Below are 57,671 nucleotides of genomic sequence, written 5' to 3' on the forward strand. Positions count from 1 at the left end.
GCTTGATCTTCTGTTGCGCGCCGGTTCCGAATCGGTGTAGCCAGGCGTACTGACCCCACAAGGCGTCCAGTGACGGCACGCCGAGGCGTTGAGCTAGGGGAGCCGCGCCGACGAACCGGGACTCGGCCCAGTCACGCACCTCCGTGACCGGGACGCTGTCACGGTCGTCGGCGAGCAGCCGCTCCAGCTCGATGTGCAGGTCCGACTCAAACCGCCCGGGCAGGTCCGCGACGTCAACCGTTTCACCGCCCACATAGCTCGTCGTCTCCGGGAACAGTTCGACGTCACGGGCGTCGGCGCCTCGCGGGCCGAGCGTGAGGACGAATCTGACCACCTGCCCGCGCTTCGGCGATCGGCCGGGCTCTCGGTTGACGATCCGGTCGAAGTCGAAGTTCATCCGCAGGTCGTCGACCGCCTGGATGATGCCGGTGCGGTTCTGCTCGCTGACGTACAGGATGCGACCGATCTGTTCGCCTTCAGCCCGAGCGAGGGCGGACATCCGGCCGTCGGTGGTGCGGCCCGCAGCGAGCAGGTAGACGATGGGGTCGTCGTCATTGGTAAGGGAGAATCGGTCTGCGTCCCGGATGATCGAGGCGATGTCGACGTCCGCCATCTGAAACGCCGCACGCACACGCTCCACCAGGAAGGACAGTTGCGTGTCGCCGACCGAGGAACGGGCCTCCAGTAGAGCAGTCGCGAATGAAACTATCCGGTCTCGGTGCAGTTCGTCGGCGCGCTCGGTCTGCCGTTGCTGAGGTACGGCACGGTTCTGCCGGGGGAGCAGCGGGACATGTTCCCGGTGCCGATCGGCTTCGCGCGCATGCAGCGCGTCGGGGAGATGACCCGGCTCTACCGCCCAAGCCCGCAGGCCCTCCGGGCTGAAACCGAGGAAGAAGTTGACCTCGTCGTTCTCGTTGCTGTCTTTCTGGAAGCCCCCGATGATGGGCACGAAGAACGCCGTGACCTTCTCGGCCAGCTCGATCCGGCCAGCCTGCGGGCCGTCGATGTAGTCGATGATCCCATTCACGCGCTGCAGCGGCTCGGTGTTGCTCCAGAAGTTGGCGGGCCGATTCCAACCGCCGAGATCGGTGTCGGCCACCAGCGGGCACCATGCCGGCGAGGTGGCCAGCCAGAGAAACGCCTGGCGGGTCCGGCCGATCATATTCTTGTAAGCTTGCTGCTGCGGCACGATGAACCGGTCTCGGTCGTCCATCCGGCCGTCGAACCAGAGGTAGAACTGCAGGCAGTACTGATAGTAGTGGGACCGCCAGGACGGGAACCGGTCGGACCAGCCCTTCAGCTTGCCCAGTACCTCGTCGATGTCGAACCCGGGCAGCAGCTTGTACGCCTCGAACCACAGCCGGTAGTCCTCCTCCTTCCGGCTGCTCAGCGACAGATTGTGGTTGGCCAGTTGGACGATGCGCCGCAGCTCGTCCTCATCCAGTTCGCGCCAGCTGCGCTTGCCCCGCACGTAGTAGGCCTGGGCGAGCGCGCGGCGCAAGGCCGGGCTGCTGCGGGTACCCGCGACGGCGACCTCCCACAGCTCGACGACAGAGTCGAGGTCGTCGTAGAGCCGGCGGATGTCGGTCTGGCAGCGGGTCATGTAGATATCCGGCTGTTCCAGCGTGCCGTACAACTGGGCTGCGGCGTCGAGCAGCTCGTTGGCCACGGTGAGGTTCTCGGTGATCCACTCGCTGGCGTCGTTGTCCAGCTCGGCGACCGACTGCACTCCCTGCGCGCGCTTGAGGACCTCCGCCACGTCGACGATCGCCTGAACGTGGGTGATGTAGCCGTAGATGCCGTCGGGGCTCAACTCCCGGGCCGTGGTGAAGCATTCCACGGTACGCGCGAACCACTCGTCGGTGGCGATCATCACCGCGGACAATCCGTACCGCCGGGCGCGGCGCATCTCCTGGCGCATCCGGCTGCGCCGGACCAGGCCCAGCGTGTGGTGGTGCAGTGCATCGCCGGGGACCAGTTCGACGGCCCGGCTCACATACTCCTCGGCTTTGTCCAACTCGCGGTCAATGACGTACATCTGGTGCCGGCCGAGGTGATTCCAGAAATGTGGTTCGTCAGGCACGTGCTCGACGAGGCTGCGCAGCACCTGGTGACCGAAGTCCTGGTTGATCGCGTCCAGGCGTTCGATCAGCGGAGCAAACTTGCCGCGATCCTCCACATCCTCCGAGGTGCTGCCCTGCCGGTCGACGAACATCTGGCGCAGCAGGACGCGTACCGGCTCGGACGCCGGATCGGTGTTCTCGGCCAACGCGATGATGAAGTCGATCGCCAGGTCCTTGAGCTGCTGCTCCCAGTTCTGGTCGTTGACCAACTCGACGAGTACCTGCTCGGCAAGCAGCTGATGCAGTAGCCGCAGCCGGTCGGCGCGTACTGTGACGAGCCGGGCCGCTTCGACCCCGAGCAGGTCGGCCGTGGTCAGCTCGGCGGTCGGGACCGACACCCGCATCAGCTTCTGCACCAGCTCCACCTGCAGACCCGAGTTGGAGAAGATCGTCGTCAACGCGAGGAACTGCAGCACTGTTCGTGCTCTACCGCGAACCTGCCGCAGATGCGTGCGCACGTACCCTTCGAGCTTGTTGAACTCCCGCTCGTAGGTGATCAGGCCGTAGAAGAACGGGGTGCGGTAGACCGCGTAGCCGGGGGTGCGTAGCAGACCCAGTTCGGACAGCCTGCGCGGGTCGTCGGTGAGTTCAGAGTACCGGCGGCGAAACCACTCTCCCTCCTCGTCATCCAGCGGCTCCGACACGCTCAGGGTGCTCCGATCGGCCGTCGGCCCGACCGTGCGCCGCACGTACAGGATGGTCACCCGGGCGTTGCGGCTGTTGAGCTCGCGGTAGAGCTGCTCGCGGTAGGGCTCGGACAGGTCGCCACCGTCCGCTACCAGTAGGACCGGGCGCTGAGTGAGCACGAAGAGGCCCTGGAGTCGATCGGCGATCAGACTGACGCGTGCCCCATCGATGGGGATGCCGATCCGCAGTACGGCCACCGGATGTTCCAGGTGCAGATCCCACGCGGCACGCAACGCGGTCGTCGTGCCGCCGGAACCCGGTTGATGCTCCAGCAGCACCGTCCGGGTGCGATGGCTCTCCAAGCTCTTGCGGACGGCCGCGAGCAGTGCCTCGTTGACCGTACGCGGAACGTCGGCCCCGGCGTCCAGATCGGCCCAGGTGATCAGGCCTCCGCGCCAGAACGCCTCGTCCCCGCTGCGGGTCTCGCTTTGTTCGATCTCGCCGTGCAGCACCGTCATGTGCTCTTGCAGGACCTGCATGGTCTCGGTGGACACGTCGACGAGCCGGCCGTCCACCGTGGGCAAGCTGTGGTTGCGTTGCAGCGGTGTCGTGCCCGCGGTCACGGCCAGCCGGGCCAGGAAGTCCGGGACGGGCAGCGGGACGTTGGTGATCGGTACCATCGAGTGCAGCTCGGCCGTCCCGACGTGCACGAACGTGGCCGAGCCCCTGGTGACCTCGTCAATCGCGTCGATCACGCGCAGCAGCCGATCCCGGCTGGAGTTCGCGACGTCCTGTGTGCCCCCCTCAAGTAACAGAACCGTGATGGGTACCTCTCCGGTCGCGGCGCGGAACGAGGCCATGAGCTGCCGGATGATGTCCAGTCGCTGGTGCACCCAGCTGCGGAACTCCAGCGGTCGTTCCCGGCGTGAGGTTGAACCGGCCGCGAGCATCCAGGCCGTACTGCGGTCGTAGGCGGCTTGCGGCCGGTCGGTGGTGAGGGTGTGCACCGATCGTTGCGCGCGTACCAGCGGGGAGGCCGTCGCGTAGAGGCCGTCAGCATCCGACGTAGGGTCTAGATCGATGACCACCGACCACGGTAGTTGACCGATCGCCGCCAGCTCCGGGATCCGCGGCAACTGCTCCGCGACCAGCACGTACCGGGCCGCCCGCGGTGAGAACCGGGACACCGCCTGCCAGCCCTGCTCCCACAGTGCGTCGTTCTGCTCGGCCGTCGGGGGCGTCGGGGTCTGGTCCTCCTTGACGGTGAACATCCGCCGATAGCGCAGGGTGTACCAGCCCGCGTAGGCGAGGCAGACGCGGGCCTCGTCGGTGCCGGGAAACCGCCGTGCCCACTGGAGGGCCGCGACCATCCGGGTCAGCATCACCTGCTGACGGAGCTGGTCGGAACGGCCCGGCTGGGTGTTGACCCAGTCGCCTATGCCGGCCCGCCCACTCCGCAGAAGATCGACCAGCCATCGATGCCCGTCCGGAATCACCTGGGTGGTCGGTGCCTCGGCTGCGTCGAGGCAGGACGACAACACGGGCAGCGTGATGTCCGCGTAGAAGTTGATCAGGACACTGAGCTCCAGGTACGCGAGGTCGATGCCCGCCACCGAGATCCGAGCCTGGTCCACGTCGACGATCCAGAAGCTGTCGTCACCGGCGCCCTCGATCTCGGACCGCTCGACCAGCAGGTTACCTACGTGCAGGTCGCCGTGGGCCAGCCCGGCCATCACCGGAAGCCTGTCCTCACCGTGCGGGTCCAGCAGCCGTCGCGGGTTGGCGAAGGCGCGCCCGTGATCGTCGAGCACGTCGTTCGCGCCGAACAGGTCGGCCACCACGGACAAGCTTTGCTCCGCCTTGTCCACACCGACCACGGTGGCGAGCATCTCGTACGGGGTCATCAGGGTGACTGAGCTGGGATCCGACCAGGCCGCCATGACCTCACGGCTGAGGTGGCGCACCACGCGTAGCAGGTTGGTGGACTCCCGTCCCGGCGGAGTGAACCGTGCAAGACTGCCACCGGCCACCTCGTGCAGCGAGGCGACCAGGCCTTCCGGGCCGTCACCCTGCTTGTAGATCTCCAGCAGCCGGGGCAGGTGCCGTTCGGCGAACTGCTCGTCGCGTTGCCGGATCAGCCGGTGTGCCGCCCGCTCGTTCGGCTGCACGAGATTGTCCGCCGCCGGCCCGACGCGCAGCACATAGGAGCCGGGAGCCCGGTCGGCGGTCTCGCCGCTGACGTCGATGCGGACCAGCTCCACACCGGAGCGACCGGGTGCCATCGGGGCAAAAAGAATCTTCGCTGCCGGGAGCCATTCCCGCAGGGCGGCCTCTGCCAGTTCCTGGTGTCGGGGGTCGCGCAGGCGAAGCTCTTCTTTCATGCAAGGCCTCCCACGTACAACGCAGCCGGCTGTGCGCACGGTCACCTTACTGCCACTGCCTGATGATCTGTCGGTAGCGCTGCCCTGCCGAGCTTACCCAGCGGCCCCAGGTCGAGATGTAGCAAAAGCGGCGCGATTTCGTCGCCGGATGGGCGATCCCCAGGGCGGACATTCCGTCGGCCATGATTGCCGCTGTCGGCCGCGGCCGCTCTACCCTGACGGTCAGTTCGGCGGGCGGCAGCGCCGGATTCTCCATCTACCGGCGCCGTGCCAGTCCACCTCTCCTCGCAACCCGAGGATCTCCGCCGGCGAAGCCATGTTGTCCAGCATTACCACGATCATGCAGACGAGCGGACCGTTGACCTGCGCACGCCCTCGATGCCAGCCCGGCGGCGTCAGGTCGTGGAGGCCGGGGCCGTCTCGCGGACCAGCGTGACAGCGCTGCGGTTGGCGGCCGGAATGATCAGCGCCGATGCGACGAGCGCGGCGACGGCGATGCCCAGCCATCCCCAGAAGCCGAAGGCGATGACCAGGCCGGAGAGCGCCGCCGGGCCGATGATGTTCTGCGTGATCACGTGCAGGTCGAACGCCCCCAGGTACTCGCCCTGGGCGTGCTCGGGGGCGAGGCCGAACGCGAGCCCCCAACCGGAGGCGGCCTGCATCACCTCGGCCACGGAGAGGATCAGCACGGCGGCGACGATCGCCACGGACGCCAGGACCACGTTGTCGTCGAGCGCGGTCACCGCCAGGACCGCGCAGCCGCCGGCCAGCCAGTAGCCGGAGCGCCGGGCGAGCCGACCGGCGCCGGGCACGGTGTCCGCGCCCCGGCTGGCCCGTACCTGGAACAGGATGACGAACGCGGTGTTGACGATCAGCAGCAGAGGAATCAGGAAGTGCGGCAGGTCGGTGCGGTTGAGCGCCCAGAGCGGCAGCGTCACCAGGATGATGCTGACGTGCGAGGCGAGGATCGTCGAGACGCCGATCACCGCGAGGAAGCGTGGGTCGCGGACTGCGGCGAAACGCTTGAAGCCCACCGGCGCGGGACGCGGCGGTACGTCGGGCAGGCGGGTGACGAGCAGCGCGGCACCGGCCATCAACGCGGCGGTGGTGAGGGGGATCAGCACGAGCAGCCGTTGGCTGAGGGCGGCGACGGCCGCCACGCCGATGCCGATGCTGAACCCGATGTTGAACACCGACCGCATCATGGCCTTGAGCTTCACCCGCTCCTGGGCGGGCACGAGGTTGCCGATGAGGGCCCCGTTGGTCGGGCCGGTGCCGTACTCGAGGAAGCCGACGGTGACCACCAGCGCGAAGAAGGCGGTCGCGCTGTCGACCAGGCTGTAGAGCCCGAATCCGACCGCCAGCGCGGCGAACAGGATGACGAGCAGGCGGCGGGCGCCCACCCGGTCGGCGATCACACCGAACAGGACCGACGAGAGGAAGGCGGACAGGCCGGCGGCCGACAGGCCCAGGCCCACCTGCCGGGCGTCGAGTCCGACACGCAGCGTGAAGTAGACGACGCTGCCGCTGAGGAAGACTCCCTTGCCGATGGACTCGGCCAGTCGGATCGCGATCAGCTTCCGGCGGAGCGGGTCGGTCGGTACCAGGCCGGCGAGAACGTCCGTCACTCGTGACAAGGGCATGGGTCAATCCTGGCGACGGCGGTGTCCGGCGGACAGGGCGACAGGTGCAGCGGGTACGGGACGACGTCCCGGATCGGCCGGGAAATTCCCCCGTGTGCTCCCGGGTCGGTGGCACGTCGACCGCCAGTGAAAGGTCTGCTGTGGACGGCGCCGCCAGGGCCGAGGCGGAAAATTCGCTCCGGTTTCTGGATGCGTCAAAAGGCTGACCGAGCCCGTTCCCGGGATCACTTCTTGTGTTGTTCTGTTGGCCGTGAGTAGATATTCATCACGACGCGGGGTCGGCGCTACCGCGGCGTTCCCCCGCGCGACTAAGACACCGCGGGCCGTTCGGACGGGGTGAGGTGGATCAATGGTCAGCGTTGGCTCGGGCTCGGAGCTGACTCGGAACATGAGGCGGTATCCGGAGGAAGTCACGGCGGAGACATCACCCGACGCGGTGACGGTGGTCCTGGCCGACGCTCAGCCGGTGGTGCGCAGGGGCCTGCACGCCCTGTTGTCGCCGTCGGCTGAGGTCGCCGTGACAGGCGAGGCGGCGTCCGCGCGGGAGGCGTTGGCGCTGGCCACCGCCACCCGTCCCGACGTGCTCGTTCTCGACGTCGAGCTGCCGGGGTTCCAGGCGGGGGTGACGATCCAGGAGATCAACCGGGTGTCGCCGTCGACAGCGGTGCTGGTCTTCACCGCGGTCGAGGACGAACATGTGATCCTCGCGGCGATGTGGGCGGGCGCCCGGGGCTATGTGCTCAAAAGCTGCCCGGGCGACGGCATCGTCCGGACGATCCGGGGCCTCGCCACGGGTGAGGTCATCCTCGGCCCCCGGGTGGCCGACAAGCTCATCGGGCAACTGAGCCGGGAGCCCCGCAACCAGCAGCTCTTTCCGGAACTGACAGCCCGTGAGCGGGAGGTGCTGGAACTGATTGCCTCGGGTATGCGCAACGTGGCGATCGCCGCGAAGCTGAATCTGTCCCCGAAAACGGTCAGCAATCATATTTCCACCATCTTCAGCAAATTGAACGTCTCCGACCGGTACGAGGCGATCGAGGTCGCCCGCCGGGCGCGGTTGGGACGCCCCGGGCCGCCCGGCCTCCATCGACCGATGGTGCCCGGTGGCAGCGTTCTGCTGGCCGGTCGGCGTGGTGTCGTGGCGCCGGGCACGGCCGCGTACGCCGACGCGCGGCCGGTGCGGGGGTGAGCGGGATGAGCCTGGACCTGGACGCGATCGCCAACCGACTGGAGCCACGGTTCGGCCGGGCCGCGCACCGCTGGGTGGGCACGTTGCGCCAGCGGCTCGACGACCTCGTCGAGCAGTGGGGGTTGACTCTCGGTGACCCCCTCAAGTCCGGCAACTCCTCGGTGGTGTTCCGGTGCGTGGGCCCCCTCGGCGACGGGGTGCTCAAGCTGTCCCCGGACAGCTACGCCGTGCGGGAGGAGGTGGACATGCTGCGCCAGTTCGCGTCCAGCGGGCGGGTGCCGGCGGTGCGGGAGTCGGCCAAGGGCGCGGTCCTGCTCGAAGCTATCCACCCCGGCACCCTCGTGGAGAAGATGCCGCAGCCGCCCTCACCACGGGAGTACGCCACCTTCCTCACCGATCTGCACGGCGCGGGCGACCCGGCTGCCGCTCCCCGTCAGCTGGCGGACTGGATCGACGTGCTGTTCAACTCGGCGACGCGCCGGGGCGCCGACCTGAGCGGGTCCAAGCGACTGCGCGACGACCTGTTCGCGGTGCCCACCGACACCGTGCTGCTGCACGGGGACCTGCACCTCGGCAACGTGCTCAGCGGCGGAGGCAGGGGCCTGGTGGCGATCGACCCGATGGCGTGCGCCGGTGACCCCTGCTTCGACGCCGTGGACTACGTACTGGAGGGTCTGGACCGCGCGGAGATGGTGCGCCGCCGTGACGAGCTGGCGAGCGCCGCCGGCATCGACGTGGGCCGGCTCGACGCCTGGTGCCGGGTGACGGCCCCGATCGGCGCCACGTACGTCAGCAATCCCGTGCACTCCACCGAGCTGGCGGCCTTCGGGCGCGGCGAGTACTGACCGGCCGACCACCGCCCCGGTCCGACGGCGACCCGCGTCGGGCCGGGGCCGCGCCGTGTCCGGGGACCGGCGTCGACGTGTCGCCGACGCGACCGGGAGCTTTTCCTGGTGGGGCAGGAGAACGTGCTCTGCCGCGCGGGACGCGCCGGGCCGCACGATCGGTGCATGGTTCGTACCGGTCGTGCTTCCTTCGCCCAGGAACGCCTCTACTTCCTCGATCAGCTCCAGCCCGGAAACCCGGCGTACGTGGTGGCCTTCGCGGTGCACCTGCGCGGTGCGCTGCGACCCGAGGCGCTGCGCACGGCCCTGACCCGGGTGGTCGCCCGGCACGACGCACTGCGCACCACGTTCGCGGTGGTCGACGGTGTCCTCACCCAGCGGGTGTCGTCGACGGCCGCCGTGGACGTCGACATCACCGCCGACGGATGGGTCGATCGCGCCACCCAGGAGGCCCACCTGCGGACGCTCGTCGCCGAGCAGGCCCGGCAGCCCTTCGACCTCGCCGACGGCCCGGTGGTACGGGCCTTCCTGCGCTCCTGGGGCCCGGACGAGCACGGCCTCGCGGTGCTCGTGCACCACATCGCCTGCGACGGGTGGTCGGTGGGTCTGCTCCTGCGGGACCTGGCCGCCGAGTACAACGCCACTGTCGACGGGTCGGTGGCCGCCTACGACGAGCCGGCCGAGTCCTATCTGGCGTACGCCGGGCGGCAGCACGAGACGTGGCGGCGGGACAGCTCGGGTCTCGACTTCTGGCGTGCCGCGCTGGTCGACGTGCCGCAACTGGCGCTGCCCACCGACTTCCCCCGCCCGAGCGTGCTCGGTACCAGCGGCGCGGTGCTGCGCCGCCCGGTCGAGCCGGAACTGGTGCGGCGGCTGGGGGAGTGGGGGCGGGCGCGGGGCGCGACGCTGTTCGCGGTGACGCTCGCCGCGTACGCCTCGGTGCTGTCCCGGTACGCGCGCCAGGACGAGGTGGTGGTCGGCGTTCCGGTGGCGAACCGGATGGACGACGCCGAGGAGCGCCTGGTCGGCTGTCTGGTCAACACGCTGCCGATCCGGCTCGACGTGTCCGGCCGGCCGAGCTTCACCGAGCTGGTGGACCGGGCCCGGCGGGCCAGCATGGCGGCCTTCGCCAACCAGGACGTGCCGTTCGAGCAGATCGTGCGGGCCACCGTGGGGGAGCGGCAGCTCAGCCACGCGCCGCTGTTCCAGACCTCGCTGACGGTGCAGAACTTCCCGTTCGCGTTCCCCGAGTTCGCCGGGGTACGGCTGACCGAGGTCGACGTCGAGATCGACGTCACCAAGTTCGACCTGGGCCTGACCCTCGACGTCTCCACCGACGTGCCGTTCCTGCGCGCCGAGTACAGCACCGAGCTGTTCACGGCGGAGACCGTCGGCACGCTGCTCACGCACTACCTGACGTTCCTGCGGTCGATCGTCGACGAGGAGCAGCGGGAGCCGTCCATGGTGGACGAGGCCGAGCGGGCGCAGCTCACCGTGGGGGTGAACCCGCCGCTCGCGTCGGCGTCGGTCAGGCACCCGTCGGTGCTGCGCCGCTTCGCCGACCACGTGGCGGCGACCCCGGAGGCGGTGGCCGTACGCCACCGGGACGTCGAGATCACCTACGCCGAGCTGGACCGGTGGGCCGGGCGGATCGCGGCGGGCCTGGCCGACCGCGGTGTCCGCCCCGGCGTCCGGGTGGGACTGCTGCTCGGCCGTTCACCGGCAGTCGTCGCGGCGATCCTGGGCGTGTGGAAGCTGGGTGGCGTCTACGTGCCGCTGGACCCGGACTACCCGCGCCAGCGCCTTGAGCTGATCGCCGCGAACGCCGGGATGGCGGTGCTCGTGGTGGACCCGGAGACCGCCGAGGCGGCCGCAGCGCTGACCCGCGACAGCGGGACCCCTCTGGCCGACGCGCACACCCTCGACGGGGTTCCCGTGCGCGAGGAGACCTTCCCCGGGCCGGACGACCCGGCGTACGTCATCTACACCTCCGGCTCGACGGGCGTACCCAAGGGGGTCCTGGTCGGGCACGGCGGCCTGGACGCGCTGAACAGCCCGACCCCGGCGGGCCTGGACGTCACGGCCGCCGACGTGTGGCTGGCGGCCAGCTCGTTCTCGTTCGACGCGTCGGTGTGGGAGATGTGGGGCGCGCTGACCACCGGCGCCCGGCTGGTCATCGCCGACCGGGTCGACCTGGTGGACCGGGAGCGGCTGGCCCGGCTGGTGCGTCGCGAGGCCGTCACCGTGCTGTTCCAGACCCCGGGCGCGCTCTACCGCCTGCTGCCGCCGTACCTGCGGACGCTCGACGCCGACGAGACCTCCCGCATCCGCTACGTCGTCCTCGGTGGGGAGGCGCTGAGCTGGTCGCGGCTGGCGTCGCTGATCGCGGACGCGCCGGGCCTGCGGACGGTGTTCGTCAACATGTACGGCATCACCGAGGGCACCATCCACGTCACGATCTTCCAGGCGTCGGCCGCCGACGTGCCCCGGGTGCGTGAGGGCGCCATCGGCGTGCCGTTGCCGTCGGGGCGCTGCTACGTCCTGGACGAGGACCTGCGACCGACCGGGCTCAACGTGCCCGGGGAGCTGTACTGCGGCGGCGCGCTCGTCGCGCAGGGCTACCTGGACAACCCGGAGCTGACCGCAGCGCGGTTCCCGCCCGACCCGTACGGCGGCGGGGTCATGTACCGCACCGGCGACGTGGTGAAGTGGGGCCTCGACGGGAGCATGGTGTACCTCGGGCGCAACGACACGCAGGTGCAGGTGCGCGGCTACCGCGTCGAGCTGGCCGAGGTGGAGGGCGCCCTGCTCACCCACCCGGCGGTGCGGTCGTGCGCCGTGGCCGCCGAGGACGACGAGCTCGTCGCGTTCGTGGTCGAGGGGATCGGCCCGGACGCCGAGCACGACCTGCGGGCGCACCTGCGCGAGACACTGCCGGCGTACATGGTGCCGTCGCGGATCCTGAGCGTCGCGAGCATCCCGCTCACCGCGCACGGCAAGGTGGACCTTCCCCGCCTGCTGGCCGACAGCCGCGCGGCACGGACCACCACCGCGCCGTCGCCGACGCCCGCCGGTGTCGTCGGCACCGGGTTGGAGGAACGAATCCGGGCCTGCTGGGTCGAGGTGCTGCGGCGACCCGACGTCGGGCTGCACGACAACTTCTTCGACCTGGGCGGCCACAGCTTCGCGCTGATCGCGCTCCAGCAGCGGATGTCCGAGGAGGGGCTGGACGTCTCGGTGACCGACCTCTTCCGCTGCGGCACGGTCGCCGGCTGCGCGGCGGCGCTGCGACAGGCCGCACCCGTCGTCGCGGACGCCAACGCGGCGCAGCGCCGCCAGGGCCGCGCCCTGCTGGCCGACCGGCGGCGCAGCGTGGGAGCCGGCCGTGGCTGAGCTGGACGACAGCGCCGCGGTGGCGGTGGTCGGCATGGCCATCCGGGTGCCCGGCGCCGACCGCGACCTGGACCGGTTCTGGCGACACGTCCACGACGGCGTCGACGCCGTCAGCGTCTTCACGCCCGAGCAGCTCGTCGGTTGGGGCGTACCCAAGGATCTGGTGGAGCGGCCCGGTTTCGTGCCGGCGCGGGCGGTCCTCGCCGAGGCCGACCGCTTCGACCACCGGCTGTTCAGCTACTCACCGTCGGACAGCGCCCTGATGGACCCGCAGCAGCGGATCCTGCTGGAGTGCGCGTGGGCGGCCCTGGAGCACGCCGGTCACCCGCCGATCGCCGCCGACGGCAACCGGGTCGGCGTGTACGTCGGCACGGGCCTCAACGTCTACCTGCTGGACAACGTGTGGCCCAACGACCGCGCTGTCGAGGCGGCCGGCGGCCTGGGCGTGATCATCGGCAGCGACAAGGACTTCGCCGCCACCCGGATCGCCTACAAGCTGAATCTTCAGGGGCCGGCGCTGACCGTGCAGACCGCCTGCTCGACGTCGCTCGTCGCGGTGCACCAGGCGACGCAGGCGCTGCTCACCTACGACGCCGACGTGGCACTGGCCGGCGCGGCCACCGTCGCCCCGCCGACCCGGCGCGGGCACCTGCACGAGCCCGGGGGCATCTTCTCCGCCGACGGTCGCTGCCGCGCCTTCGACGCCGCCGCCGACGGGACGGTTCCGGGCGACGGAGCGGGCGTGGTGGTGCTCAAGCGCCTCACCGACGCGCTGCGCGACGGCGACACGGTGCACGCGGTGATCCGTGGCTCCGCGGTCAACAACGACGGCGCCCGCAAGGCCGGCTTCACCGCGCCCGGCCCGACCGGTCAGGCCGCCGTCATCGCGGCGGCTCTGCAGGTGGCCGACGTCGACCCGGACACCGTGGGCCTGGTCGAGACGCACGGCACCGGCACCGCGCTCGGCGACCCGATCGAGGTGGCGGCGCTGCGGCAGGTGTTCGACTCCGCCCGGCCCGACCGGACGCCCTGCGCGCTGGGTGCCGTCAAGTCGGTCGTCGGACACCTGGACACCGCCGCCGGGGTGGTCGGCCTGATCAAGACGGTGCTGGCCCTGACCCACCGCACGATTCCCCCGATCGCTCACCTGCGTACGCCCAACCCGGCGATCCGACTGGACGGCTCGGTGTTCGAGCTGCCGACGACCGCCCGACCCTGGGCGCCTGTCGACGGCGTACGCCGGGCCGGGGTGAGCGCCTTCGGCATCGGCGGCACCAACGCCCACGTGGTGCTGGAGGAGGCCCCGCCGGCCCGGCCCCGGCCCCGCCGGCACGTCCCGCAGCTCGTCCTGGTCTCCGCGAAGACCGCCGCGGCGGCGCAGGACAGCCTGGACCGGGTCACCGCGTTCGCGGCGGGAACCGCCCCCGGGGACCTGGCCGACCTCGCGTACACGCTGCGGACCGGCCGCGCCGAGCTGCAGTGGCGGGCCACCGTCCTGACCGGCGTGACCGACGGGGTTCCCCGGGTCGGCACTGTCGACGCGACGGCCCGGGCGCGCGGGGTGGCGCTGCACCTCACCGGGGCCGGTGAGCTGACCGGCAACCGACCCAACTACGACGCCGACCCGGTGTACCGGCGGACCGTCGACGAGGGCGTGGCGCTACTGCGCGGGCACGACCTGGACGATTCGGCCCGGCAACGCACCGACCGGCTGCTGGCCTGCGTCGGCCTGACCCGGTCGCTGCGCAGCCGGGGCGTCACCCCGCGCGCCCTGGCCGGTGACGGCGTCGGCGCGGTGGCCGCCGCCGTCGTGGCCGGGGTGATGTCACTCGCGGACGCGCTGGCGCTGCTGCGCGACACCGACGACCCCGGGGTACGCCTGCACCCCGCCGCTCTGCCCCTGCTCGTCGACGGGCGGCCCGACGACAGCGCCTTCTGGCGGGCCGCGGCCCGCCGCCCCCCGACGTCGACGCCGCCGCCCGCCGTGCCCGACCCGGTGCTCTGGATCGAGGTCGGCACCACCGTCACCCCGCACCTGGACGCCGACCAGCCGCCGCTTCCCGCCAACCGGCACGCCCGCCTGTTGGCGACCGTCGGCGCGCTGTGGCAGCGGGGTCTCACCGACGCCTGGGACCCCGTGCACGACACCGGCCGCCGCCGGCTGCCCGCCCCCACCTACCCCTTCGCGGCCACCCGGCACTACCTGGACGCACCCGGAGCCGACCCGACCACAGAGAGGCGACACTGATGCGCGACGTACACGACCGGACCTGGGTGGCCGAGTTCGAAGAACTGTGGATGGAGGTGCTCGGCGTCGACACCGTCGACGACGACGACGACTTCTTCGACCTCGGCGGCCACTCGCTCAGCGCGCTGCGCCTGAGCACCCTGATCCGCCAGGAACTCAACCTGGCGGTGATGTTCGGCCACGTGCTGGAGAACCCCCGCCTCGCCGACCTGCGCACTGTCGCGAGCGAGGTGCCGCTGGATCGGGCCGGGGCGGAGACCGCGTGATGGTCGCCCCCGACCTCGCCGCCTGGGCGCCGCTCGCCGCACGGGTGCTCGGCGGCACCCCCGATCAGGTACGCGCCATGGCCGCCACCGAGTCGTTCGTCGCCCTGGGCGGCACCTCGCTCCAAGCCATCGCCCTCGTCGCGCTGGGCCAACGCGAGCTGCGGGCGGACGTGGACAGCGCCCGCCTGCTGTCGGCGCTGCCGCTGGCCCAGGCCCTCGCCGGCGCCGTGGACTTCGTCGACACCGCCCCACCCGTCGTCGCGCGGCGGCCCGCCGAGCGGGAGCTGCTGCCGGGACAACGGTCCATGCTGGCCGCGCACCTGCTGGACCAGGACGCGCCGTACCACCTGATGTTCACGGTGGAGGCCGACGGGCCCCTCGACCCGGCCCGGGTCCGGTGGGCGCTGCGCGAGCTGACCACCCGACACGAGGCGCTGCGGACCCGCTTCGTACGCGACCCCCGCCAGGCCCGGATCGTGCTGCCCGCGCCCTACGAGCCGCGCCTGCTGCACCAGACGCTGCCCGACGACGACGCGGTACGCGCCGTGCACGACCTGTACGGCCCGACCGCCGCGCGTGTGCTGCGCCCGTTCGCGCAGCCACCCGTGGTGTTCGTGCTGACCCGAACCGGCCGGCGCGACCTGCTCACCATGCTGGTGCACCACACGGTCAGCGACGGTTGGAGCGTCGGGCTGGTCGCGCGGGAGTTCGCCGAGTTCTACGCCGGGGACGGCCCGACCGAGGCGGCCCCTTCGCCGGACTGGGTCGGCACCCGGCTCGCCGCGCAGGAGTCGTCCGGCGCGCTGCAGGCCGCTCTGACCCGGGTCACCGCGCGGCTGGCCGGGGCGCCGTGGACGGTGACGCTCCCCACCGACCTGCCGCCGGTCGCCGAGGCCGACGGGCGCGGCTCCCGGCTGCGCTTCCACCTGGACGAGGCGGCGGCGGAGGCGACGACCGGGTTGGCCCGGGAGTGCGGGGTGACAGTCACGTCGGTGGCCCTGGCCGCCTGGGCGTTGACGGTGTCCCGCCGCGCCGGTCTGGACGATCTGGTGCTCGGGGTGCCGGCGGCGGGCCGGTTCGAGGCGGGCATGGACCGCCTGGTGGGCCTCTGCACCCGGGTCGTCCCGGTGCGCTGCGCGGCGACCGACGACAGCACCGTCCGGGAGTTCGTCCGGGGGATCGCCGACGCCCTGGCCGCGGCGGTCGCCGACGCCGACGTGCCGTTCGAGACCGTCGTCTCCGCGCTGGGCGCCGGCACCGACCCGGGCCGCAACCCGCTGGCCCAGCTCGGCTTCGCCGCCCACCACGAGCTGGTGCCCGACGAGCTGGTGGTGGGCGACCGTACCTGGCGGGTGCACGAGGGCCACTGCGCCGGCGCGGTGTTCGACGCCCTGCTCTACCTCCAGTCGTGGTCGGATCGTCCCCGGTTCGCGCTGGAGTACGCGACAGCGCTGCTGACCGCCGCGGACGCCGGGGAGCTGGTCGAGTCGTTCCAGGCGGCGGTGCGGGAGCTGGCCGCCGACCCGGACGCGACGGTGCGGGACGTCACCACGCTCTCGGCGGGTCAGCGCGCCCGGTTGCGCGAGCTGGGCGCGGGCGGGACGTGCGACACCGCCGACGACGTGTGGCACCGGTTCGCGGCGTACGCGGAGTCGGCGGGCGAGCGGTGCGCGCTCGTCGACGCGCACACCGGGCTGACGCTCACCTACCGGGACCTGCACGACGCCGCCGTCGAGCAGTCCCGTCTCCTGCACGGCCACGGGGTGCGTGCCGGCGACGCGGTTCTCCTGGAGGTGCCCCGCTCGGCCGCCGAGGCGGTGGCGGTGCTGGGCGTGCTGCGCCTCGGCGCGCACTACGTGGCAGTGGACCAGCACGCCACCGCCGAGTGGCGTACCCATCTCGCGGCGACCGTCGCGGCGCGGGCCCGCCTCGGTGTGGGCGAGCCCTGGCCGGGAGTCGTCGACTGCCCGCTCGTCGATCCGCGGACGCCCGTCGGGCCGGACCCGGTCGAGGCGGCGCCGAGCGACCCGGCGCGCACCGCGTACGTCTCCTTCACGTCCGGTTCGACGGGCGTGCCCAAGGGCGTCGTCGTGCCGCACCGGGCGGTGCTGCGACTGGCCGACGACCCGGGGATGTTCGCCGAGCGGCCGGGTATGCGGATGCTGCGGCTGTCCCCGCTGGCGTTCGACGCGTCCACCCTGGAGCTGCTGGTGCCCCTGGCCACCGGCGACACGGTGGTGGTCTTCCCGCCGGAGGACCCGACGCCACGCGGGCTGGCCGACGTCCTGAGCACCGCCGGGGTCACCCACGCCTGGCTCACCTCGGGCGTGTTCCACCTGGTCGCCGACCACCGTCCGGACGCGTTCGCCGGGTTGCGGCAGCTGTTCACCGGCGGGGGAGTGGTGTCACCGCCGCACGTGCGCCAGGTGTTGCGGGCCTGCCGGGGCCTGCGCCTGACCAACGGGTACGGCCCCACCGAGAACACCACCTTCACCACCACGTACTCCGTAGAGCACGCCGACGCGACGCCCGACCCGCTGCCGATCGGTGCTCCGGTGCACGGCACCGACCTGTCCGTCGTCGACGCGTCGGGTCGTCCCGTCCCACCGGGCGCCGTCGGCGAACTGCTGACCGGCGGCACCGGGCTGTCCGACGGGTACCTGGGTGACCCGACGAGGACGGACGCCTCCTTCGTGCGCCACGACGGGGTACGCCGTTACCGCACCGGGGACCTGGTGCGCTGGGGCGCCGACGGCCACCTGCGCTTCCTGGGCCGCAACGACCGCCAGGTAAAGATCGCCGGACACCGGGTGGAGCCGGTCGACGTCGAGCGCCGGTTGCGGGCGCAGCCGGGCGTCCGCGACGCGGTGGTGTTCCCCACCGGTGATCCGGCGAGCGGGGTACGCCTCTGCGCGGCGCTCAAGCCCGACCCGGACGGCGTCGACGTGGCCGCCGTGCGCCGCGCGGTGGAGTCCGACCTGTCCCCCTACGCCCGGCCGCAGCAGTGGGTGACGGTGACCGAGTTCCCGCTGGACCGCAACGGCAAGGTCGACCTGCGGGCGCTGGGCGAACTGGCCCGACCGGCAGCGCTGCCGGAGACCTCGGCCGCCCCGCCGGAGACCTCGGCCGCGCCGGCCCGGGTTCCCGCCCAGCGCTCGGCGTCGCTGGCCGAGTTCGAGGAGCTGGTGACGGGCGCCTGGGTGGAGGCGCTGGGCACCGACGACTTCGACGTCGACGAGGCGTTCTTCGACGTCGGCGGTGAGTCGCTGCGCCTGGCGATCGTGCGCCGGTTGCTCCAGGAGCGGCTGGCCGGCCGGACCATCCCGCTCACCGACCTCTACCGCTTCCCGACCGTGCAGACGCTGGCCCGGCATCTGCACGCACAGACCGAGAGAGCAGGCGCACCCTCATGAACGACGACATCGCGATCGTCGGCCTGGCCGGTCGGTTCCCCGGCGCCGCCGACGTCTGGGAGTACTGGTCGAACCTGGTCGCCGGGAAGACCACCGTCAGTGCGCTGACCCGGGGCGAACTGCTGGCCGCCGGGGTGCCCGCCGACCGGCTCGACGACCCGGCGTACGTGCCGGCGCGCGGCGTCCTGGCCGACCCGGACCTGTTCGACGCGGCCTTCTTCGGTATCACCCCGAGGGAGGCGGAGACGATGGACCCGCAGCACCGGCTGCTGATGCAGACGGCGTGGGCCGCGCTGGAGTCGGCGGGACTCGCCACCGAGCGGCCGTTCGGTCGCGTCGGCGTCTTCGCCGGGGCCGGGTTCAACTACTACGCGCTGCACCACGTGTTCGCCCAGCCCGACGTCGTCGAGTCGCAGGGGCTGCTGTCGGTCGTGCTCGGCAACGAGAAGGACCACCTGGCCGCGAAGATCGCCTACCGGCTGGACCTGGGCGGGCCCGCCATCACCGTGCAGACCGCCTGCTCGACGTCGCTGGTGGCGGTGCACCTGGCCTGCCAGAGCCTGCGCGGCGGCGACTCGGACGTGGCGCTCGCCGGTGGCGCCTGCGTGGCCGTGCCGCAGCAGGCCGGGTACCTCTACGAGACGAAGGGCATCATGTCGCCGGACGGCACGTGCCGGCCCTTCGACGCCACGGCCGACGGCACCGTGCCCGGCAACGGGGTCGCCCTGGTGGTGCTCAAACGCGCCGAGGACGCCCGCCGGGACGGGGACACCGTGTACGCGGTGATCAAGGGGTCGGCGGTGAACAACGACGGCGGGATGAAGGTCGGCTACACCGCGCCGGGCATCGCCGGGCAGGTCGACGTGCTGACCCGCGCGTACGCCGCCGCCGCCGTTGACCCGGCGACAGTGGGCTACCTGGAGGCGCACGGCACCGCGACCGAAGTCGGCGACGCCATCGAGCTGGCCGCGCTCACCGAGGTGTTCCGTCGCGGCGAGCGACAGTGCTCGATCGGCTCGGTCAAGGCCAACGTCGGGCACCTCGACGCCGCCGCCGGTGTCGCCGGGCTCATCAAGGCCGCGCTGGCCCTGCACTTCCGGCAGATCCCGCCGCTCGCCGGCCTCAAGCAGGCCCGGCCCGAGCTGCTGGACGCATCGTCACCGTTCACAGTGGACACCGTCGCCCGTCGGTGGGAGGCCGCCGACGGCCCGCGCCGGGCGGCGGTCAGCGCCTTCGGGCTGGGTGGCACCAACGCGCACGTGGTGCTGGAGGAGGCCGACGGCCCGATTCCGCCGGAGCCGTCGGCCGCCGACGGCCCCGCCGAGCTGATCGTGCTGTCCGCGCGGACCCCGGATGCGGTCCGCGAGGCCGCCGAACAGGTGCACGAGTACGTGCGGCAGCGCCCCGACCTGTCCGTGCGGGACGTCGCGGTGACGGCGCAGACGTACCGCCGGCACTTCCCGCACCGGTTGGCGGTGGCCGCGCGGGACGTCCCGACGGCGCTGGCCGGGCTGCGCCGGGCGCGGGTGCGCGCGGCGGCCCGCCGACCCCGGGTGGTGTTCCTGTTCCCCGGGCAGGGCGCCGAGTTCCCCGCCATGGCGCGGGGCCTCTACGACCACTACCCTTCCGTGCGGGCCGACCTCGACCACGGGGCGGAGCTGCTGGCCCCGGTCCTCGGGCTGGACCTACGGGACGTCCTCGTCGACGACGACCCGCACGGTGTCGTGCACCGCACCGACGTCACCCAGCCGGCCCTGGCCCTGTACGAGGTGGCGCTCGGCCGGCTGCTGCTGTCCTGGGGCGTCCGCCCGGCGGCGATGATCGGTCACTCGGTCGGCGAGTTCCCGGCCGCCGCGCTCGCCGGTGAGCTGGCCGACGACGACATGCTGCGCCTGGTCGCCACCCGGGGCCGGCTCATGCAGGACGCCCCGGAGGGCCACCTGCTGGTCGTGCTGGCCGGGCCGCGCACCGTCGAGGAACACCTCGCGGGCCTGGACGACCTCGACATCGCCGCCCGCAACGCGCCGGACGTTACCGTCGTGGCCGGACCGCCGGCCCCGCTCGCCGCGTTCCGCGAGCGCCTGGACACGGCCGGGGTGCCCTGTCGGGCGCTGCCCGCGCAGCGTGCCTTCCACACCCGGATGATGGCCGACGCGGCCCGGCTGCTCGGCGTCGAGGCCGACCGGGTGCCCCACCGACCCCGCACCCTCCCGGTCGTCAGCAGCGTCGACGGCACGCTGCTCGGCACCGGCCAGGCGCGTGCCGAGGGCTACTGGGCGACACAGTTGCGCAGCCCGGTGCGCTACCACGACGCCCTGCTGACCGCGCTGGAGCTGCCCGACCCCGTGCTCGTCGAGGTCGGTCCCGGCACCGCGCTGACAGGCATGGCCCGGCAGACGCCGCAGGGACGGGGGGTGCCCGGGTTCGCCGTACAGCCGCGACCGACGCCGCGGGCCGACGCCGCCGACGTCCTCGCCGGGCTTGGCGCACTCTGGACGGCCGGGGTGACGGTGGACTGGGCGGCGGTGCGCGGCGACAGCCAGGCGCGGCGGGTGGCGCTGCCGACGTACCCGTTCGCCCGTACCCGGCACTGGCTGGACGCGACACCGCCACCGGCCCCGGACACCGCCGAACCTGCGCCACCTCCCACGGTTGCCGGGGAGAGCACTGTGGTGGACGAGATCGTGGAGCTGTGGGGCCGGTTGCTCGGCTCGCCCGAGATCGGGCCGGACACCGACTTCTTCACCGTCGGCGGCGAGTCTCTGCTGTTCATCCGCATGGTCAACCAGGTGCAGCGCCGCTTCGCCGTCCGCATCCCGATGGAGAGACTGTCCGCGCGACCCACGCCGCGCGTCCTGGCCGAGCTGGTGACGGCATGACCGACCACACCGACCTGGCACACGCGGCAGCGGTGGCGGCCGTGCTCGCCCACCGCCTCTCCGGCGCGACGTCGGTGACGGTGCGCGGCCCGCACGGCGACCACACGCTGCGCGTGCACCCGGACACCACACTGACCGGGGTACGCGCGCAGACGCCGACACCGTCGCCCGAGCTGTCCCCGGTGGACGTGGTGCTGGTGACGCCCGGCCCACCCGGCGGGGCGGCGGGAATGGTGGGCACGGTGCCGGTCTGTCTCGCCGGCGACCACTGTCATCCCACCCACCTCCAGGAACGACTGGACACCCTGAGCGGATGGCTCACCGCCCACCCCGACCGCCCGGTGCGCGAGGCGGTGCTCGTCGGCCCCCGGGAGCGGGCCACCCTGCTCGGCTTCAACCCCGCGCCGACCCCGGCCCCCCGGACACCCGTGCACGAGGCGATCTGCCGGCAGGCGGAGCGCACCCCGGACGCCGTCGCGCTGCGCGGCGGGGGACGCGACCGCAGCTACCGGGACCTGCTCGACGAGGCAGCCGCGCTCGCCGGGCGACTACGCGCCGAGGGCGTGGGCCCCGGATCGGTCGTCGCCCTGTGCACCGAGCGGAGCCCGGAGATGGTCGTCGCGGTGCTCGGTGTCCTGCTGGCCGGAGCGGCGTACCTGCCGCTGGACCCGTCCCACCCGAAGGCCCGGCTGGACCTGATGCTCACCACCGCCGACGCCGCGCTGGCGCTCGCCGACGAGGAGGGACGGGCCGCGCTCGGCACCGGCGCAGCCCCGGCCGTTCCGGTGCGACCACTGGCCGGCGCCGACCTGCCCGCCTCGCCCGTCGACTGGCGTGGCTACCGCGCGCCGGAGGAGGTGGTGGACGGGCTGTCGTACGTCATCTTCACCTCCGGGTCGACCGGGGCGCCGAAGGGTGTGCAGATGACCCACCTGTCGCTGGCCAACCGGCTGACGTGGATGCAGGACGAGTACCGCATCGGGCCCGGCGACGTGGTGCTGCAGAAGACGCCGTACACCTTCGACGTGTCGGTGTGGGAGCTGCTCTGGGCCTTCCTGGCCGGCGCGACGCTGGTCACGGCCGAGGCCCAGGCGCACCGCGACCCGCAGGAGATGGCCGCCGTCATCGCCCGCGAGGCGGTGACCACGGTGCACTTCGTGCCGTCGATGCTCGCCCTGTTCGTCGAGGAGCCCGGGGTCGCCGCGTGCGCCACCCTGCGCCGGGTGATCTGCAGTGGGGAGGCCCTGCCGCCGAAGCTCGTCAACAAGCTCACCGCCACCCTGCCGACGGTGCGGGTGGACAACCTGTACGGCCCCACCGAGGCCGCCATCGACGTCACCGCCTGGCCGTGCCGCCGACCCGAACCGGACCCCACCGTCCCGATCGGCAGACCGATCACCAACGTCACGGCGTACGTCCTGGACGACGAGGGGGCACTCGCCCCGCTGGGCGTACCCGGGGAACTGGTGGTCGGCGGCGACTGCCTGGCCCGGGGGTACGCGGGACGGCCCGACCTGACCGCCGAGCGGTTCGGCACCGTGCACGTCGCCGGGCATCCCCAGCGGGTGTACCGCACCGGCGACCTGGCCTGGTGGTCACCGCAGGGTCACCTGAACTACGGCGGGCGCATCGACACGCAGGTGAAGATCCGTGGGCAGCGGGTGGAACTCGGCGAGATCGAGTCGGTGCTCAACAGCCACCCGCTCGTCGCGAACAGCGTGGTGCTGCTCCGCGACGACCTGGGTGCGGCACCGACCCTGGTGGCGTACGTGGTGACCGAACGGCACGCCGACGCGGGCGACGTGAGCGAGGCGGCGCTGCGGGCGTTCCTGGCCGAGCAGCTTCCCGACCACATGGTGCCGCTGCGCCACGTGCTGCTGCCCGAGTTACCCGCCACCGCCAACGGCAAGGTCGACCGCAGGGCCCTGCCCGCCCCGCCGGCCCGGGTCCGCCGGCCGGCACGGGTCGGGTCACCCTCGGCGTAGGGCCTCGGGAGCGGGGGAATCCGCAACGACGGGTGACGCCGCAGCCCTGGTCGGCGATCGTCGGCCTGTTTGCCGGCTCGAAGATGGGATCCGCTCAGACCACCATCACCGGGGTGGCAGTGGTACGGCCGGGCGTACCGCCGCGAAGCTGGCGTGTTCGTACCGGGTGGCGGAGAGCAGCAGCAACCATTCGTCGCAGCCCTGCCAGGGGTAGAGGTCGGCGGCTCCGCCGCGCACAGTGCGGGGCCCGTCGCCGGTCCGTGGTCGTGCGTCTGCCGGCGCACCGTTGAACCCGGGGATCCACATGTCGGCGCAGAGCTCGTTCGCCGACCCCATCGCCGCCAGCCCGAACGCGTTCTCGCCGGCGGCCGTGCGCGTCTCGTCGTCGAAATCGTCGAGCAGTTGGTCCTCGTCGGGCTTTTCGTCCCCGCGGAACGTCAGCGTGGTGGTGCCGGCTCGCGCTGCGTACTCCCACTGCGCCTCGCTGGGCAGCTGGAACGGCAACAGCTTGAGCAGGTCGTCCAGGTCGCCTTCGAGCCGGGCCGTGCCGCGGAGCTGCGCGCCGGGAGCTACCAATACCCCGATGACGGCTGTGCGAGCTACGGCAACGGGCGGTGCGTCGTCTGACCGTACGGCGGCTGTCGGGGGGTGTTGGCAGCAGGTGCCGGTGGGAACAGTCGACGCAGCGTCGGGCTGATGGCGGTGGCCAGTGTGCCGTCGTCGCCGGAATGCATGATCAGGTTGATCGTCCCTGTCGCCACGTGTCCGGTGTGGGTTTGGGCAGCCGCGACCGCGACGTCGGGCAGGCTGAGGTCGGCGAGTAGCTGGCGTACCAGGACGCCTTCACCCCACAGGGCCTCGGCGGGGATGGGGAGACGGCCCAGCCAGGACAGCAGGGTCGCCGCCCTGGCGGTGGGTGAGGGCATGGCGGCGGTGAGCCTTCGACGGATGTCGTCGACGTGCGCATCGGACAGCTCGCCACACTGCTGGCCGGTGGCAGCGACCAACACAGGATGCAGCACGTCCGGAACCCCGCGCTCGTCCAGATAACGCTTGCCTTTCTTACCGGCGGGCCGGAACTGCGGACGACCCTCGTGCAGGTTCAGCAGGTCAGCCAACGGTGCCAGGAAGGTGGTCAACTGATTCGGCACTCCGTGTCCGGCCAGAAACAAGTGCAGCGCCGCGGGATCCGCCACGACGAGGTCGTTACGGAAGCGCGACCGCTCCCAGCTGACCGAGCCGTGGCCATGAAGACCTGCGCCGGCGAGCACGTCGCCTGTCGCATCGCGGAGCACGATCGTCGGCCCACCGTGGCAACGGCAGATGTCACCGGTGAAGCGACCTTTCGTGGTCAACTCGCGCGCCGCCTCGACAGACACAGCGCCTGGCAGCTCGGCCAGAACTGCACGTCCGCCAAGGGGACCGGCATCCTCACCGCCCTCGACGATCTGCACAGTGCGTGTTTGAGACCAGACATGGTCAAGCCACTCAATCATCGCTACCTCCTATGCGGACCCGCCGGTGGGGGGCAGTCCGTCCGATCGCCGCCAGGGTGTGTACCGCCACGTGGCTTGGGGACCAGGAGGTTCGGCTGGGCGAGGGATGGGCGTTACGAGCCAACAGTCCGGCGTTGTGTCGCCGGGCCAGGTCGACGTACGCGGCGGGTAGTTTGCGCCCGAGTTGCGCTTCCACCTCCCGTGGAACCTCGTCGGTGAGCGGGCTTTCCTGCGGGCCGGAGGTGTCGAAAATGATCGTGGGATCGAGCACGCGCTGACGGTAGTCGCTCAACGTCAGTTCCAGAACCAACCCGAGCTTCGCTGTCGGAACGTCGTTCTTCGTGGCGCGCCCGACTGTCTGCCCCGGTTGGCTGGCCTCCGCTGAGGGCTGCGTCCACCCATCGCCAGCCTGGTCGGTGTGCTCGGCCCGACCCGCCGAGGCGAGAACCGGCCTGGAACCATCAGAGCCGTGACGACCATCCGCCTGGTGCGGCAGACGAATCGCATCTCGCCCTGGCCGAGTGATGAGACGTCCCTCAGCAGGCCGTGTTGCGTTTCGGCAGGTGTCCGTGCACCAGGTAGGCGGTGGCGATGCCAGTCAGGCAGGCGTTGGCCTGGCCGCTGAGCAGAGGCACGTGTGTCTGCTTGTCGACGGTGACCAGCCGTGAGCCGGTGATGGACCGGGCCGTCGCGGTCGAGTTGGCCAGCGGCACCGAGGCGTCGCGCAGTGCGGCGAGGACGAGCGCCGCCGGTGCCCGGTTGCTGGCGAGCGGCGGGGTGTTGTCCTGGCTGACCGGCCAGAAGGCGCAGGGGTTGAGGTTGGCGATCGACGGGCCGAAGACGGGGTAGCGGCTGCCGAGGCGCGCCAGGTCGTCGCGGTAGGTCGCCAGGTCGCGCGGCCACACGTTGTCGCCGCAGCGGAAGGCCATGTTGACCGCGGTGTGGTTGTCCGCCGGCACGCCCGGCGTCCCGGGCAGGGGCGTCGGTCGCGGGTCGAGGGGGATCGGTGGCGGGGTGCGGGCGACGATGGCGGCCAGGTTGGTCGCGACCACCGGCCACAGATGTTCGAAGTACGTCGCGATGACCGTCAGGGAGCCCAACTCGCCGGTGGTCCAGGCGTGATCCCCGGCCACGATCGGCTCAATCGCCGCCTCGGCGAAAGCCCTGCTCAGGGTTTCCGCGACGTCGGCCGGCGTGGCACCGAGCCCGAACGCCGCGCTGTTGTCGGCAACGTACCCGGTGAAGGCGGCGTAGTTCTGCTCGAAGGCCGGAAGTCGCTTCAGCTCGTAGGGGCGCCAGGCGAGGTCGTAGTTGACCGGGCTGTCCAGCACGAACCGGTCCACCCGGTGCGGGAAGAGCGTGCCGTACGCGACGCCGAGCATCGCCGCGTACGAGCCCCCGAGGAAGGAAAGCTTCCGCTCGCCCAGGCGTGCCCGGATGACGTCCATGTCGCGGGCGGCCTGTGCGGTCGTGGCGAACGGAAGCGCCCAACCTGTGTGCCGGGCGCAGGCGCGGGCGTATTCGCGGGCCTCGGCGGCGGTGTCCTCCAGGGACTGATAGGTCGCGGTGCGCACCCAGTAGCCGCCCGGCTCCTCCTCCGGCTGGCCACAGGTGATCGGAGTGCTGCGTTCGACGAAGCGCATGTCGAACCCGACGATGTCGTACCGGTCGCGGACCGCCGGATCGACGATGGTGGCGAGATTCAGCGGCTCCGGGACACCGGCACCACCCGGCCCGCCGCCCGTGGTGAACAGCACCCCGCGGCGAAGCGCCGGGTCGGTCGCGGGGAGCCGGGAGATCATGATGTCGATCGTTGGGCCGGACGGCCGTGCGTGGTCGAGCGGCACCTGGACGGTGGCGCAGCTCAGACGGGTGTCGTCAACACCCGGGCAGGCCCGCCACGCGAGGGTCGCCCCGCTGGCCGCCGAGGCTGGGGCGACGGCTATGGCGAGGCAAGCGACAACGAAAGCGGCCATCGCGCGCATCTACGCCCCCCGGTATCGACTCATGTTCATCTATGCCGCATACGCTAGGACGCATTTCCCCACACCGCAACGTGGCTCTTCGGCACCGACGACACCATCGAAGCCGTGGTGATGATGGATCGAAACTGTCGGTCGTCACTCTTATGATCACGACCATGTCGGCTGCCTTCACCGCGTTGTGGACCCAGGACGTCTGCCGGGAGCTCCGCAGGCGCTGCACCGGCCTCCGGCCGCCGGTGGCATTCAGCGGGGTGCATCAGTCTCTGCCCAGTTGGGCCGGCGTGGGTGTCGGCGACGACGTCTTTGCGCTGCACGTCCACCGATGCGTGGTCTACGTGGTGAGCCGTCTCCGTGTCGTCGACAAACAGCGGCGCGCCTGTTGCGGCGCTGCGCCGGCAACGTGGCGCGACCCGGCCTATCCCGGTCACGACGACTGGGCGATGCTCGGCGCCGACGGATGCGGGGCAGATCCGGTGCATGTCGAGGCAACGCCGATCCGCTTCGACGTCGCCGTCCCCGGCGACCTGCTCAGCACGCTGACGTGGCGCAACCGACGCGGAGAACAGCGCACCTTGAAGTACGTCGTCGACGGTCGTCTCGAACGCTCCGTCAGCCTCCAGGGCGTCTATCGTCTGACCGACGAATCCGCTGCTCGACTGGGCAGCCTGCTCGACAGTTCGCCGGCCCTCGACCGAACGGTGTAGACCCTCCACATTGCCTCAGCGGCGACCGCCGTCCTTGACCGTCGGCGCGCCTGACGGCGGCAGATGCGTGCTGCGTTCGGGCTGGAGCGTGTCAGTGATGAGGCGGAGTTGTTCCCGGGACAGCTCTCCTCCGTAGCGGCGGTAGGTGTGTGATCCACGGCCGACGAGGACGTCGTCGACGTTCACCCATGGGCACGGCGTCCAGTACCTGCCGCTGTCGAGGAGTTCTTCGCTGACCTGGCGTACGTCGGACCGGGCGCCCAGAGCGGTCACGGCTTTCGCGACCAGGTCCACGGCCTCGCGTGGGCGGCTGCTGTCGGCGCAGGCCGGTACGAGGAGGAGCAGTCGTTGGGCGGGGGTGTGGTCCTGATCCGGGTGGTGCGCTGCGGCGACGACTTCCGGCCACGCGAACGCCGGCCCTCGGAAGTGTCCGTCCATGGCGGCGAGAGGGATCGACGCGTCACCGGTGCCAGGATCGAGCACGTAGTCGACGCCGCCGTCGTCGTCGGCGTTGCGCATGATGACGTGCAGGCGGCAGTGCCCGGGAAGTGGCAGGGAGAACACTGGCCAACTGTGCGGGTCGAGGAAGGTGTCGACGATCTGCTCCAGGTCGGCTGGGTCGACGCCGAAGGCGTCTGTCACCGACGTGGATCCCCCGACGGTGCAGAGGAAAGCGGGCCAGAACAGGTCCTGGGACATGATGTCGGACCCGTCGACCAGCGGCGACCGTAGGAATGGCGGTTCGTACCCGTCCAGGTATCCGGGGATGATCACGCGTCATCATCGCAGTTTCACAAGGCGCCTGACAGGCGCCGCCGCTTGCGCAACGGTACGCGAGGGTGGGATCGTCGCGGCCATGATCGAAAGAATCGAGTCTTCCGTCCGCCGGTGAGCGTGATGACCGAGTCTGAACCGCTCGGACCACGGATCGCTCTGTTCGAGCACGCTCTGCGTCTCCATCGACAACACCCCGACGGGGCTCTGCCTCGCGACGGTGAGCCGTATCCGGACGACGAGCATTACCGGTCGCGGCCGTCGACCCGGCGTGTGCGGGATCGACGACTCTACGGCGCTGATGTCGCTGTCATCCTCGACACCCACTTCAGGCGGCCGGACGCCCCGGCGAGTGACCTTGTCGACGCGTTCCGCGATGTCTACGTCCCGATCCATCGCAACGACCACATCGTTGCCGCAGCACTGCGCGCGGACCGGCAGCGCGTGCGGCAGACCGGCCGGTGGTTGGTGCGGCACAGCAACGACCGTAGTGCCGCCACGGTCGGGCTCGCGCTGCTGGCCACCGATGGGGCCGAGGACGACATCCCGCTGATCCAAACCATCGGCCTGCTGTCAGACCAGTGTGGGCCGTTAGCCGCAGACGCGCTGCAACGCCGCCGTGGAGGTGCGGAAGCACTGCAGTGGCTCGCCGAACGTGTCACCGGTGGGGGCCGGGTCTACGTCGTCGAGGCGCTGTGCCGACAGGGCGCCGCCAGTTCCCGGCCGTGGCTGCTGCGCCACGCCTGCGATGGCGACTACCTCAACGGCTACTTCGCCGGCGAGGTGGCGACCGCAGCGCATCTGCACGAAGCGATCACCAGCCCTGATGCCGACGACGACCTGATCGATCACACCGGTCGGCTCCTGAGGACCATGGCGGACTGCGCAGGCATGGGCATGACCCTCGCGCACTACCCGCCCGCACCTGTCGTCCTGGCCGCGCATGCGGCTCACCTCGCCCGGCAGCCGCCGACAGCGAACCGGTACGTCGATGCCGCGATGATCGCCCACTGTCTGACGGCGGGGCCCGCAGACCGATACGGCTGCACGGCCGCGCAGCGGGACCGCGTAGTGCAGCGGTACCTCGCGGTGCTCGACCAGCCGGACTGGCGCAACGCGGTCCGCGCAGGCCTCGACCCGACCAGCAACTTCTACGCCTGGTTCGCCGAGCACATAGCAGCGCGGCTGCGGCTCGGCGCGTTCTCCGACCTGGCCGGAAGTGACGAGCGGTGAATCGCTGCCACGTCGCAGCCGCTCATGCCGCCGAGAAGTCGCTGTTGGGCGCGGACCTGGGGTCTGAACACTTTCCCGCCCGATCGGCAATGTCAGGGTGAAGCGCGGACTTTGCCGAGGAGGGCCATGGCTTCGGATGCGGATCTGATAGGCCGGTCGCTGGATGGCGATGTCGACGCCTTCGTCGAGGTGGTCGAGCGTCATGAGGCCGCCGTCGGTTCGTACCTCGTTCGCCGGGCTGGGCGGGAAGCGGCCGAGGACCTCCTCGGCGAGGTTTGGGTTGCGGCATTCGAGTCGCGGCGATCGTACGACCGGAGGTACGACGATGCGCGGCCGTGGCTGTACGGGGTGGCACTGAATCGCTTACGGCGCTACTGGCGGTCCCGGCCGGCCGAGGACCTGGTCGCCGACGTGCCGGACGTGGCTACCGGATGGGATCCGTGGTCGGCGGTGGACCTCGGCGTGGACGCCCGGGCGGTACTCCGGTCGGCCCTGACGCGGCTCAAACCCGAAGAGCGGGAAGTCCTGAGGCTCGTCGCCTGGGAGGACCTGACCGCAGCCGACGCCGCCCGGGCACTCGGCATACCGGCCGGCACGGCGCGGCGGCTGCTGAGCCAGGCCAGGACGGCACTGCGCGACGCCCCGGGGGTGTCCGCGCTTCTGAAGGACCGCAACAGCGCGAAGGAGAGACACCGATGACCGACGAGCTCGATCTGGTCGGTGCGTTGGGCAGCGCAGAACCCCTACGCCCGGAGGCGTATCAGCGGGCGCGGGCGGTGCTGCGAGCGGCTATGGCCGACCCGGGAACCGTGCGGTTGCGGGGCGCGATATCGGCGGAGGACACGACTATGGAGGCGACGTCAATCGTGGAGACGACGACAAACACGCGGGACCACGAATCCGGCCCGGCGCTTCGGCGCCGCCGCGGGATCGGTATCGCGCGCCGATTGGGCGTTGGCGCCGGGGTGGGGGTTGCCGCCGCGGCGGCAGTCGTCGCGGTGGTGCTCAACTCGTCGGCACCCGGGGACATGGTGGCCAGCAAGGATTCGTCAGCCGCCCCCTCGGGCTCGACCACGGTCGACGGGTCGGCCGAGCGCGCGCCGCTGATGACCCTGGCCGGGTCCATCAAGACGGTCACCCCGGCGGTGGGCGACGCGTGGCTGGTGAAGGCGACGCAGGTCCACGGCACCAAGACCATGCAGGTCGTCTACACGTTGTACACCGATGGTCACGCGATCTATACGGGCAACAGCGTGAAGGACATCAAGCGTGCGATCGCCCGTCACCAGGACCAGATGACGGACGGCGGCTACGCTCCGCTCCTCAAGGCAGCAGTCGCCGCGGCGGACAGCAGCCCGGCCGACGGTCGGACCCAGATGCTCAAGGCGGCCAAGGATCCGCTGGTGGGCCTCGACCCCGCAGCGCAGAAGGCGGTGTGGGACAAGCAGCAGGCGGACGTCCAGGTGATCATCAAGCAGAAGGGCGGCAACGCCGAGCCGAAGCCGTACAGCCCTCAGGCCGTTGAGCGGCACTTCGACAACGCGCTGTGGACGTACAGCACCCAAGCGCTGTCCGCTGGCAACGGCAACACGCGGGTCCGTGCCGGTGTGCTGCGCCTGCTGTCCACCATCTCCGCGGTCAGCGTCAAGGACTCGACCACCCACGGCACGGCCACGCTGACGATCACCGCCGGCCCCGAGGTGTTCGGCGGCGAGGGCAGCGAGGTGCTGACCGTCGACGCCACGACCGGCATGCTGGTCAAGGACGTCTCTGTTGTGCCCGGCCTCCCCGCGGCCTCCACGACGTACGAATCCTCCCGCGTGACGAAGGTCGACCTGTAGGCCGCGAACTCACCAGCCACCAGCATTCCGGCAGACGGGCGTAACGCGCCCGGCGTCTGACAACGGTGCGGGCCGCCCGGCGGCGGCCCGCACCGTCGTCTCGTCGTTCGCGCGGCCCGTGCCTGCGCGGGCCCGAACTACGCCGAACAGCACCGGCTCGTCCGTCGCTACGCGGCGTACCCCAGCGGGTCAGCCGGTCTTGGTGGCGAAGGGGCCGCCGTCGCCGAACGCGAGACGCGCGAAGTTGTCGGCGATGCGGCGATGTCCGGCCGGGTCGGGGTGCACCTCATCGGGAAGCGGCAGTTCGGCGTAATCGGCCTCGCCGTACAGGTCGCGTCCGTCGAGGTAGTGCAGGTTCGGGTCATCGACCGAGCGCTGTCCGACGATCCGGGCGAGCTCGTCGCGGATGACGTTGAGGGTGAGCCTCCCCGCGCTGCGCTCGGCCGGATCACCCGTGGCCTTGAACCGCGGAGTCCCGCCCTCGAAGTCCGGCGCGAGGGGGCCGGGCGTGTCCTCCTGAACCGGGCACAGGATGGCGGACACGACCAGCAGTGGTGTGGTCGGGTGCCCTTCGCGGACAGTGTCGAGGAAGCCGTGGACCGCAGGGGTGAAGGCGCGTAGACGCATCACGTCGCTGTTGACGATGTTGATGCCGATCTTGCAACTGATCAGGTCCGCACTGATGTCCCGCATAGCGCGGGCGGTGAACGGGTCGAGCAACGCGCTGCCGCCGAACCCCAGGTTGACCAGCTCTACACCGCCCTCGGCCGCGGCCAGGGCAGGCCAGATGGCGGTGGGATGACCGGCGTTCGAGCCGTGGCTGATGGAGCTGCCGTGATGCAGCCACGTCCTGCGCCCGCTGGGCGGGGTGTGCTCGACGGGCGCGTCGGTGTGCAGGGCGATCAACTCGGTGATCTCCGTGTGCGGAAGCCAGATCTCGATGTCTTTCTCACCCTCCGGCAGACCCGCGAAGCGGGCCGTGCCGGACGGCCCTTCGGCCAGCACCGAGGTTTGGGTGAACATGTCGGTGACCGTCCGGACGTTGCCTTCCGGCACCGAGGCCTGTGCGGCCAGGCGACCGTTGATCAGCAGGTCGTAGACGCCGTCCGGTGGGGGCGGGAAGCCTTGGTAGACCCGCTTGGTGGGCAGCGCGTCCAGTTCGATGGTGGTGGCCCGGGTACGGAAGGCCAGCCGCACGCCGGAGGGCTGGGCCTCAGCCATGGCCAGTTGGTCGTCGGGGATCTGCTGGCGCGCCCGGGCGGTCAGCCGATGCGGCAGTAGACCGCGCGTGGTCGCCTCCAGATCGACAAAGCCGCGCAGGAGACCCGCGGTGACCGGCGTGGTGATCCACTGGTGTTCGGTGGGCATTCCCTCAAGCCTCTCGATCGAGATCTCGATGGTCATCGGCGCTCCGCGCTGGGAACCGCTGGCAATGGTGCGGCCCTCGTCGGGTCGGCGGGCGCTGTGGTTACGCAACACCGTGTCGAACGAATCCACGATCCAATCCCAGGATTCCAGCGCGTGGGGAGCTCGGTGTTCGAAACCACCGGTCAGCTCCGAGCTGACGTAGCCGTGTACGACGCTGCCCAGCATCCGGACCGCGTGGGTCGCGCCCGGCTCGTCCAACCCGTAGCCCCGCAGGATCGCGCGGGCCATCTGCGCGTGCCGGCCGCCGTTTCCGGGCCGAGCCGGCGGCGGCGCACCGGCCGGGGTGTTCCCTGGCGTAGCCCCGGTAGGCGTCAGCGAACGCTGCTGGAGCGTCCCGGCCGGCCCGACCGGCGACGGCATCGGCGAGTTCCTCCACGGTGACCTGGTCGAAGCCGACCTCGTCGGCCAGGTCACGCCCCCGCTCGGGTCAGACGCTCCGGCGTCAGTTCTGGTCTGTCCATCACGCCCCTAATTGCCTAGGGCAATTATGCTCCTACCTAATACCCGTAGGCAAATCCGACAGTGCGGTTGACCGTCGGCGGCGGCGTCGCGTGCAAACGAGGGGTAGAACGTTCGGTCTTGACGGTGTGAGGCGGTTCTGTCATGCTCAACAAGACAGAACGATCGGTCTCCTTAGCCCCTCCGCTGAAAGGGTCACCCGTGACCACCACTGCTGCTTCACCCGGCATCTCCCAGACGGCTTCCGCACTGCGGCGGCTGTACTTCGTCCGCTTCGCATTCGCCATCGTCTGGGCTGGCGTGACGATCACCACCGCCAAGGAGGTCGGTCCGCTCGCGGTGGCGCTGTTCGTGCTCTACCCGCTGTTCGACGTGGGTGCCGCCGTCTACGACCTCCGTTCGTCGCGGGCCACCGGCTCGCCGACCCTGCTGTACGTGAACATCGCGGTCAGCCTGGTCGCAGCCGTCGGGGTGGGCGTCGCAGGCGCGTCCGGTGTTCCCGCGATCCTGCGAGTGTGGGGTGCGTGGGCGGTCGTGGCCGGTCTGGTGCAGCTGATCGTCGGTGTCACCCGTCGGAAAATGGGTGGGCAGTGGCCGATGATCATCAGTGGCGGCATCTCGGTTCTGGCTGGTGGGTCCTTCATCGCCAGCGCCGCGGCGACCAACCCGTCGCTGACCAACGCTGCTGGCTACGCCATTCCCGGCGCCATCTTCTTCCTCATCGCGGCTGTCCGCCTCGGCCGTGCCGCGAAGGGCAACTGACATGACCGCCATCGAGTACGACGTCATCGTGATCGGTGCCGGTCCGGTCGGGGAGAACGTGGCCGATCGGGTCGTGCGGGGCGGGCTGACCGCCGCGATCGTCGAGCGGGAGTTGGTCGGCGGTGAGTGCTCGTACTGGGCCTGCATGCCGACCAAGGCGTTGCTGCGCAGTGCGTCCGCGTTGCGCGCGGCTCGCCAACTGCCGGGTGCACGGGAGGCGGTGACGGGAGGCCTGGACGCGGCTGCGGTGCTGGGCCGGCGGGACTCCTTCGCGTCGCAATGGCAGGACGACGGTCAGGTGTCCTGGCTGGAGTCGGCTGGCATCACCCTGCACCGCGGTCAGGGGCGGATCAGTTCCGCCCGCGTTGTCGAGGTGACTGGCGTCGACGGTGTCACGACGACGCTCACCGCGCGGCACGCCGTGGTCGTCGCGACCGGCAGCAGCGCCCTGTTGCCGGATATCCCCGGGCTGCGCGAGTCGGCGCCGTGGTCCAACCGCGAGGCCGCTTCGGCCGGTTCGGTTCCCCGTCGGCTCGCCATCATCGGCGGTGGCGTGGTGGCGGCCGAGATGGCGACGGCGTTCGCCGCCCTGGGGTCTGCGGTGACGGTGCTGGCCCGCGATGGTGTGTTGCCGTCGGCGGAGCCGTTCGTCGGTGAACTGGTCACGGAGTCGTTGCGCGAGGCCGGTGTGTCCGTACGCCTCGGCGCGGAGGCCGTCGCCGTCAACCGCGACGACAACGGAGCCGTCCACATCCAGACCGCCTCCGGCGAGCGCGTCGAGGCTGACGAGGTGCTGGTCGCGGTTGGTCGTACCCCCAACACTCAGGACATCGGCCTCGACCGCATCAAGCTCGCGCCCGGCGCGTGGCTGGCGGTCGACGACACCCTGCGCGTCGTCGGTGGCGGCGAGTGGCTCTATGCGGCGGGCGACGTGAACCGGCGGGTGTTGCTGACCCATCAGGGCAAGTACCAGGCGCGGGCGGTGGGCGACGTGATCGTTGCCCGGGCGAAGGGCGACAAGGTCGAGGACGGCCGGTGGGGCCGGCACGTGGCGACGGCCGACGACCGAGCGGTACCGCAGGTGGTCTTCACCGACCCGGAGATCGCGTCGGTGGGCCTGACCGCGGCTGCGGCCGAGGCAGCTGGGCTGCGAATCCGGGTCGTGGACTACGACCTAGGGGCCGTCGCCGGAGCTTCCCTGCACGCCGATGGCTACCGGGGGCACGCCCGCATGGTCGTCGACGAGGACCGGAAGGTGATCGTGGGCTTCGCTCTCGCCGGCCCGGACGTCGCGGAACTGATCCACGCCGCGACCATCGCCATCGTCGGCGAGGTCCCGCTGGACCGGCTGTGGCACGCGGTTCCGGCCTACCCGACGGTCAGCGAGGTGTGGCTGCGGTTGTTGGAGACCTACGGCCGCTGACGCCGACGCACCGCCCCGGTGATGCCACATCAGCATCAACAACGTCAGCTCCGTCTTGGACCGCATGTCAGATCCCGGCCACTGTCGAGTCCTGCCCGACCGGTGGCGCCCGCGCCGGACCGACGGCCCTGACACAAGGAGCGACGATGACGTCTGTGACACACCGGCTGGTGGCCGCCGAGGTTCTGGACGGGACCACCGACGCCGAGTTGAACCGGGCGGTGCGGTACAACGACAACACCGCGGCGGCCCTGTCCGAGGATCTGCGGGCGTACGCCGGGGGAGACGCCCTCGAACCGGCGGACCGCGACGTGCTCAACGGGTGGTGGAAGGGGAACACCACCAGCGACCAGCTGATCCGCGTCGGGGTGCCCGACGGCTGGATCGTGGGGGACAAGACCGGTGCCGGCGGCTACGGCACCCGTAACGACATCGCGGTGATCTGGCCTCCGGACCGCGCGCCGATCGTCCTCGCGGCGCTGTCCACCCGTGACCAGAAGGACGCCGACTACGACGACGCCCTGATCGCCCAGGCGGCCGAGGTGGCCGTCACCGCGTTGTGACGGCGGCGACGCATGGCAGGCCGCGCCTCGATTTCCCGCCGCAGCAGCGGACCTCGCCGGCTGAGAGGTCGGACGCGTACGTCGGAATGTCACGGTGAGCTGGTGACACGGTGTCACTGCCCGACGTGCCGGGCGCGCGCTGCAATGGGATGTCCAGCATCTTGGAAAGGAACATCCCGATGAGCGCCTCACGATCCGACGGACCCTGGCAAAGGACGAAACACCCGGGACCTTCCGACGCCGGAGGATCGCGTCTCGTGACGTCGGCGCGGTCCGGGCCGGCCGTCGACAGCTCGCGGCCGTTCGGCGCGCACCTGCGGATGAGCTGGTGGAAGCCGCTGGTGGTGATCCTGGTGCCGCCGTCGGTGATGCTGCTTCTCCAGATCGTGCTCTACCAGGTCGTGGGCCTCGTCGAGGGCAGCGACGACCCGATGTCGGCCGACTTCACGCCGTTGAAGCTGTTGGCCGTCAACGTCAGCATCGGCGCGGCGGGAGTCCTGGCGATCCTGCTCCTGGTGTGGATCGCCAGGGTGCCGTGGCGGAGCCTGATCAGCTTTCCCCGAGCCTTCGACGCCCGCCGCCTGGCGTACTACCTGGTCACGGCGGCGTTGCTGGTGGGTGTCGGGATCGGTGTCGTGGCGCTTGTCGCGCCGGACTCCCCGGGCTGGACGGCTTTCGGGGTCACCGGCACGACGGTCGGCGTGCTGGTGGTCACCGTGCTGAGTACGCCGCTGCAGTCGGCAGGTGAGGAGTTGATGTTCCGAAGTGCCGTGCTGCCCGCCGCCGCGTCCTGGGTGCGCGCGGTGCGTCCGGCCCTGGTCGTCGGGCTCGTCGTCTCCGGCCTGGGTTTCGCCGTGGTCCACGGGTCGACCGATCCGTGGCTGTTCGGCTATTACACGTTCATCGGCGTGAGCACGGGCGTGATGGCCGTCATCGGTCGCGGCATCGAGGCGCCGGTCGCCTTCCACGTCGCGAACAACGTCCTGTTCGGGATCGTCAACACGGTGATGGCGGACGGTGAGCCCTACGCGATCGACCGGTCCACCGACTCCGGTGACGCGTCCCTGTTGATCCTCGGCGCGGTCAACATCGCCATGGTGCTGCTGGTCTGGTTGCGCGAGCGGCGAGTCCGGACCACCGACGCGGCCTAACCTCACCAGGGCGAGGTTCCAGATGTCCGCGTGCAGGGCCCAGCCTTCGTCCGCTTCCTGCCATACCCGCAGGATGTCGTCGTAGTCGACCTGCATCGGCGCGGTCATGAGCCCGAGGCTGGGCGAGGGCTGGGGGGCACGGGGCTGTTCCCCCTTTCGGCGCGAGCCTGGAAGGTCTGGCTCTGCGGAGGGTCGGCGGTAGGCGGACGTGCGGGCGCATATCCGCCTGGTCGCTGACGGGCCGGGTGGTCAGCGGCGGCGCAGCGCCGGCTCCAGCAGGGCGGGTGGGGTGTCGTTCTTCTCGTGGGCGGCGAGGTCGACGCCGGGAGCCACGATCGCGTCGATCGCGTCCAGCACGTCGACCGACAGCACCGTGTCCGCGGCGGCGAGCTGCGAGCTGAGGTGGTCCATCGTGCGGGGACCGATGATCGCGCTGGTCACGCCCGGGTGCGCGGTGACGAAGCCGAGCGCGAGCTGGATCATGCTGAGGCCGGCCTCGTCGGCGACCGTGGCGAGCTGCTCGACGGCGTCGAGCTTGGCGCGGTTGGCGGGGATGCTGACGTCGAAGCGATGCTGCATGAAGCCCGAGCGGTTCGTGGTGATCTCCTGGTCGGCGCGGATCGCCCCGGACAGCCAGCCCGATGCCAGCGGGCTCCAGGCCAGCACGCCCACGCCGTACTCCTGGGTCGCGGGCAGCACGTGGGTCTCGATCCCACGCTGAAGGATCGAGTAGTTCGGCTGCTCGGTCACGTACCGGCTCAGACGCCCCTCACGGGCAGCCCACTGCGCCTGCACGATGCGGTAGGCCGGGAAGGTCGAGGAACCGAAGTAGCGGATCTTGCCCGCGCGCTGCAGGTCCGTCAGCGCCGACAACGTCTCGTCGTCGCTGGTCGTCGGATCCCACCGGTGCATCTGGTAGAGGTCGACGTGGTCGACGCCGAGGCGGCGCAGGCTGTTCTCCAGTGCGGTGACCAGCCAGCGGCGTGAGCCGCCCCGCTGGTTGCGCTCGTCGCCCATCGGCAGGGTCGCCTTGGTGGCCAGGATGACGTCGTCGCGACGGCCGGCGATGGCCCTACCGACCATCTCCTCGGACTGGCCACCGCTGTAGGCGTCGGCGGTGTCGATGAGGTTGATCCCCGCATCGAGCGCGCCGTCGACGATGGCGGTGGCTTCCTCCTGGGTGGTGTTGCCGATCTTGCCGAAGTTCATTGCGCCGAGCACGAGGGTGCTGACCTGCACACCTGTGCGGCCCAAGGTGCGGTACTGCATGACTGTTTCTCCTTCAGACGTCCAGCGGTGCTCGGTGTGGTGGAGCCCGTCCGGTTCAGCATGCCGCCAACCGGAGCAATGTTCCGGTAAACAACATACGGAACCGCGTTCCGGATGCCAAGCGGAGTGACGGGGGTAACGCGACGTGGCTGAGGTCGACACCGGCGCGGAGTGGCCGGTCGCGCGCAGTCGGGCCGACGCCCGGCGCAGTCGAAAGCCCTGCTCGACGCTGCCGCCATTGGCGGGGCTGGTGCGGCCCCGGTGTGCCCAGATCCCGGAGGTGGCGCCGACCGTTGTGCGGCATGACAAAGACAGGAGTCGATCAGCTGCAGGTTTGCGACTCTTAACGAAGACGGTGGCACGACGTCCGCTGAATAGTTTCCTCACCATGTTCTTCGATTCCCCCGCCACTTCGGGGAACGATCTGTAGGAGGGGAAGATGCTCAGACGTCGCATGCTCGGCATCGGGCTCGCCGCACTGCTGCTGGCCTCCGGGGTCACCGTTGCTTCTCCGGCCAGTGCGGCAGGGGCCGCCATGGCTGCCGGGACGATCCCCCAGTCGGTGCTCGCAGCGGCACAGGCTCTGGCCGGCGGAAAGGCCGCAGCGACGACGCCCACGTTCAGCCGGACGTCGACCGCTCGCGGGCCGGTCACGGCAGCCGCCGCGGATGTGATCACCTGCAACGCACGGGCCCAGTACCCACATGCGTCGACCGGCGGCAACGGCATCCCGGGCAGCCTCGACGGCAAGGCGGATTCGTGGTGTGACGCGCCAATCCCGTACATCGGTGCGCAAGCCGAGTTGTACCAGTACGTCCCCGGCAGCGGCTTCTTCCTGGTGTCGGTGGGAGGCCTGAACTCCGGCCCGGGCACCAAGAAGTACACCGGTGTCGCCTTCGCGATCTGCCAGGCTGTGCCGAACTACTACGTCACCAAGGGCATCCACACCTACACCGCTCCCGGCGGCTACTACCCCCCGTCGGTGACGCTGACGACACAGTCGCCCATCGTGCAGGTCACCTGCTGACCAGGCCGCACGGGTGAACCGGTCGACCGCCGCGACGCCGGCGGCGGTCGACCGGCTACGCCCGTACCCTCGTTCCTCCCGCAGCCGGTCGGCGACCGTCCAGGCGAAGGCGGCGGTCAGGATCCGCACACCGCGGGTCGCGGCGGGTCGCAGCCCGATCAGCTCCTCTACTCGCCGGAGGCGGTAGTCGAGCGTACGGTGTGCACACCCGACGCCCGTGCCGTCGCCGGTCGGGACACGTCGTGCAAGCGCCACGATCAGGTCCGGCGCGACACCTCCTGCAAGGGACGTCGAACGCGCTTCGACTGATGCCCATCGATGGTATTTGCGTCTTCAACAGGGGTGGATCGGGTCGACGACGTTCTGGTTCGCTTCGCGGCCACGTACGCGGCCCCGGACCCCTGACCGGGGTCCGGGGCAGCTACCCGACGTGTCGGTGCCTGCCGGCCGGCGTCGTGCCGGTGCTCGCCCGACCGCGCGCGCCCGGGTCAGTGGACAGACGCTCGGCTGCCCTACGGCTTCAGCACGATCTTGCCCCGCGCGTGGCGGGACTCACTCAACTCGTGGGCGGCGCTCGCCTCCTTGAGGGAGAACACGGCAGCGACCGGCACTGTGAAACGGCCCCGCTCGGCGAGTTCGCCGGCGGCAGCGATTCCCTCGAGAGCCGGGGTGTCCGCGCCGGGGCCAGAGCCGCGCGACAGGTGTACGCCGTGGGCCGGGGCGTTGATGTCGGCGATGCTCACCACCCTGTCCGGGCCCGCCACCAGGCTGACCAGGTCGGGTACGGAACCAGAGCCGGCACAGTCGAGTGCGACGTCCACCCCGCCGGGCACCAGAGCGCGGACCCGCTCGGCCAGTCCGGGGCCGTAGGTGGTCGGGATCGCCCCGAGCGAGGCGACGAACTCATGGTTGCGTTCGCTGGCCGTGCCGATGACGGTCGCGCCGCGAGCGACCGCGAGCTGGATCGCTGTCGTACCGACGCCGCCGGCTGCGCCCTCGATCAACAGCGTGGTGCCGTCCTTGACGCCCAGCCGGTCGAGTACTCGGGTGGCCGTCTCGATGTTGCCCGCCGCGCCGCCGGCCTGCTCCCAGGTCAGGGCGGCCGGCTTCGGTGCCCACGCGGCCAGGACGGCGTACTCGGCATTCGCCCCGCCCATCTGGGCGTAGTCGGTGATCCCGAAAACCTCATCGCCCACCCGAGCGGTGGTCACCCCGTCACCGACCTCATCCACCACGCCGGCGGCGTCGACACCGGGCACGTGCGGAAGGTGAAGCGGAATCCACTCCTGGAATTGGCCGGCGCGCACGTATGTGTCGGCAGGATTGACACCCGAGGCCCGAACGGCCACCCGAATCTGGCCCGGTCCGGCGTGCGGTTCCGGTGCCTCCGAGACCTCAAGGACACTCGCGGGACCGTACTTCGAAAATTGCAAAGCCCTCATGCCGACGGACGTTAACGCACGCCGCTGTCGGCCTGGCTAAAGTGAGAGCCGTGACCGATCGTTTGCCTCACACCCTTCGCTCCGACGCCCTGGACAACCGCGAGCGCATCGTCGAGGCCGCCCGCGCGGTCTTCGCCGTGGACGGCCTGGATGTGCCCATGCGGGAGGTCGCCCGGCGCGCCGGTGTTGCGCCTGCCACCCTGTACCGGCGCTTTCCGACCAAGGAGATGCTGGTCACCGAGGCATTCGCGGAACAGATGCAGGCGTGTCACACGGTTGTCGACGAGGGCCTCGCCGATCCGGATCCATGGCACGGTTTCTGTCTCGTCATCGAAAAAATGTGTGAACTGCACGCTCGCGATCGAGGCTTCACCGCAGCTCTCATTTCGAACTTTCCCCACGCGGTTGATTTCGAGGCGCGCCGTGAATACGCGCTCAAAGCGATCGACGAACTGGCGCGCCGCGCCAAGGAAGCGGGCCGCCTGCGCCCCGACTTCGTCCTGGACGACGTCCTCCTCGTGCTCATGGCCAACAGCGGCATCCACGCGACCTCGCTGACCACCCAGGTCACCGCCTCCCGGCGCTTCGCCGCACTCGCCATCTCGGCCTTCCGAGCCTCCCCGGATGTCGCGCCGCTCCCGCCCGTGGTGCCGTTGGCACCCCCGGCATCGGTGTCCAGGCGCAGCCGGGCCGGCTAGCCCCGCGACGCCATCACCGTCCACCGCGCCGTACGTCGAAAGGGCGCTCGTCGAAGGCGGCCCGTTCCAGGACCTCCACGACCGGCCAGATCGTGTCGTCCCCGCCCAGGTCATGGTCCAGCCACAGCTCGTCCAGGCGGCGGCCCCGGTACCGATCGATGAGGTCAACTCCGGCGGCACTGGTACGGGCCACCGCGGCGCTACGGCCATCCAGAAACGAACGAAGGTCATCTACCATGACGATCACTCGGCGGTCTTTCACGCGATGATGATGCCTGGCCCCGCCCGGATCCGACATCCGGATTCGGCCCGCCTACCGTGCGCGTCGACACCGGGTGTCCGCCGCCGTTCGTGACTACCAGTGGCGGCGCGGGTGGGAGATTCGACGAGCCCGCCCCCGGGTCGCGCCCTCGATGAACCCCTGCATAGGCTGCCTCGCCATGGACGAGCCGCGCGGGTCAGGAGTTCTCCGTCATCAGTCGCTGCACGACGGGTTCGTGCCGGCGCAGGGGCCGCAGCAGGCCTTCGCCGACGCGATCGACCGACACATCGAGGAACACTTCGGGCCCGTCGAGTTCGTTTACCACGAGATCGCCTCACACCTGGTCGGTGTGCATGTCTATGTCGTGGCCCCGACCGAGGAACGCCCGTACCGGACGCTGATCACCTCGGGGATGAGTGAGCTGCCGATGGCAGTCCCGGAAGGTCACGACATCAGCCCGTACGCGGAACTCATGCTGAGCCTGCCGGCTGATTGGCCGCTGACCGAGGCGGCCGGGCTCGGCGACGAAGCCGGGTGGCCGGTGCAGGCCCTCAAGCAGGTGGCTCGGCTACCGCACGAGTACGGAACCTGGATCGGCGAGTGGCATTCCGTGCCCAACGGCGACCCCGCGCAGCCGTACGCGGCGGACACCCCGTTCGCCGGGGTCGTCGTCACGCCGATGGTGCGGGTGCCGCCGGAGGCCGGGACGATCGACGTCGGCGACGGCATCCGAATCGCGTTGCTCGCGTTGATCCCTCTGCATCCGGAGGAGATCGCGGTCAAGGTCGAGCGCGGCACCAACGCGCTCATCGAGATCCTGGACCGTGGCCGCGTCTCCGAGTTGTTGGACCCGCGTCGGCCCTCGTACGCCTGACAGCTCGATCCGACTGGCCCTGACGCTACCCGAGCAGTGCCGCCGCCGCGGCCAGGGTGGCCAGCGACAGCGTTGTGGTCACCACCACCGCCCGGTTGGCGACCGTTTCGCCGACGCCGTACTCCTGGCTGGCGACACCGAGCAGCGACGCCAGGATCACCGGGTTCCGAACGGGCAGGGAGGCGATACGGCGGACCCGTACCCGCCCGGCCGGGTCGCGGCGCCGGTCCAGGGCGACCAGGATCACGGGCGTCACCACCAGCACCTGCAGCAGCACCACTTCCGCCAGGAACGACACGTTGCCGATCACCTGCGTGGCGATCGGGATGCCGAGGTTCGCCGAGTTCACGTAGCCGGCGGCCATGCCCCAGATCGGCCGTTCGCCGGGCTCCCGACCGAACAACCAGCTCGCGCCGACCCAGCCGAACCCGATGACCGTTGCGGTGTTGATCCCAAAGGCGAGCAGCGGGCGGCCGGCGAAGCCGGCCAGCGGCACGCGGGACAGAGCCAGGAACAGGGCGGACGGCATCGCAAGATGAAACACGAACCGGCCGAGCACCGACGCCGCCGCCTCGCCCAGCAGACGTGTTCAGCCTCGCATCCCGTCCGGTCCGAGCGAACATCCCGCCGGTGGTCGTGCGCGTTCGATCGCCCGGCGGCCGTCGCCCTTCCTCGGAGCAGCGAACGGACATGCGCTGGTCCGGAAGCGCTCGCGTTGCCGAAGGCGTGCGGTTGGGAAGGGTGGTGGCGTGTCGGGTTACGCAACCCGACACGCCACGTGCCTCATCTGCCGTTCGTGGTTGCCGGAGGAGTCCAGGCGGGCAGCGGTTCCATCCAGAAGCGGGTCAGCAGTACCGAATCGATAAGCCACTGACCGTTGACCTTCTTGTAGGTCTCGCGGTACTGCCCGTAGCCGTTGTGCCCCTCAGGGGCGTTCGGGCCGGACGGGAAGGTAAGGATGTCTTCCATCGACCAGATTCCGGACGCCGTGTCCGGTCCCGTGATCGTGATTTCAGGCATGGCTCCCGAGTGGGCTGACGGGGCGGCGCCGGTGAGGTCGCGGATCGTGTGGGCGAACTCCTCCGGCGATTTCCAGGTGATCCCATCGGTGACGAGCTTGGCATCGGGCGTGAACAGCGCGGCCAGGTCGTCGTGCTTCTTCTCGTCCACGAAGCGGAAGTAGCGAGCCTTGAGTTGGTGGATCTCCTCGATGTCTTCCAAGCGCTGCACCCGCTCAGCGAGTGACGTGGAGGAGGCGCTCGTCGGGTGGTTGTGCGCGCTCGCCGCCTGGGAGGTGAGGGCTGCTACGCCCACCCCGGCGCCGACCAGCAACGCGGCAGCCGCGGCTGCCGCGCTGACCCGCGACCGCAGCGTCGCTGCGCGACCGGTTTCCTGCTTGCTCATGACGTGGTTCCTTTCGTCTCTGTAACGGTCCCGGACGGCTCGGTCTCGTGCCCTCGTAAGACGAAAGCCTCAGACCGGGCAATACCGCGCATAGTGCTCGAACCTTTATACGGACGAGGCGCGTCCGCTTTCGGGCGATGGCGAGCTTAGCCCAAGAGGACGACCATCGTCCGCTTCTTCTGGCGGTCGACCAGGTGACCCTGGCCACCCCTCAAGGGGGCATCGGGGCGGGCCGCCGCCGGCAGGTGTGGGGCGGGCGGTCGGGCGGGGGGTCCGGTGGTCGAAGCGGAACGTCGCCTGCCTGCTGGTGGTCAGGGTCACGGTCCCGGACGCCCAGAAAGCGGACGGCACTCGTCCCGTTGAGCTAGAGTCAGATACGGACGACGCTCGTCCGCCTAGTGATCCTCATTTGTTGTTGGATACGCAGGGAGGCCCCCGTGACTTATCTCCATGAGACGTTCCGGCTACGGGACGCGTCGGGAGTGCTCGGAAACAGTGGAGAGCGCCGGATCTCGTATGTCGGGCCCGGGTCCCATGTCTGACGTCCGGGCGGACGCTCGCCGCAACCGACGCCAACTGATCGTTGCGACACGGGAGGCGATCGCCTCCCGAGGGCTCGACGTGTCGGCTCTGGACATCGCCACGGCTGCGGGCGTGGGAGTGGGTACGTTGTACCGGCGCTTCGGCACCAAGGAGGCACTGCTCGACGCCGTGGTCCTCGGCCTGTATGACGAGTTGTGCGAGACCGCACAAGCTTGTATCGAACGCCCGGACCCCTGGAACGGGCTGGCCGAGTTCGTCATGGAATTGGCGGGGGCGCATCGGGACAGTCGCGGCCTGGCTGAGGTCACCGCAGCGTGCGAACGGCCACCGTCACCCGAGCTGGCGCAGCGGACCGCCGCACTGCAGGACGCCGTCATCCGGCTGACCGAGCGGGCGCACGCCGCCGGCGAGCTGCGTCCCGACGTGACGTGGCAGGACATCATGATCTGCTCACGCGCGCCGTTGGACACCGACCACTGTCTCGGTGTCGAAGCAGGGCCCGACGGATGGCGTCGCGTCGTCACCATCCTGCTCGACGGCATGCGTGCCCCCGGGCGAACAACTCTTGACGCGCCCGGGCCGCAGATCAGCCAGGCATGACGCTCGGAGTTCCGCCCACGAGGTAGACCCCACACTCCCTCCGGCCGCCGGTGCAACCTCCTCGCACCCGACAGACCCCTCTCGAAAGGAGGCAGATCATGCATGTCGACATCTGGCCCACACCGGCCCGACGCACGCGGAGAAGTACGGCCTGACTGCGGCCGAGGCCCGGGCGGCGGAGGAGAACCTCGCCGGCGTCGCCCGGGAGGAAGGGCTCGACTACCTCGTCGACTTCCGGGACCACGGCAACACCTTCGACCTGCACCGGCTGTTGCATCTTTCCGCAGCCCGGGGTCTGCACGATGAGCTGCTGACGCTGTTCTATCAGGGCAACCTCGCTGCGGAACGGAGCATCTACGACTCCGAGCACCAGGTGGAGATCGCCGTCCACGCCGGACTCGACGAGGCCGAGATACACGCCGTGCTTGCCGACAGGCGGGCGTACGCCGACGAGGTGCGCAGGGACGAGGACGAGGCCGCGCAGCTGGGCATCACCAGCGTGCCGTTCTTCGTGATCGACCGGAGGTACGGCGTCTCCGGCGCCCAGTCGGTCGAGGCCTTCGCCGAGGTGCTGAGGCGGGCCTGGGCCGAACGCCAACCGGAGATGACGGTCCTCGGTGCCGACGACCAAGCCGGGTGCGACGCGCACGGGTGTGGAGTGCCCGGCGGCGGGGGCACCGGCGAACCCAGGACATCAGGCAATTGATGAAACCCCGAGAGGAAGATGTTCGTGCGAGCTGTTGGTCTACATGAATTCGGCGGTCCGGAGGTGCTGCGCGTCATCGAACTGCCGGAACCGCACGCTGGTCCCGGCGAGGTTCGGGTACGCGTACACGCGGCGGCGGTGAACCCGTCCGACACCCTGCTGCGCTCCGGCGTGCACGCGTCGGCCCTGGCCGGGGTGCCGGGGCCCTACGTGCCCGGAATGGACGTCGCGGGCGTGGTCGACGAGATCGGCCCGGGTACGGTCACGGACCTCTCGGTCGGTGACCGGGTGATGGCGATGCTCCTCCCGGTGACCCCGACCCCGGAAGGCACCCTGGAGAACAGCGGTGGCGGTTATGCGGAGTACGTGGTGCGTCCGGCCGGCTGGGTCGTTCGCGCGCCAGCGGGCGTCGGTCATGAGGCGGCGGCGACGCTGCCGATGAACGGACTCACCGCACTGCTCGCGCTCGACCAGCTCGCGCTCGCGGCAGGGTCGACCCTGGCCGTGGTCGGGGCCGCCGGGGCGCTCGGCGGCTACCTGGTCCAGATGGCCAGCAACGCCGGGCTGACCGTGGTCGCCGACGCCGCCCCGGCCGACGAAGCTTTGGTCCGGGAGTCCGGTGCGGCCATCGTGGTGGCCAGAGGGCCCGAGGTCGTCAACGGTATCCGGGCGCACTTCCCGGACGGGGTGGACGCCGTCGCCGACGTGGCGCTGTTCGGAACGGCGCTGTTCGATGCCGTACGTGACGGTGGCGCCCTGCTTCGGATCCGCCAGGCCGACGAGCCCGGCGGCTACCAGGCCGCGAGTACCCGGGGCATCAGGGTCCTGACGCCGTTCGTACCCGACTACGCCGGCCGGGCGGACAAGCTGGACGAGATCCGTCGGCTCGCCGAGGCAGGTGTGCTCGTTCCGCGGGTGGCGAAGAGTCTGCCCGCCGCCGAGGCACCCGACGCGCACCGCCGATTCGCCGCCGGCGGTGTCCGCGGTCGACTCGTGCTCACCTTCTGAACCACCCATCCACTGAGACACCCCACAGACAAGAGACAAGGATCAACTGTGTCCACCCGATTCGCAGACAAGGTCATTCTGATCACCGGTGCCACCTCCGGCATGGGCAGGGCCACCGCCGAGCGGGTCGCCGCCGAGGGCGCGAAGGTCGTCCTGGCGGCTCGCGGCACGGAGGCCGGCGAGGCGTTCGCCGCCGAACTGCGTTCCGCCGGACGCGACGCCCTCTTCGTGCCGACCGACGTGACGGTCGAGGCCGAGATGGCGCGGCTGGTTCGGCAGGCCGTCGACCACTACGGCCGGCTCGACGGTGCATTCAACAACGTCGGCGCGGCCACCGCGTACGGCCCGGTAACGGACATCGACGGTGACGCCTGGGGTGCCGAACTGGCCCTCAACCTCACCAGTGTCTTCCATGGCCTGAAGCACCAGATCCCGGCCCTGCAGGCCTCCGGCGGCGGTTCGATCGTGAACAACGCCTCCAACGTGGGTGTCACCGGCATGGCGGGCATGGCCGCCTACAGTGCGGCCAAGCACGGCGTTGTCGGGCTCACCCGGTCGGCGGCACTCGACGTGGCAACGACGGGCGTGCGGATCAACGCGCTCGTCACCGGTGGTGTCGACACCCCACTGCTGCGCGGCAACATGGGCCCGAACCCGGAGGAGGCACTCCGTGCCGCCGGCGCCATGCACCCCGTGGGCCGGATCGGAAGGCCCGAGGAAATCGCCGCGTTCGCGGCCTTCCTCCTCAGCGATGAAGCCCCGTTCGTCACCGGAGCCGCGCTCGCGATCGACGGCGGTCTGACCGCCGTCTGACCAGGCGAGGCCGGGATGGTGGCGGACCTTGCCCGGCCATGAAACCGTCGCATCCCGTGCCTCGTGGACGCCGGTCCGGAGGCCGCCGAGGAGTTGCGCAGTCACGGCGATTGACGCTGCCAGCCCTCAACCCCTCGTCAACCGCAGAGGGGAGGCATTGACCATCGTGATTTGTGGTGTGACTATATCGGTCACCCATTGCTCACTCACGTTACACCTAGGACACTGGCGGCCACTGTGACATCGAGCCGGGTGACCATGAGCGCCCGGCCGGCGCGGTGGGGAGGAGTCTCGCGATGCCGGGAACGACGCCAGGTGCCAGGGCCATGGCCATTCCTGTCTACAAGGCACTGCCGCGGCTAATCCGCAACACGCACCAGTCGCTCGTCGACATCGCGAACTGGTCCGGCGGTGCCGTCGTACGCCTTGGACTGGGAGTGTCCAGCGCCTATCTCGTCACCGACCCGGCCCATGTGCAGCAGGTGCTGCAGGAGAAGGCCGACATCTACCCGCGAGGTGACGACACCGCACTGTGGCGGTCGGTACGGAGGCTGGTCGGAGACGGCATCCTCGCGGAGGGTGAGACCTGGGCGGCCAGCAGGAGGACACTCGGCCCGCTGTTCAGGACGACGCGCATCGGCCCACTGGTCGACACGATGGCCGAGGCCATCGCCACCTCGGTCGACGAGCTGGAGGTGGCGGCCGCTGCGGGAACGCCGATCGATGTCGGCTCCGAGCTGTCCCGGATCGTTTCCAGTGCCATCATGCGGGTCTTCTTCGCCGATCGAATCGACATCGAAGCCGCACTGCGGATCATGGCAGCGCAGGAGGTGATCGTTACCGCCATGGGACCGCGCCTGCTCGCGCCGGGCGTGCCGTGGTGGATCCGCCTGCCCGGCGACCGACGCTTCATCGCTGCGGTCCAAACCATCGACGACATCCTGCTGCCCGTCCTGCACGAGGCGCTCCAGCGACCAGGCGACAGCGACGACGTGTTGTCCACCCTGGCGCGAGCCCGGACCTCTGACGGAGCTCCGCTCGGGCTGAAGCAGATGCGCGACGACCTGGTGTCGATGGTCGCGGTCACGACGGAGACCTCGTACGTCGTGCTCACCTGGCTGTGGCCGGTCCTCGCCAACAACCCTGAGGTCGCCGGCCGGCTCTTCGCCGAGGTCGATCACGTCATCGGTGACGGTCCGGTCCGCGCCGAGAACCTGCGGGACCTCACCTACACCCGGATGGTGCTGGACGAACTCCTCCGGCTCTACCCGGCCGGCTGGATTCTGCCCCGTCGCGCGGCCGAGGCGGACGTGCTCGGCGGAGTACGGATCAAGAAGGGGGCGAGCATCATCCTCTCGCCGTACGCCACGCATCGGATGTCCGCTCTGTGGGGCGAGACGGCGGAGGTCTTCGACCCCGAGCGTTTCGCGCCGGGTCGTGACGAGGGCCGCCACCGGTACGCGTACTACCCCTTCGGAGGCGGGCGACACCGCTGTCTGGGCGAGCACCTGTTCGCACTCGAGGCCGTTCTCGTCGTGGCGACCTTCCTGAGCCGGTTCCGGTTCCGTCTGGACGATCCCGCCATTCCCGGCACGAGGGTCGCCGCCTCGCTCCGTCCCGCACGTCCCGTGGAAATGGTCCTGACGCGGAAAGCTCACGCCGCCGCATGAGAGGAATGCCTGTGCCCACCACCACCGTCGCCGACGGCCTCGCGGCAGCTGCGGAAGAGGGACGCATCTGCGTCCTCGCCGCTCGGGGCCATCGAGACCTACAGCAGTGCGTCTCGGTGTATCCGACCCTGTTTCCCAGCCCACCGGTCGACGGCGCCATGCTGGGCGCGCTGGCGCTGTCGACGGCGTTCATAGCGCCGTGGTGCACGGCGGAGCAGCTTCGCATCGCCAACCGGGCGTCGCTGTGGGTCACCGCGGAGGACTGGATGGTCGACTCTGTTGCGACGTCCCTGGATTCCGTGAAGACGATCGCCTCCGCGTGCGTCGCGGTGGCCGGCGGCGCCACGCCGGCGGCCGGAGACGCGCTCGGTCGGTTCCTCGCCGAGATTCGCGACGAGTTGGCCGCCGCACCCGCCTTCGCCGGCGCTCGGTCGCTGTGGCGGGACGAGGTCGACAGGATGCTCACCGCCGAGGTCGTGGAGTGGCAGTGGCGAGCCGCCAGGGCGGCCGACGACCGTCAGCTGCCGACGTTCGTGGAATACCTCGACAACGCCGACAACTACGGCGCGTCCTTCGTCAACGTGTCCCACTGGCTCGCCACCGCCGACGAGGAGACCCTGGGCCACCTCCCCGAACTGACAGCGGCCAGTCGCGAGGTCCAGAAGATCCTGCGTCTGGTCAACGACATGGCCAGCTATGAACGCGATCTCAAGACCGGGGATCTCAACGCCCTCATGCTCGGCGTCGACAGGGACGAGATCAACCGCCACGTCGCCGAGCGGATCGACGCGTGTCGCGCGCTGCTGCAGGAGCTGGAGAGCACGTGCGCGCGGGAAGCCCGTTACCTGGCCCGGGAGGTCGGGTTCACCAGTGGTTTCTACCGCGGCACGGACTATTGGGGCACCGTTGAACGTTGACGGCGCTTCCCCACGACAGACGCGGGGACCGGAGGGCCACGCTTCGACCGACGCAGCTGACCTGATCGAGGCGATGCTGCGGGATCCGGCCGGGCAGATGTCCCCGTCCACCTACGAGACCGGCCGGCTCGTGAGCCTGGCTCCCTGGTTGACCGGCCACGAGGAACGGGTGCGGCACCTGCTGCGCAACCAGCGACTCGACGGCGGATGGGGCCCGCCGGAGGGGTACGCCCTGGTGCCGACGTTGAGCGCCACGGAGGCTCTCCTCGCCGTGCTGATCAGGTCTCCCGCCGACGTGCTGGTCGACGCAGTCGACCGTGGGCTGCTGTGGCTCAGGAGTTGGCTGGCGACCACGCACACCATCCCGGACACGCCGGCGATCGACCTCATCGTGCCGGCGCTGACCGACGCCATCAACGAGCACCTGGGGTGCCGCGACATCCCGCGCGGCCTGGTCCATTGGCAGGCGGGTCCTCGGCTGCCGCTGCCGTACGGCATGGATGACAAGAGACTCGACGTCGTGCGGGGCATCATCGCGGCAGGCGCGCCGGTGCCCGAGAAACTGCTGCACGCGTTGGAGGTCGTCGGTGACATCGCCCACCACGCCGTGGGCATCCAACCGCTGCCGCCAGGCGTCATCGGTGCGTCGCCAGCCGCCACCGCTGCGTGGTTGGGTGCGGCGGGAGAGGCCGGTGGGCATGGCTGGGTACGCGCACACCTGGAATCCGTCATTCGGCGGCACGACGGGCTCGCCCCCTGCGCGACGCCGCTCGGCGTTTTCGAGCGTGCGTGGGTCGTCGGTTCCCTCACACGGGCCGGCATCGCCGTACCCCCGGTTCCGGACCTGGTCGACAGTCTGACGGCGGATCTGACATCGGTGGGGACACCAGCCGGCCCAGGCCTGCCGCCCGACGCGGATACCACCTCGGTCACTCTGTACGCGCTGTCGCGGCTGGGCGTACCGACTGACCCGAGTAGCCTGTGGGGATTCGAGACGGATGCCGGATTCTGCACCTGGCCGGGCGAGGACGGCTTCTCGGTCACCACCAACGCCCACGTCCTGGACGCCCTGAGCCAGCACGCGGCTTCGCAGTCGGACGCCGCGCCACGCTACCGCTCTGCGGTCCGGCGGCTGGTCGATGCGCTGCGATCCTGCCAACTTCCGGACGGCAGCTGGCAGGATCGATGGCATGCTTCTCCCTACTACGCGACCGTCTGCTGCACGCTGGCTCTGGCCGATGCCGCCCCATCCGCGGCTGCGGAGTCGCTGACCCGCGCGGTGCGGTGGGTGGTAGCCACCCAGCAGCAGGACGGCTCCTGGGGTCGCTGGAACGGATCGTTGGAGGAGACGGCGTACGCGATGCAGATCCTCGCCGTTGCGGGGCGGGACCTACCGGCCGCTGATTCGGCCCTCGACCGAGGCCTGTCCTATCTCGGCGGTGCGAGCGCGAACCCGAAGGAGGGCCCCGCGTTGTGGCACGACAAGGATCTCTATCACCCCACGAAGATCGTCCGTGCCGCTGTTCTTGCCGCGCAGCATCTCGCGACGGAGCGCCACCCGCGGGCCACGGTCAACGACGACCTGGGGACGTGCCCGACGTGACGGATGCCGTCGCTCGCTGAGGCAGGGTCTCGAGGTCGCGACGACCGTGAGATGCCATTGTGTCCGGGGCGGCTGCACGGAGTGCGGTCAACGTCGGGGCATGGCGCACCTCGGCGATCGAGCGGAGAGGGTGAATGCGTGCAGGACGATCCGGTCGACTACGACGAGAGGTTCGCGTCCGGTACGGGTGTCAACGGTGCGGAGTGCGTGATCGAACGCACGTGGCTTCTGTTGCCGACCGGTCGAGTTGTCGCTACTGATCCCCTCGGAGGGCGGTACGACGACCTACCGGCCCCCTTCGTCCAGGTGGTACCACCCGGCCGCTATCGGGTGGACCTTCTGGTGATGGACGGACTCATCGCAGCCGCACGGCTCTGTGTCCGGGACGAGTCGGCGGCGAGCTGGGAGGAGGCGTTGCCGGCGAACCTCTGCGACGGCGGCGATGCGGCAGCCGCCGGGTACGACGTCAATGCCGGTGCAGGGTGTTTCACTGACGAGGAGACCTTCCGCAGGCTCGCTGAGGTGTCCGGCAGCGGCTGGCAGTTGACGCTCCTGGAGGATCTTGCCTGGATGCGCGACGGGCCCACCGTCATACCGCGCTCCGAGGTGGATGGCTCCTCGGGGGATGAGGGTGACGAGAACGTTCTCGTCGCGTTTCCCTCCGGGGAGGGCGACGGGACGTACCGAACCTTGGTCGGCCGCACGCGGGGCGGAGAGATCGCCTGCTTCGTGACCGACTTCCTCCCACACGACGCGTAGGTCCCTCGCGGGGCCGAGCGTCGGCGGGACGTGCCACGTGTGCGGCGCCGGCGAACCCCGCCTCGTTCACTGCCTCGCCGGCGGGATCGCCATACCCTCCCCGTGATCAGCCCAGTCGATCCAGTTTCTCGCGAGCGGCGGTGTGGGGCCGAGGGGTGAGGACGACGAGGCGCAGGTCGCTGTTCTGGGTGGTCAGGACGTTCGCGTCGAGCGGGATGGCGCCCACGTCCGGGTGTACGGCGGTCTTGTGCGCGCTCTCGTGATTGGCCACCGCGCGCAGGGCCCAGAGGTGGCAGAACCTGTCGTTGTCGGCCATGCGTGAGATCAGCGCCGCCACGTCGGGGTCGTTGGGATAGCGGGCGCTGGTGGCGCGCAGGTCGGCCACCAACGACTGCTCGAAGTAGGCGCGCTCGGTGTCGGTCTGTCGGACACGGGGGTTTCGGGATTCGAACTGCACGATCAGGGCGTTGCGATCGTCGGCGGTGGTGTCCGTGGGATCGCCGAAGACGGCCGCGAACAACCGGTTCCAGTGCAGCAGCCGCCAGACGGCGTCGTAGACGGCCACCGGGGTGTCGCCGAGGTGGTCGATGACGCGGTGCAGGCTGCTGGGGATCAGGTGGGGTATCCGGCCCGGGTCCGCGGCGAAGCCGGCCAGGCGCATCAGGTGCGCCTCCTCGTCGTCGGAGAGTCGTAACGCGCGGGCCAGGGAGGTGCACACCTGCACCGACGGTGTGGCGGCGCGGCCCTGTTCGAGGCGTGCCACGTACTCGGGGGAGATGCCGGCCAGTGCTGCCAGCTCGCCGCGTCGTAGTCCGACGACGCGGCGAGGTGACACGTTCGTGAGACCGACCACGGCCGGGTCCGTGCGATCCCGCCAGGCCCGCAGCGCCGCTCCGAGGTCATTCATGACCACATGATCCGCCATCGGCGTCGGGAGCTGGGTGGTACCAGCGGTACGCGGAAGAGCTGTGCCTTCCACAGTGGTGGTACGCGCCCGATGATGGGGATCATGAGCACAGTGACCAGGATGCACCACATCGGAGTACCGGTAAGTGATCTGGCACGGTCGGTGCGGTGGTACGAGGACGTCCTCGGCATCGCCCCGATCGGCGTGACCATCTCGGCGACGAACCCGGCCATCGGTGCGGTCGTCGAGGTGGAGAACGCGTCGATGCGGGCGTCGTTCGCGCTGGCCGGTGACAACGTCCTTCTGGAGCTCATCCAGTACGACAGCCCGCAGCCGAGGCCCTTCACCGGGCGCAACTGCGACGTCGGGGTGATGCACCTGTGCTTCGAGGTCGACGACCTCGACGCGGCGCACCGCGAGCTGGTGGAGCGGGGCGTGCACGTCAACGCCGAGCCGGTCGTGCTCCAGGACGGCGACGGCGTCGAGACGGGCACACTGGCCGGGACGAAGATCCTCTATCTCCGCGACCCCGACGGGATCCAGCTGGAACTGTTCCAGCTGCCCGCCTAGGCTGCGGATACCATCGGTCGGGCCCCGGACAACTGGAGGGGAGTGGGCACCGTTACCCGCCATCGGCTCGCTACCAGGCCAGGGGTGTTCGTCGCCCGAGAGACGGAGTTGGGTGAGATCGCCTCGGCGACGGTACCCGCGGCGCAGGGCCGTGGCAGGGCGATGCTCGTCGTCGGTGAGGCGGGGATCGGCAAGTCGACGCTCATCGGTGAGGCCGCTTCACGGCTGGACGGATGGCAGGTGCTGCGCGCCGGTGGTATCGAGTTCGAGAGCGAACTGCCCTACTCGGCCCTGCACCAGCTGTGCGCGCCCGTGCTCGACCACCGCGAAGGACTTCCCGCGCCGCAGCGCAACGCACTCGACACGGTGTTCGGGCTGCACGCCGGGGTCACTCCGACCCCGATGCTGGTCGGCCTGGCCGTCCTGGGCCTGCTCAGTGCCGTAGGCCGGCGCCGGCCGGTGTTCTGCGCTGTCGACGACGTGCAGTGGATCGACGCCGGCTCGCGGCAGGTGCTGGCGTTCGTCGCGGCACGCGTGGCGGAGGAGCGGGTCGCCATGGTCTTCGCCGCCCGCGACGCCGCCACGGTGTCGGAGCTCGGTCGCCTACCCGCCCTCACCCTCGGCGGGCTCACCGACTCGGAGGCTCTCACCCTGCTGCGGTACCGGACACCGTTGGGCCACGAGGCAGCGATCGTGCAACGGATTCTCGCCGAAGCGGCCGGTAACCCTCTCGCGCTGGTGGAGTTCGCCCGCGACGCGGGGCCGTTCGGACTACCCGGCGACGCCGGGCACGGCGCGGTGGAACATCGGTTCGTGAGTCGGTTCCGGCGGCTGCCGGCACCCGCGCGTTCGGTTCTGGTGCTGGCCGCTGCGGAGCCGACCGGCGACCTCGTTCTGCTACGGCGCGCCATGGTGGTCCAGGGACTGGACAAATCGGATCTGGCCGCAGCCGAGGACAGCGGCCTGTTGGTGATCGGCCCCCGGGTGCACTTCCACCATCCGCTGGCGCGTTCAGCGGTGTACCGCTCGACCGGGGCCGGAACGCGACGGCAGGCACACGCGGCGCTCGCCGCCGTTACGGACGTCGACGCCGATCCCGACCGCCGCGCCTGGCACCAGGCGAACGCGATCACCGGGCCGGACGAGGAGACCGCGGCGGAGCTGGAACGGTCGGCCGGACGGGCACAACGTCGCGGCGGCTTCGCGGCCGTGGCCGCGTTTCTCGAACGCGCGGCCCGACTGACACCGGACCGGTCGAGGCAGGTGCGCCGTCTGTTGGGCGCGGCCCGGGCACGGTTGAGTGCGGGCGCGCCTTCCACGGCCCGGGAACTCGTGGACGAGGCCGAGCGGCTCCAGCCGGACCGGGCCGACCGCCGCGCTGCGCGGCTGCTGCGCGCGACGATCGACTATCACGTGGCGCGCAGTATCCCGGCGACGATCGCCCTCATCGACGCGGCCGACGTCATGGCCCCCGATGAGGTCCGCGAGACGTACCTGGAGGCCTTCGCGTCGCTCATGTTCAGCGTCGACGAGCCCGGGAGGCTACGGCGGCTCGCCCTGCACATCCGGGAGCGGGTACCGCAGCGTCAGCCGCCACATCCGGTCGATCTGCTGTTGCAGGCGTTGGTCGAGCAGAACCTCCGCCCGGCGGACGAGGCGATCCCCCTGATGCGCCGCACCGTCGACGCCTTCCGGGAGCACGCCCGCACGCCCGACGCGGATCCGTGGTGGATGGAACGCGCCTGCGTGTTGAGCGTCGACCTCGGCGACAGCGACGCCATGGAGGAGATCGTCGACCGTCAGGTGGAACTCGCCCGGGCGCAGGGCGCGTACGCGATCCTTCCCCACGCGCTGCGATTCCAGGCGGTCGCCCGGACGATCGTGGGTCGCTTCGCCGACGCGCACGTCTGCATCATCGAGGCGCGCGCGGTCGACGAGGCCGCGGGGACCTCCAACCTCGTCGGGTCCGACCTGATGCTCGCGGCGTGGAGCGGCGACGCCGCCCGGTTCCGGGAGATTCGGGAGAGGCTGCGCGGCTGGGCAGGGGTGAACCCGGCCGCGTTGCACTACGCGGACGCCGTGCTGTGCAACGGCAGCGGCGACCACGGGGCAGCGCTGACCGCGTTGCTGCTCGTGCGGGATCAGCACCGGCGCGGCGCGTACGCTGTCACCGCCTTCCACCAGGAGCTGGTCGAAGCCGCCGCGTACGTCGGACGCCCCGAGGAGGCCGAGGATTCGGCTCAGTGGATCGGGGACGTCGCACGGGTCAACCCGACCGCATGGACCACGGGCGCGCACCAGTTGGCGTGTGCGGTGCTGGACCCGGGGCTCGGCGCACAGGACCACTACCGCGAGGCGATCAGCCGGCTCGCCGGGAGCAGGATGCGGGTCCACTACGCGCGTGCCCGCCTGCTCTACGGGGAGTGGCTGCGACGGGTCGGCCGCCGGACCGAGGCGCGGGTGGAGCTGCGCGCCGCACACGATCTGCTCGGCACCATCGGAGCGCGCGGGTTCGCCGCCCGCGCCGCCCGCGAACTGGATGCCATCGGTGAGCCGACCCTGACCGACGACGCCGATCCGCTCGCCGGGCTGACCGCACGGGAACTACTCGTCGCCCGCAAGGTCGCCTCCGGCGCGGGCACCAAGGAGGTCGCCGCGCTGCTGTTCGTCAGCCCGCGAACGATCGATGCCCACCTGCGGAACCTCTACCGCAAACTGGGCATCAGCTCACGCCGCCAGCTGCGCGAACTCCTCCGCTGACGGGGCCGGGCCGATCGCGCGACGAAAGGCCCCGCCGGTGGGAGACCGGCGGGGCCGTTGAAGGGCGTCAGCGCCGGTCCGTCTCACACTCCTGTTCGGCCAGCGTCTTCAACTCCGTCAGCCACGTCTTCAGACCCTCGCCGAGAGCCGTTGTGGAGAATGCGACGTCCTGCTCCACCTGCTCACCGCGCCACGTCTCCTCGGTACGCACGAGAACCCGTCCGTCGACCTCGGTGAACGTCCACACGTGAACACCCTCGTCGATGCGCAACCCCGCACCGATCGCCGGGCCGTCCCACCGAAGGCACCTCTGGTGCTGAAGCTGCCGGACAGTGGACGTGACGACGAGGGTCGTGGCGGGATTCAACGCGGTCTCGGGCACCGACGTCGTCCACCGGAACGACGAACCGGGACGCAGCGGGCCACGATCGAGCCGCTTGCTGGACAGCACCGGCTCCTGCCACGACGGCCAGCGATGCACGTCGGTCTGGATTCTCCAGATGGTCCGTAGCGGTGCGTCGATCGTCGTCTCCGTCCGGTAGCGAATCTTCGCCGCGGTGTCGACGGTCTGTCCCGCACATCGCACCGCCGCGCGGTCGGAGCCCCCACCGCTGGCCTCGGCCCGAGCCGGTGCACCGACGCCGCCCACGAGGCCAGCGACGACCGCCGCCGTCGCGACGGCGACCACCCGGTTCCTCATGGAGCGCTCACCGCCTCGGCGGTGCGCCTGAGCCGACTCAGCCACATGGCGAGGGTCGTGTCCAGGCCCTCCTGGAACGACGCACTGTCGGCATCGACGGGCGGGCCGGCGAAGGACTCCTCGGTCGACACCTCGACGCCGTCGCCGGCCGGAGTGAGCGCCCAGACGTGCACGCCGAGGACGCCGTCCGGCCCGTCACCGTACCCCCGCCAGACGAGGCGCTCCTGCGGCCGTACCTGAAGAATCGTCGACTCGATCTCCATGCCCGCGGCGGACCAGCGGAACACCGAGCCCGGCGCGAGCGGCCCGGGTGTCTCCACACGTGCGT

Annotated in this window: 42 protein-coding genes and 4 pseudogenes (2 of these 46 cut by a window edge); 29 read left to right on the forward strand and 17 right to left on the reverse strand. The window is 70.6% G+C overall.

From position 1 onward, the window contains the following. The 3 genes from GA0070612_RS16825 to GA0070612_RS16835 form a co-directional block, all read right to left on the reverse strand. Window positions 1-5,131: the 5' portion of a P-loop NTPase gene (locus tag GA0070612_RS16825; RefSeq protein ID WP_157742509.1), read on the reverse strand. 914 nt of this gene lie to the left of the window's left edge; 5,131 of the gene's 6,045 nt are visible here — the first part of the coding sequence; the start codon lies at window positions 5,129-5,131; its stop codon lies off the left edge, out of view. Window positions 5,132-5,177: 46 nt separating this feature from the next. Next, window positions 5,178-5,387 carry a hypothetical protein gene (locus tag GA0070612_RS16830; protein WP_088988758.1) on the reverse strand — a complete coding sequence of 70 codons (210 nt, stop codon included), beginning with the start codon at window positions 5,385-5,387 and terminating at the stop codon, window positions 5,178-5,180. Window positions 5,388-5,526: 139 nt separating this feature from the next. Next, on the reverse strand, window positions 5,527-6,774 hold the full coding sequence (locus GA0070612_RS16835) for an MFS transporter (RefSeq protein ID WP_088988759.1): 1,248 nt from the start codon (window positions 6,772-6,774) through the stop codon (window positions 5,527-5,529). Between the two features lie 388 nt (window positions 6,775-7,162). Between GA0070612_RS16835 and GA0070612_RS16840 the strand changes: the two genes are divergently transcribed. The 8 genes from GA0070612_RS16840 (at window position 7,163) to GA0070612_RS16875 (ending at window position 22,992) form a co-directional block, all read left to right on the forward strand. Next, window positions 7,163-7,963 carry a LuxR C-terminal-related transcriptional regulator gene (locus GA0070612_RS16840; RefSeq protein ID WP_088988760.1) on the forward strand — a complete coding sequence of 267 codons (801 nt, stop codon included), beginning with the start codon at window positions 7,163-7,165 and terminating at the stop codon, window positions 7,961-7,963. A 5-nt stretch (window positions 7,964-7,968) separates the two neighbouring features. Further along, complete coding sequence (locus tag GA0070612_RS16845) at window positions 7,969-8,808, forward strand: aminoglycoside phosphotransferase family protein (RefSeq protein ID WP_088988761.1); 840 nt, start codon at window positions 7,969-7,971, stop codon at window positions 8,806-8,808. A gap of 165 nt (window positions 8,809-8,973) precedes the next feature. Next, window positions 8,974-12,201, forward strand: a complete 3,228-nt coding sequence (locus GA0070612_RS16850; RefSeq protein WP_088988762.1) for a non-ribosomal peptide synthetase — start codon at window positions 8,974-8,976, stop codon at window positions 12,199-12,201. Then, window positions 12,194-14,449 carry a beta-ketoacyl synthase N-terminal-like domain-containing protein gene (locus GA0070612_RS16855; protein ID WP_088988763.1) on the forward strand — a complete coding sequence of 752 codons (2,256 nt, stop codon included), beginning with the start codon at window positions 12,194-12,196 and terminating at the stop codon, window positions 14,447-14,449. Before GA0070612_RS16850 ends, GA0070612_RS16855 begins: the two co-directional genes overlap by 8 nt. Beyond that, window positions 14,449-14,715 carry a phosphopantetheine-binding protein gene (locus tag GA0070612_RS16860; RefSeq protein ID WP_088988764.1) on the forward strand — a complete coding sequence of 89 codons (267 nt, stop codon included), beginning with the start codon at window positions 14,449-14,451 and terminating at the stop codon, window positions 14,713-14,715. Before GA0070612_RS16855 ends, GA0070612_RS16860 begins: the two co-directional genes overlap by 1 nt. After that, entirely contained in the window at window positions 14,715-18,128 is a 3,414-nt protein-coding gene (locus GA0070612_RS16865; RefSeq protein WP_088988765.1) for a non-ribosomal peptide synthetase, read from the forward strand. Before GA0070612_RS16860 ends, GA0070612_RS16865 begins: the two co-directional genes overlap by 1 nt. Then, window positions 18,125-21,007, forward strand: coding sequence for a type I polyketide synthase (locus GA0070612_RS16870; RefSeq protein WP_088988766.1), 2,883 nt, complete (start codon window positions 18,125-18,127; stop codon window positions 21,005-21,007). The genes GA0070612_RS16865 and GA0070612_RS16870 overlap by 4 nt, the downstream gene beginning before the upstream one ends. Further along, the gene (locus GA0070612_RS16875; protein WP_088988767.1) at window positions 21,004-22,992 is read left to right on the forward strand and encodes an amino acid adenylation domain-containing protein; all 1,989 of its coding nucleotides are present in this window, start codon (window positions 21,004-21,006) and stop codon (window positions 22,990-22,992) included. Before GA0070612_RS16870 ends, GA0070612_RS16875 begins: the two co-directional genes overlap by 4 nt. A 105-nt stretch (window positions 22,993-23,097) precedes the next feature. Here GA0070612_RS16875 and GA0070612_RS16880 read toward each other — a convergent pair. The 4 genes and pseudogenes from GA0070612_RS16880 to GA0070612_RS16895 all read right to left on the reverse strand — a co-directional run. Next, window positions 23,098-23,541 (reverse strand): annotated as a pseudogene (locus GA0070612_RS16880) (formylglycine-generating enzyme family protein); the annotation flags it as partial. A 50-nt stretch (window positions 23,542-23,591) separates the two neighbouring features. Beyond that, on the reverse strand, window positions 23,592-24,488 hold the full coding sequence (locus GA0070612_RS16885; protein ID WP_157742510.1) for a hypothetical protein: 897 nt from the start codon (window positions 24,486-24,488) through the stop codon (window positions 23,592-23,594). A gap of 31 nt (window positions 24,489-24,519) precedes the next feature. Beyond that, window positions 24,520-24,759 (reverse strand): annotated as a pseudogene (locus tag GA0070612_RS16890) (SMI1/KNR4 family protein); the annotation flags it as partial. A gap of 265 nt (window positions 24,760-25,024) precedes the next feature. Continuing rightward, a complete protein-coding gene (locus GA0070612_RS16895) occupies window positions 25,025-26,290 on the reverse strand; it encodes an alpha/beta fold hydrolase (protein WP_167393639.1) in 1,266 nt (421 codons plus the stop codon). 338 nt (window positions 26,291-26,628) lie between these two features. Here GA0070612_RS16895 and GA0070612_RS16900 point away from each other — a divergent pair, with 338 nt between their 5' ends. After that, on the forward strand, window positions 26,629-27,177 hold the full coding sequence (locus tag GA0070612_RS16900) for a hypothetical protein (RefSeq protein WP_088991557.1): 549 nt from the start codon (window positions 26,629-26,631) through the stop codon (window positions 27,175-27,177). A 15-nt stretch (window positions 27,178-27,192) separates the two neighbouring features. Here GA0070612_RS16900 and GA0070612_RS16905 read toward each other — a convergent pair whose 3' ends face one another. Next, window positions 27,193-27,951: a hypothetical protein gene (locus tag GA0070612_RS16905; protein WP_088988770.1), complete on the reverse strand. Its 759-nt coding sequence runs from the start codon at window positions 27,949-27,951 to the stop codon at window positions 27,193-27,195. Window positions 27,952-28,074: 123 nt separating this feature from the next. Between GA0070612_RS16905 and GA0070612_RS16910 the strand changes: the two genes are divergently transcribed. From GA0070612_RS16910 to GA0070612_RS16920, 3 genes are all read left to right on the forward strand, one after another. After that, window positions 28,075-29,184, forward strand: coding sequence for a hypothetical protein (locus GA0070612_RS16910; RefSeq protein WP_088991558.1), 1,110 nt, complete (start codon window positions 28,075-28,077; stop codon window positions 29,182-29,184). Between the two features lie 126 nt (window positions 29,185-29,310). Further along, window positions 29,311-29,883, forward strand: a complete 573-nt coding sequence (locus GA0070612_RS16915) for an RNA polymerase sigma factor (protein WP_088988771.1) — start codon at window positions 29,311-29,313, stop codon at window positions 29,881-29,883. Next, a complete protein-coding gene (locus tag GA0070612_RS16920; RefSeq protein WP_157742511.1) occupies window positions 29,880-31,025 on the forward strand; it encodes a hypothetical protein in 1,146 nt (381 codons plus the stop codon). Before GA0070612_RS16915 ends, GA0070612_RS16920 begins: the two co-directional genes overlap by 4 nt. A 189-nt stretch (window positions 31,026-31,214) precedes the next feature. On the opposite strand, the gene GA0070612_RS16925 is transcribed toward GA0070612_RS16920, so the two are convergent. Further along, complete coding sequence (locus tag GA0070612_RS16925; RefSeq protein ID WP_231924208.1) at window positions 31,215-32,813, reverse strand: WHG domain-containing protein; 1,599 nt, start codon at window positions 32,811-32,813, stop codon at window positions 31,215-31,217. Between the two features lie 300 nt (window positions 32,814-33,113). Here GA0070612_RS16925 and GA0070612_RS16935 point away from each other — a divergent pair, with 300 nt between their 5' ends. From GA0070612_RS16935 to GA0070612_RS16950, 4 genes and pseudogenes are all read left to right on the forward strand, one after another. Continuing rightward, on the forward strand, window positions 33,114-33,674 hold the full coding sequence (locus tag GA0070612_RS16935) for a hypothetical protein (RefSeq protein ID WP_088988773.1): 561 nt from the start codon (window positions 33,114-33,116) through the stop codon (window positions 33,672-33,674). A 1-nt stretch (window position 33,675) separates the two neighbouring features. Next, window positions 33,676-35,097, forward strand: a complete 1,422-nt coding sequence (locus tag GA0070612_RS16940) for a dihydrolipoyl dehydrogenase family protein (RefSeq protein WP_088988774.1) — start codon at window positions 33,676-33,678, stop codon at window positions 35,095-35,097. A 188-nt stretch (window positions 35,098-35,285) separates the two neighbouring features. Next, a pseudogene (locus GA0070612_RS16945) lies at window positions 35,286-35,660 on the forward strand (serine hydrolase); the annotation flags it as partial. Window positions 35,661-35,917: 257 nt separating this feature from the next. Continuing rightward, window positions 35,918-36,811 carry a CPBP family intramembrane glutamic endopeptidase gene (locus tag GA0070612_RS16950; protein ID WP_197699160.1) on the forward strand — a complete coding sequence of 298 codons (894 nt, stop codon included), beginning with the start codon at window positions 35,918-35,920 and terminating at the stop codon, window positions 36,809-36,811. A gap of 249 nt (window positions 36,812-37,060) precedes the next feature. On the opposite strand, the gene GA0070612_RS16955 is transcribed toward GA0070612_RS16950, so the two are convergent. Further along, the gene (locus GA0070612_RS16955; protein ID WP_088988777.1) at window positions 37,061-38,080 is read right to left on the reverse strand and encodes an aldo/keto reductase; all 1,020 of its coding nucleotides are present in this window, start codon (window positions 38,078-38,080) and stop codon (window positions 37,061-37,063) included. A gap of 439 nt (window positions 38,081-38,519) precedes the next feature. Here GA0070612_RS16955 and GA0070612_RS16960 point away from each other — a divergent pair, with 439 nt between their 5' ends. Next, window positions 38,520-39,107, forward strand: a complete 588-nt coding sequence (locus tag GA0070612_RS16960; protein WP_157742512.1) for a hypothetical protein — start codon at window positions 38,520-38,522, stop codon at window positions 39,105-39,107. Window positions 39,108-39,619: 512 nt separating this feature from the next. Here the strand turns inward: GA0070612_RS16960 and GA0070612_RS16965 are convergent. Continuing rightward, window positions 39,620-40,549, reverse strand: coding sequence for an NADP-dependent oxidoreductase (locus GA0070612_RS16965; RefSeq protein ID WP_088988779.1), 930 nt, complete (start codon window positions 40,547-40,549; stop codon window positions 39,620-39,622). Between the two features lie 50 nt (window positions 40,550-40,599). Here GA0070612_RS16965 and GA0070612_RS16970 point away from each other — a divergent pair, with 50 nt between their 5' ends. Continuing rightward, the gene (locus GA0070612_RS16970; RefSeq protein ID WP_088991560.1) at window positions 40,600-41,247 is read left to right on the forward strand and encodes a TetR/AcrR family transcriptional regulator; all 648 of its coding nucleotides are present in this window, start codon (window positions 40,600-40,602) and stop codon (window positions 41,245-41,247) included. 31 nt (window positions 41,248-41,278) lie between these two features. Here GA0070612_RS16970 and GA0070612_RS16975 read toward each other — a convergent pair. Next, window positions 41,279-41,545: pseudogene (locus GA0070612_RS16975) on the reverse strand (cyclic-phosphate processing receiver domain-containing protein); the annotation flags it as partial. Between the two features lie 142 nt (window positions 41,546-41,687). Between GA0070612_RS16975 and GA0070612_RS16980 the strand changes: the two are divergent. Next, window positions 41,688-42,383: a suppressor of fused domain protein gene (locus tag GA0070612_RS16980; RefSeq protein WP_088988780.1), complete on the forward strand. Its 696-nt coding sequence runs from the start codon at window positions 41,688-41,690 to the stop codon at window positions 42,381-42,383. Between the two features lie 25 nt (window positions 42,384-42,408). Here GA0070612_RS16980 and GA0070612_RS16985 read toward each other — a convergent pair whose 3' ends face one another. After that, complete coding sequence (locus GA0070612_RS16985; RefSeq protein WP_231924209.1) at window positions 42,409-42,912, reverse strand: AEC family transporter; 504 nt, start codon at window positions 42,910-42,912, stop codon at window positions 42,409-42,411. Window positions 42,913-43,166: 254 nt separating this feature from the next. Next, window positions 43,167-43,787 carry a nuclear transport factor 2 family protein gene (locus GA0070612_RS16990; RefSeq protein WP_088988781.1) on the reverse strand — a complete coding sequence of 207 codons (621 nt, stop codon included), beginning with the start codon at window positions 43,785-43,787 and terminating at the stop codon, window positions 43,167-43,169. Window positions 43,788-44,321: 534 nt separating this feature from the next. Between GA0070612_RS16990 and GA0070612_RS16995 the strand changes: the two genes are divergently transcribed. The 8 genes from GA0070612_RS16995 to GA0070612_RS17030 all read left to right on the forward strand — a co-directional run bounded on the left by GA0070612_RS16995 (window position 44,322) and on the right by GA0070612_RS17030 (window position 52,406). Beyond that, the gene (locus GA0070612_RS16995; protein WP_157742513.1) at window positions 44,322-44,930 is read left to right on the forward strand and encodes a TetR/AcrR family transcriptional regulator; all 609 of its coding nucleotides are present in this window, start codon (window positions 44,322-44,324) and stop codon (window positions 44,928-44,930) included. Continuing rightward, window positions 44,896-45,636, forward strand: coding sequence for a DsbA family protein (locus GA0070612_RS17000; RefSeq protein ID WP_088988783.1), 741 nt, complete (start codon window positions 44,896-44,898; stop codon window positions 45,634-45,636). The genes GA0070612_RS16995 and GA0070612_RS17000 overlap by 35 nt, the downstream gene beginning before the upstream one ends. 24 nt (window positions 45,637-45,660) lie before the next feature. Continuing rightward, window positions 45,661-46,644, forward strand: a complete 984-nt coding sequence (locus GA0070612_RS17005; protein ID WP_088991561.1) for an NADP-dependent oxidoreductase — start codon at window positions 45,661-45,663, stop codon at window positions 46,642-46,644. Between the two features lie 48 nt (window positions 46,645-46,692). After that, entirely contained in the window at window positions 46,693-47,457 is a 765-nt protein-coding gene (locus GA0070612_RS17010) for an SDR family NAD(P)-dependent oxidoreductase (RefSeq protein ID WP_088988784.1), read from the forward strand. Window positions 47,458-47,789: 332 nt separating this feature from the next. Beyond that, window positions 47,790-49,127 (forward strand): cytochrome P450, encoded by a 1,338-nt coding sequence (locus tag GA0070612_RS17015; protein WP_088991562.1) that lies wholly within the window; start codon window positions 47,790-47,792, stop codon window positions 49,125-49,127. A gap of 5 nt (window positions 49,128-49,132) precedes the next feature. Continuing rightward, window positions 49,133-50,044 carry a terpene synthase family protein gene (locus tag GA0070612_RS17020; RefSeq protein WP_088988785.1) on the forward strand — a complete coding sequence of 304 codons (912 nt, stop codon included), beginning with the start codon at window positions 49,133-49,135 and terminating at the stop codon, window positions 50,042-50,044. Window positions 50,045-50,117: 73 nt separating this feature from the next. After that, a complete protein-coding gene (locus GA0070612_RS17025) occupies window positions 50,118-51,647 on the forward strand; it encodes a prenyltransferase/squalene oxidase repeat-containing protein (RefSeq protein WP_088988786.1) in 1,530 nt (509 codons plus the stop codon). Between the two features lie 138 nt (window positions 51,648-51,785). Next, window positions 51,786-52,406 carry a DUF4241 domain-containing protein gene (locus GA0070612_RS17030; RefSeq protein WP_157742514.1) on the forward strand — a complete coding sequence of 207 codons (621 nt, stop codon included), beginning with the start codon at window positions 51,786-51,788 and terminating at the stop codon, window positions 52,404-52,406. 106 nt (window positions 52,407-52,512) lie between these two features. On the opposite strand, the gene GA0070612_RS17035 is transcribed toward GA0070612_RS17030, so the two are convergent. After that, window positions 52,513-53,313, reverse strand: a complete 801-nt coding sequence (locus tag GA0070612_RS17035; protein ID WP_088991563.1) for a helix-turn-helix transcriptional regulator — start codon at window positions 53,311-53,313, stop codon at window positions 52,513-52,515. Between the two features lie 162 nt (window positions 53,314-53,475). Here GA0070612_RS17035 and GA0070612_RS17040 point away from each other — a divergent pair, with 162 nt between their 5' ends. Next, window positions 53,476-53,883: a VOC family protein gene (locus GA0070612_RS17040; RefSeq protein WP_231924210.1), complete on the forward strand. Its 408-nt coding sequence runs from the start codon at window positions 53,476-53,478 to the stop codon at window positions 53,881-53,883. Window positions 53,884-53,967: 84 nt separating this feature from the next. Then, window positions 53,968-56,643 carry an ATP-binding protein gene (locus GA0070612_RS17045; protein WP_157742516.1) on the forward strand — a complete coding sequence of 892 codons (2,676 nt, stop codon included), beginning with the start codon at window positions 53,968-53,970 and terminating at the stop codon, window positions 56,641-56,643. Window positions 56,644-56,710: 67 nt separating this feature from the next. Here GA0070612_RS17045 and GA0070612_RS17050 read toward each other — a convergent pair whose 3' ends face one another. Together GA0070612_RS17050 and GA0070612_RS17055 are read right to left on the reverse strand one after the other, a co-directional pair. After that, window positions 56,711-57,343 (reverse strand): SRPBCC family protein, encoded by a 633-nt coding sequence (locus GA0070612_RS17050; protein ID WP_088988790.1) that lies wholly within the window; start codon window positions 57,341-57,343, stop codon window positions 56,711-56,713. Beyond that, window positions 57,340-57,671: the 3' portion of an SRPBCC family protein gene (locus GA0070612_RS17055; protein WP_088988791.1), read on the reverse strand. Its footprint extends 154 nt past the window's final position; only the last 332 of its 486 coding nucleotides appear in the window; its start codon lies off the right edge, out of view; its stop codon occupies window positions 57,340-57,342. The genes GA0070612_RS17050 and GA0070612_RS17055 overlap by 4 nt, the downstream gene beginning before the upstream one ends.

This window comes from Micromonospora chokoriensis (assembly GCF_900091505.1).
Taxonomy (GTDB): domain Bacteria; phylum Actinomycetota; class Actinomycetes; order Mycobacteriales; family Micromonosporaceae; genus Micromonospora; species Micromonospora chokoriensis.

Excerpts from the sequence above, each read along its gene's own strand:
- GA0070612_RS16835 (WP_088988759.1), bottom strand. The coding sequence starts at position 6,774 with ATGCCCTTGTCACGAGTGACGGACGTTCTCGCCGGCCTGGTACCGACC.
- GA0070612_RS16990 (WP_088988781.1), bottom strand. The coding sequence starts at position 43,787 with ATGAGCAAGCAGGAAACCGGTCGCGCAGCGACGCTGCGGTCGCGGGTC.
- GA0070612_RS16910 (WP_088991558.1), top strand. The coding sequence starts at position 28,075 with ATGACCGAGTCTGAACCGCTCGGACCACGGATCGCTCTGTTCGAGCAC.
- GA0070612_RS16840 (WP_088988760.1), top strand. The coding sequence starts at position 7,163 with ATGAGGCGGTATCCGGAGGAAGTCACGGCGGAGACATCACCCGACGCG.
- GA0070612_RS16965 (WP_088988779.1), bottom strand. The coding sequence starts at position 40,549 with ATGAGGGCTTTGCAATTTTCGAAGTACGGTCCCGCGAGTGTCCTTGAG.
- GA0070612_RS16925 (WP_231924208.1), bottom strand. The coding sequence starts at position 32,813 with ATGCCGTCGCCGGTCGGGCCGGCCGGGACGCTCCAGCAGCGTTCGCTG.
- GA0070612_RS16875 (WP_088988767.1), top strand. The coding sequence starts at position 21,004 with ATGACCGACCACACCGACCTGGCACACGCGGCAGCGGTGGCGGCCGTG.
- GA0070612_RS16845 (WP_088988761.1), top strand. The coding sequence starts at position 7,969 with ATGAGCCTGGACCTGGACGCGATCGCCAACCGACTGGAGCCACGGTTC.
- GA0070612_RS16885 (WP_157742510.1), bottom strand. The coding sequence starts at position 24,488 with ATGATTGAGTGGCTTGACCATGTCTGGTCTCAAACACGCACTGTGCAG.
- GA0070612_RS17035 (WP_088991563.1), bottom strand. The coding sequence starts at position 53,313 with ATGAATGACCTCGGAGCGGCGCTGCGGGCCTGGCGGGATCGCACGGAC.
- GA0070612_RS16985 (WP_231924209.1), bottom strand. The coding sequence starts at position 42,912 with ATGCCGTCCGCCCTGTTCCTGGCTCTGTCCCGCGTGCCGCTGGCCGGC.
- GA0070612_RS16830 (WP_088988758.1), bottom strand. The coding sequence starts at position 5,387 with ATGGAGAATCCGGCGCTGCCGCCCGCCGAACTGACCGTCAGGGTAGAG.
- GA0070612_RS16920 (WP_157742511.1), top strand. The coding sequence starts at position 29,880 with ATGACCGACGAGCTCGATCTGGTCGGTGCGTTGGGCAGCGCAGAACCC.
- GA0070612_RS16960 (WP_157742512.1), top strand. The coding sequence starts at position 38,520 with ATGCTCAGACGTCGCATGCTCGGCATCGGGCTCGCCGCACTGCTGCTG.
- GA0070612_RS16915 (WP_088988771.1), top strand. The coding sequence starts at position 29,311 with ATGGCTTCGGATGCGGATCTGATAGGCCGGTCGCTGGATGGCGATGTC.
- GA0070612_RS17020 (WP_088988785.1), top strand. The coding sequence starts at position 49,133 with ATGCCTGTGCCCACCACCACCGTCGCCGACGGCCTCGCGGCAGCTGCG.
- GA0070612_RS16860 (WP_088988764.1), top strand. The coding sequence starts at position 14,449 with ATGCGCGACGTACACGACCGGACCTGGGTGGCCGAGTTCGAAGAACTG.
- GA0070612_RS16850 (WP_088988762.1), top strand. The coding sequence starts at position 8,974 with ATGGTTCGTACCGGTCGTGCTTCCTTCGCCCAGGAACGCCTCTACTTC.
- GA0070612_RS17050 (WP_088988790.1), bottom strand. The coding sequence starts at position 57,343 with ATGAGGAACCGGGTGGTCGCCGTCGCGACGGCGGCGGTCGTCGCTGGC.
- GA0070612_RS16980 (WP_088988780.1), top strand. The coding sequence starts at position 41,688 with ATGGACGAGCCGCGCGGGTCAGGAGTTCTCCGTCATCAGTCGCTGCAC.
- GA0070612_RS16865 (WP_088988765.1), top strand. The coding sequence starts at position 14,715 with ATGGTCGCCCCCGACCTCGCCGCCTGGGCGCCGCTCGCCGCACGGGTG.
- GA0070612_RS16900 (WP_088991557.1), top strand. The coding sequence starts at position 26,629 with ATGTCGGCTGCCTTCACCGCGTTGTGGACCCAGGACGTCTGCCGGGAG.
- GA0070612_RS16995 (WP_157742513.1), top strand. The coding sequence starts at position 44,322 with ATGTCTGACGTCCGGGCGGACGCTCGCCGCAACCGACGCCAACTGATC.
- GA0070612_RS16870 (WP_088988766.1), top strand. The coding sequence starts at position 18,125 with ATGAACGACGACATCGCGATCGTCGGCCTGGCCGGTCGGTTCCCCGGC.
- GA0070612_RS16955 (WP_088988777.1), bottom strand. The coding sequence starts at position 38,080 with ATGCAGTACCGCACCTTGGGCCGCACAGGTGTGCAGGTCAGCACCCTC.
- GA0070612_RS16940 (WP_088988774.1), top strand. The coding sequence starts at position 33,676 with ATGACCGCCATCGAGTACGACGTCATCGTGATCGGTGCCGGTCCGGTC.
- GA0070612_RS16895 (WP_167393639.1), bottom strand. The coding sequence starts at position 26,290 with ATGATCTCCCGGCTCCCCGCGACCGACCCGGCGCTTCGCCGCGGGGTG.
- GA0070612_RS17025 (WP_088988786.1), top strand. The coding sequence starts at position 50,118 with ATGCTGCGGGATCCGGCCGGGCAGATGTCCCCGTCCACCTACGAGACC.